This is a genomic window from Streptomyces sp. NBC_00285, assembly GCF_036174265.1.
Classification (GTDB): Bacteria; Actinomycetota; Actinomycetes; order Streptomycetales; family Streptomycetaceae; genus Streptomyces.
The window spans coordinates 5,768,074-5,822,002 of record NZ_CP108055.1 but is presented as its reverse complement, the minus strand read 5'-3'; the positions used below and the strand labels follow the sequence as shown (position 1 = coordinate 5,822,002).

The following is a 53,929-nucleotide window of genomic DNA, read 5'->3' as shown; positions in this document are numbered from 1 at the left end:
AGCGCCTGGAAGAACGAGGCGGTGACGCCCGGGTTGGTCTTCATCCCCGCGCCGACCAGGGAGATCTTGCCGATCTGGTCGTCGTAGCGCAGCGAGTCGAAGCCGATCCCGCCCTTGGCCTTCTCCAGGGCGTCGATGGCCTTGCGGCCCTCGGTCTTGGGGAGGGTGAAGGAGATGTCGGTGAGACCGGTCGACGCCGCCGACACGTTCTGCACGATCATGTCGATGTTGATCTCCGCGTCCGCGATGGCGCGGAAGATCACCGCGGCCTCGCCCGGCTTGTCCGGGACGCCGACGACAGTGATCTTGGCCTCGGAGACGTCGTGGGCGACTCCGGAGATGATGGCGTGCTCCACCTGCTGGTCCCCTTGCCACTCGGGCTTCTCGTTGCTGACCCAGGTGCCCGGCAGTCCCGAGAAGGACGAGCGGACGTGGATCGGGATGTCGTAACGACGGGCGTACTCCACACAGCGGTGGAGCAGCACCTTGGAGCCGGACGCGGCCAGCTCCAGCATGTCCTCGGAGGAGATCCAGTCGATCTTCCGGGCCTTCTTCACCACGCGCGGGTCGGCGGTGAACACACCGTCGACGTCGGTGTAGATCTCGCACACCTCGGCGTCGAGGGCGGCGGCCAGCGCCACGGCGGTGGTGTCGGAACCGCCGCGCCCCAGCGTGGTGATGTCCTTCTTGTCCTGGCTGACGCCCTGGAAGCCGGCGACGATGGCGATGTTGCCCTCGTCGAGCGCCGTGCGGATACGGCCCGGCGTGACGTCGATGATCCGGGCTTTGTTGTGGACCGAGTCGGTGATGACGCCGGCCTGGCTGCCGGTGAAGGACTGGGCCTCGTGGCCCAGGTTTTTGATCGCCATGGCCAGCAGCGCCATGGAGATCCGCTCCCCGGCGGTCAGCAGCATGTCGAACTCACGCCCGGCGGGCATCGGAGATACCTGCTCGGCGAGATCGATCAGCTCGTCCGTCGTGTCGCCCATCGCGGAAACGACGACGACGACCTGGTGGCCGTTCTTCTTCGCTTCGACGATTCGCTTGGCGACGCGCTTGATGCCCTCGGCATCGGCTACGGAGGAGCCTCCGTACTTCTGCACGACAAGGCCCACGTGCGCTCCTCGCTCAGTCCTGTGTGTCGGCTCAGTTTAACGAGCGTCCGATTTTCACTTCCGCGGTATCGCATGGTGAGACATCGCGACTTTCGGACACCCAGGTCAGCGCATGCCCATCCGGGAGCTCCGGGAAAAGTGCACCACGTCACACACCGCAGCGCATACCAGGTCACACACCGCGCCGCGCACCCATGGGGAACCCGTGTGGCGAGTGTGAATTAAGTTTCAAGGAATAGGGTGCGGCTGTGCGCGTACTCCTGGTGGAAGACGATGAGCCGGTGGCCCAGTCCCTCAGACGCGGCCTGGTCCGCTACGGGTTCGAGGTCGAGTGGGTCTCCACCGGCGGGGCCGCGCTCAGCCATGAGGGCCCCTACGACGTCGTACTCCTCGATCTCGGACTGCCCGACACCGACGGCCTCGACGTGTGCAGGGCGCTGCGCGCCCGCGGTGACGTGCCGATCATCGTGATCAGCGCGCGCAGCGACGAGACGGACCGGGTGGTCGGCCTGGAGCTCGGCGCCGACGACTACGTGTCCAAGCCGTTCGGCGTGCGGGAGGTCATCGCGCGGATACGAGCCGTGATGCGGCGCGCACAGCCCCGTACCGAGGCCGCGGCGGGCCCCGACCGGTACGGCTCCCGCCTCACCGTGGACCGCAAGGCGGCCCGGGTCCGGCTGGACGGTGAGGAGGTGCCCCTCGCGCCCAAGGAGTACGACCTGCTGTCCTTCCTCACCGAGGAGCCGGGCGCGCTGATGTCGCGCGAGCAGATCATGGAGGCGGTCTGGGACGCGAACTGGTTCGGGCCGACCAAGACCCTGGACGTGCACGTGGCCGCGCTGCGGCGCAAGCTCGCCGGGGCGGTCAGCATCGAGGCCGTGCGGGGCGTGGGCTTCCGGCTGGAGATCGTCAAGGACGTCAAGGACGACGGGGTGTCATGAACCGGCAGCTCATCCGGAGTTACATCCTGCTGGTCGCGGTGGCGATCCTGCTGTTCACGGTCCCGGTGGCGTTCACCCTCACCGCCCAGCTGCGCGACGACACCGAGGCGTCCGTCAAACGCGAGGCGACCACCATGGCGCTGCTGCTGAGCAACGGCACCAGCACCTCGTGCGAGGCACTGACCGAGGTGGCGACGGCGTACGGCGACGTCCAGGCGACCCCCACCGCCGACTGCGACCCGAAGCTGCCGACGCCCACTGCGGACGCGGCGCTGACCAGAGCCGTGCAGGACAACGAGGCGACGACGGACTGGGGTTCGGAGTTCGTCTGGGGCAAGCATCTGACGGTCACCGTCCCGGTGACGGGGGACGCGGCCGTACGAATCGTCTACTCGACCTCGGACATGACCAGGCGCCTGTGGCAGATCTGGGGTTTCCGGGCCGCCCTCGCCGTGCTGGTCCTCGCGGCGGCCGCCGCGATCGGCGCGTTCGCCGCCCGCCGGATCACCGCCCCCTTGCGTGAACTCAACGCCATGGCGAGCAAGTTCAGCGACGGCGACCTGACCGCGCGCTCCCCGGTGACCGGCCCGCCGGAGACCCAGACCCTCGCCCGCACCCTGAACCAGGGCGCGGAACGCCTGGACACGCTGGTCGCCTCGCAGCGCATCTTCGTGGCGGACGCCTCGCATCAACTCCGCACCCCGCTCACGGCGTTGAGGTTGTCGCTCGACAACATCGCGGACGGCGTGGACGACGAGTTCGTACGCGAGGACGTGGAACAGGCGACGGCCGAGGTGGTCCGGATGAGCCGCCTGGTCAACGGCCTTCTCGTCCTCGCCCGGGCCGAGGCGAAGGTGACGGCGGCGGAGCCCTTGCAGTTGCGGGACATCGTGGACGAACGGCTGACGGTGTGGAGGCCGGCCGCCGACGAGCGCGGAGTCACCATCGCGCTCAGGGGGAGTGTTGTCGACGGCCGGCCGTCTGTGCTGGCCAGCCCCGGCCATCTGGAGCAGGTGCTGGACAACGTGCTCTCGAACGCCCTGGAGGTCTCGCCCGACGGGGGGAGGATCACCGTCGAGGTGGCGTCACGGGCGGATGCGGTGGTGCTGTCGGTACTGGACGAGGGGCCCGGTATGTCCGACTCCGAGAAGTCCCGCGCCTTCGACCGCTTCTGGCGCGGTCAGGGCCTGACCGGGCGCTCCGGCTCGGGCCTCGGCCTCGCCGTCGTCAAGCAGCTGGTGACGGACGACGGCGGAACCGTGGCACTGGCGGACGCGCCCGGGGGCGGGCTGAAGGTGGAGATCAGCCTTCGGGCATCGCAGAGGAGTGGTGGTTGACGATCTTCCACTGCCCGTTCCGCTTCTCGTACTCGTAGGTGTAGCGGGCCTCGACGACCCGCTTGACGCCGGTCTTCGGGTCGGTGAGCGTGAACTCGTAGACGCCGGTGTCGATCGCGGAGTTGGTGTCGAGGACGTTGACGATCGTCTGGACCTTCTTGCCGACCGGCTTGTTCTTCAGGAAGTGCTCGAAGTAGTCGACGATCCCCGCGTGGTCGGTGCGGACCTTGTTGGAGACGGTGGGCAGGAGCACCGCGTCCTTCGCGTACAGGTTCGCGACCTTGTGGGCGTCACCGGTCTGCAGGGTCGCGTTCCAGGTGGTGAACAGTGCCGCGATCTGCTTCTTGGAGGGCTTCTTCGCGTGGTCGGGACCGGCGGTCGCCGCGACGGTACCGACGGTGCCGACAGCGACGAGGGCGGTGGCCGTGATGATGGCTGCGCGCTTGGTTATGGACCGACGGTTCATCGCTGTCTCCAGTGCGGTGAGAGGCTGTGCTGTGAAGTGACTACAGCCTCTCTTCGCACCGGTTAGGGCCCGTGCAGCCCAGATACAGGGCAGAGACAGCGGACGCCCAATTCACGCCCTGTGAGCGGCCGGTCGCTGTCCGCGCAGCAGGCCGACCCCGGCTCCGAGCGACACCACGCCCATCCCCACGGCGGTCATGACACCCTGCGCGCCGGCCACGACGAAGGGCGCGGCGGCGGCGACGACGAGGTTGAACAGGAAGAGGAACCAGAGGACGGGGGTGGAGGAGAGCAGGGACTTCATGGTCGTTTCCTTCGGTAGGGGCCCTCGCTTGCCAGATCAACGATCCCGTTTCCGAGGGGCGGTCACGAGGGGGCGCCCTCCCCGACCTGGGGTGCAGTGCGGTACACCATGGCGGTGACGAGCGACGTACTTCTGACAGGGATCGTGCTGCTGGGATCCACCGTCCAGTGGCTCACCGGCATGGGCTTCGCCCTGGTCTCCGTACCGGCGCTGGTCCTCCTCCTCGGCCCGGCGGAGGGCGTGATCCTGGCCAACTGCGCGGCCGGGGTGATCTGCCTGGTCGGCCTGGCGGGCGGATGGCGCCTGGTACGCCCCCGCGCGATGCTCCCCTTCTGCCTGGCAGCGGCCTGCACGGTCCCGGCAGGTACCTGGATGACCCGTCAACTCCCCCAGCCATGGCTCCTGTTGGTGATGGGCTGCCTGGTCACGGTGGCGGTACTGCTCGTCATGCGGGGCGCGAGGTCAACCGCTCTGCACGGCACCCGAGGCGCCGTGTTCGCGGGCGCGGCGGGCGGCTTCATGAACTCCGCGGCGGGGGTGGGCGGCCCGCCGTTCTCCCTCTACGCCCTCAACGCGGGCTGGACGGTACGGGAGTTCGTGCCGAACGCGATGTTCTACGGCGTGATCGTGAACGCCTTCTCGGTGGCGTCGAACGGGGTGCCGGAGCTGACCGGGACGAGGTGGGCCCTGGTGATCGCGGCGATGGGCGCGGGCGGCCTGATCGGCAGGGGCCTCGCCTCCCGGACACCGGAGAAACGGGCCCGCCTGCTCGTCCTGTCACTCGCCCTGCTGGGCGGGGTCACGGCCGTGGGAAAGGGGCTCTGGGGGCTGTGATCAGTCCACGAACTCCTTGAGGGGCTCGGTGCCGTTCTTGGCGGCAGCGATGAGCGCCCCGCTGTCGTACACGACGTGACTCATGCGCTGCGCCGCTCCCGTCGCGTTTCCCCGAAGAGGTCGTCGACCCAGACCGCTGCTGACGATGGCTCAGATACTGTTCCAGCGCCCGGCTGACCACCGCTGAGATCTGCTCGTCCTCAGCCTCGGCGCACTGCCGCAGCGCCTCGCCGAGCTCGGCGTCAAGACTCACGCTGAACCCGGGAGGCGCCGCTGTCACCAGTTCCAGCGCCTCGGCGGGAGCCCGTTCGCGATGCGATCACGGTTGTCGCGGAAGTGATAGAAGACGAGGTCCTCGATGGGCACAGGGCGGAAGGTGTCGGGCACGGGGCCACCCGTTTTCCGTTCCAGCTTCCGCCGGCCACTTGGCGTACAGCGCTTCGGCGAGCGGGGCTCGCGTGCCGTCACGTACATCGGGATTCCCGCGCTGGACGGCAACACCTGGCCCCTGCGCTGGTACAGCGAGCCGACGCCGACCGCCCCGTATGTCGACGCCGGGCTTCTGCTCGGCGTGGTCACGGACGGCGTACCCGCGCGGCCCGCGTCCCCCTGATCCGCGTCCCCAGCGCGTGGGCGTACGCGCGCAGGGTCTCCAGGTCGTGGATCTCGCCGCCCTCCATCTGCGTGATCCAGGCCAGGTGGAAGTCGGCTGTCAGGGCGGCCTGTCCGCGCGTCAGGCCCTGTTCCTCACGGACCTCACGCAGCCGATGGCCGAGGGCGTACGCCTGCGGGGCCGACAGCACGCCGGTCCGGGAGCCGACGCGGATCACACCCGGCCCCCGAACAGGGCCACCAGGCCGTGGTCCAGCTCCGCGCTCACGGTCTCCTCGTCCGGGGCGACGACCGTGTAGGTGCGGGCGAGGAAGCGGGTGAGGTCCGCGGAGGCGAACCTCAGGACGGCGACGCCCTGGGCGGCGTGGAACTCGACGCGGGTGTGGGCCGAACCGGCCGGGCGGACACGGACGTTGCCGATGCCCGCCGGGGCGCGCAGCCCCTCGCCCAGCAGGGTCCGGGCGAAGGTCCAGGTCGCGGCCTCGCCGTCGACCGTGACATGCGGCGGGAAGTCGATGTGCACGGCCGGCGGGTCGGCGGAGGTGTAGCGCAGGGTCGCCGGGATCGCGATCTCCTGGTCCCTGGCCGTGATCAGGCGGGCGCCTGTCGGCTGCTGGAGGGTGACGTGCATGAGGGGGCTCCAAGTCGGCGGTGGCACGGGCCGGGTGTGGCCGTTGTGCAGTGCGACCACCGGAGGGGCCCGTGCATTACGCCGTTACTGAAGCCTTCTGTATGACGCCCGTCACACAGGTGCTACTACTGGGACGGCCGCAGCCCCAGCGGGCCCGCGATCTCCTCCACCATCACCTTGCCCGCCTCGAACTCCAGCGTCTCGTCGCCCACTGCCTGGTCGGTGTCGAGGCCGTCCAGTTCCTCCAGGGGCTGGTTGAGGCGGACGTGCGCCACCACCGACTGCAGGGCGCGCAGGGTCGCGGACGCCGTGGAGCCCCAGTTGGAGAAGTAGGAGAACTGCCACCACCACATGGCCTCCGTGGTGCGGCCGGCCCGGTAGTGGGCCATGCCGTGGCGCAGGTCGGCGATGACGTCGGCGAGGTCGTCGGAGATCCGGGCCGGCACGGGTGCCTTGCGGGGCTCGTAGGGGTCGAAGACCTCGGAGTAGACGTCGATCGGCTCCAGGAGCCGGGCGAGGTTCAGGCGGAGTTCGTCCACGTCGGCCTCGGGACCCAGGTCGGGCTCGTAGCGCTCGTCGGGGAGGATGTCCTCGTGGGCGCCCAGGCGTCCGCCGGCCAGCAGGAGCTGGGAGACCTCCAGGAGGAGGAAGGGGACGGCCGAGTCCGGCTCGTCGCCCTTCGCCACCTCCCTGGTGGCCACCAGGAAGCTCTCGACCTGGTCGGCGATCTGGACCGCGAAGTCGTCGGGGTCCGGGGCGGTCGCGTGCAGTGTGGCGTCAGACATCTAGGAGTCGTCTCCCCTCGAAGGCGCGGCCGAGGGTCACTTCGTCCGCGTATTCCAGGTCGCCGCCCACCGGGAGGCCGCTGGCCAGGCGGGTGACCTTGAGGCCCATGGGCTTGATCATGCGGGCGAGGTACGTAGCCGTGGCCTCGCCCTCCAGGTTCGGGTCGGTGGCCAGGATGAGCTCCGTGACGGTCCCGTCGGCCAACCGCGTGAGAAGTTCCCGGATACGCAGGTCGTCGGGACCGACACCCTCGATCGGGCTGATCGCGCCGCCGAGGACGTGGTACTTGCCGCGGAACTCACGGGTGCGCTCGACCGCGACCACGTCCTTCGGCTCCTCCACCACGCAGATGACGGTGAGGTCGCGCCGGGGGTCGCGGCAGATGTTGCACAGCTCTTCCTGGGCGACGTTGCCGCAGGTCGCGCAGAAGCGGACCTTCGCCTTGACCTCCATCAGGCACTGCGCGAGACGCCGTACGTCGGTCGGCTCCGCCTGCAGGATGTGGAAGGCGATCCGCTGGGCGCTCTTGGGACCGACGCCGGGCAACCGCCCCAGTTCGTCGATGAGGTCCTGAACAACGCCTTCGTACAACGGACTGCCGTCCTTCCTGGGTTCCTTGCAGTACGTACGCTAGTTGGCCGGTGCCCGTCTTCGATAGGCAGGACCCGCTCCTAGAACGGCAGTCCGGGGATGCCGCTGCCGCCGCCGAGCCCCTGGGCGAGCGGGCCGAGCTTCTGCTGCTGGAGGGTCTGGGCGTTCTCGTTGGCCGCCTGGACCGCCGCGACGATCAGATCCGCGAGGGTCTCGGTGTCGTCCGGGTCCACCGCCTTCGGGTCGATCTTCAGCGCACGCAGCTCGCCGGCACCGGTGACGGTGGCCTTCACCAGGCCGCCGCCGGCCTGGCCGTCGACCTCGGTCCTGGCGAGTTCCTCCTGCGCGTTCGCCAGATCCTGCTGCATCTTCTGGGCCTGCTGAAGCAGCTGCTGCATGTTGGGCTGGCCACCACCGGGGATCACGATCAGCTCCTGTGCTTTCCGCCTTGGTCTTCCTTCAGTCCCGAGCCTACGTGTTCCACGCGGCCGTCGCCCCGGCACTCTTTCGAGTGAGTCGATGTGAAGGCCTATACCTGATCAAGGCCTCCTTCCGAGCGGAAAAGCGACCAAAGCACCCCCTGCGCCACCCATTGGGCGGTAGGAAGGGTCCGGCACATCAGCATCAGGCGTCACGCAGGGTGACCGATCAGTAGGGAGCGCCGGGTGGGTCAGCCGGAGATGCAGCCCGAGGGCCCGCCGCAGGACGGGCAGGCCGATCTGGCCGGACGGACGTTTCCGCTCGGGGACTGGGGCGAGCCCGCCGTGCGGCTGAACGAGCTGTACCGGTGGGCGGAGCGCGGGGCGCTGGAGACGGCGGCCTGGTATCTCACGGACCGGGTGTGGAAGCGGCGGGGCGCGCGGGTCCTGCGGGGCGGGGCCGCGGCGGGGGCGGTGACCGGGGCCGTGCTGCCGTTGCTGGACCTGACGGGGGTGACCGGGGCCGGGGTGGCGCCCTGGGGTTACCTCGCGCTGCTGCTCGCGGTGGCCTGTGTGGCCGTCGACCGGTACTTCGGGGTGACCTCGGGCTGGATAAGGGACGTGGCCACCGCGCAGGCCGTGCAGCGCCGGCTGCAGGTGCTGCAGTTCGACTGGGCCTCGGAGAGCGTGCGCGAAGTCCTCGGCCCCACGGACGGCACGGCCGCCGAGGCCAGCGAACGCTGTCTGGGTGTCCTGCGCCGCTTCTCGGAGGACGTCACCGAGCTGATCCGCGTCGAGACGGCCGACTGGATCGTGGAGTTCCGCAACGGTTCGGCTCCGATGGGCATCCAGGGCGCCGTGACGTCCGGCGGGCGCCAGGACCCGGGTGCCGCTCAGAGCCGGTTCCCCCTGCCCCCGGCCCCGCCCGCCCGCCCGAACATGCCCCGGCAGCGCCCACCCGAGCCCCGGTGACCGCCGCCGGCTCGCGACTCACTCGCACAAGCCCGCCGTCCGCCCGCACGGCAGATGCCCCCGCTCCCGCATGACGTCCTGGCTCGTGCCCTCGTCGAGGTAGGCGAGGAAACCGGCGGTGAGAGAGCCGGGCTGCGGGGCGCGGTAGGTGTAGGCGTACTCGACACCGCGGTAGGGGTACCTGCCCAGGTGATCGGCCGAGGCCGCCGCGCCGTCCAGGGACACCCGGCGTACGCCCTTGTGTCCGGTGGCCAGGGTGAGTTCGCTGTAGCCGAGGGCGCCGGGCTGTGCGGCGACCTTGTCCAGGACGTCCTCCGTGGAGGCGAGTTCGCAGCGCGTGACGGGGGCGCGGGCGGCGAAGGCCACCGCCTTGTCCGTCAGCGGGTCGCAGTCCAGAGAGGTCGTGGGGGACATCTCCCAGGCGCCCTCCAGCACCCGTTCCTGGAAGATCTGCCGGGTTCCCGAGTACGCGTCCCGGCTGACCAGGACGACCGGCAGGTCGGGCAGGCGCGGGAGGCCCGCGGGGCGGGAGGCGTTGAGGTCGCTCCAGCGTCTGACCTCACCGCCGTAGATCCGCTCGACCTCGTCCCGGGTCAGACCGCGTGTGCCGAGGTCGATGCCGTCGTTGACGACGAGGGTGAACACCGAGAGGGCGATCTTCTCGCCGTGCAGGCTCAGCCGGTCGCCCATCGGACCGTCCGAGAAGGCGATCACGGACCGCGCCTCCTTCGCCGACCGGGCGCCGGTGGCGGCGAGCCCGGCCACCCCGGCCTCGCTGCCGCGCGCCTCGACCGTGATGTCGGCGCCCTCGCAGTCCTTCTCGTACTGCTTCGCGAGCGTCTCGATCACCGGGGCGAAGGCGGTGGAGCCGGTCACGGTCAGAGTGCCCGTCTCACAGCCGAGCGGGGGCGGGGTGTCGTCGCGGGCGACCACGATCGTGGCGAGGACGAGGACGGAGAGGGTGAGCAGGCCGGTGAAGATCCGTGCCGCCGGGCTGAAGACGGGCGGGATCTCGTCCGGGGTGGCGCTGCGGTTGGGGTGCACCTCGCCGTCCCGGAGGCCACCGATCATCCGTATCGGACGGCCCACGTCACCGCCGGACAGCAGCACCAGCAGCTTGAAGTGGTCGCCGTGGTTGAGCGGGACGCGGGGGATGCGCAGCCGGCTGCCCTCGTAGCCGAAGCCGCGCTCCGCCGTGAAGTGGTCCATGAGGTGGTCGGTGTCGGTCGGCTGGGTGACCGACACCCCGCGGACCGTGCGGTCGCTGAACACCGCGGTCAGCCCGTGCGGTTCGGGGCCGGTGTAGTCGTCGCGGTCGATGCCCTGGGAGCCGTCGTTCTCGATGCGCAGCAGGACGAGGGTGGCGTCCGACATGTCCGGGGCCTCGTCGAAGAGCCCGAGCCGGACGTTGGCCCGGCCCAGCCGTACGTCGTCGCCGATCGGGTTGTCCATCTGGACGCGGTACCCGATCCTCTTACGGCGCGGTACCCGGCGCTCGAACCAGACCATGACCCCGGACGCGACGATGCCGAGGAGGGCGGTTCCCACCGCCACGAAGTTCTCCGCGCTCAACCACTGCACTGTGGGTGCCCCCGCAACTCCCGCAGTTCGCTCGTTCGCTCACCGTACGGCTGTGCGAGCAGGCCTGAGGCGCCGACGGCACGAAGTTCGCCCGACGTTCAACCGGCGTATGCGGGAGGGGACTTCAGGGCGAGACCGGTGCCGAGGGGGCCGACGGCGCCACGCTGGGACCCGGGTCCTCCAGGATGGCCCAGACGGTCGCACCGGCACCCAGGGCGACCACCAGCGCGACGGCGACGAGGGCGGCCGTGACGGGACGGCTCCGGTACCCCGGCGCCTCCTCCGGCTCCGGTGCGTACGGCGTCAAGTACGGGCCGGGCGAGGGGCGTTGCCGGGAGTGACCGTCCTCGGGACCGGCGGAAGCGTGCTCCTCGGACTCCTCCACCGCAGACCCTCCCCCGAGACCGCACACCTGCACGCCGGAAGACCAGTGTCTACGGCCGCCCGCCGTCCGTCGAGAGCTGGTCCAGCACCTTGGACAGCCGCTCCAACATCTCGACGGCTAGGGCGAGTTCGGCCTCCCCGAACGTCTCCGCGAGCCGGTCGGCGAAGGCGGTGTGCCCCGGGTCGATCCGTCGCACGGCGGCCAGTCCCCGCGCTGTCGGCGCGAGGAGCTTGGCGCGGCGGTGGGCGGGGTTGGGCCGGTACTCGGCCAGCTCCCGCTCCACCAGCAGATCAGCGATCCGCTGCACGCTCTGCCGCGTGATGCCCATCTCCCGGGCGATCCCGGAGACCGGCAACGGCTCCCCGAGCACCGCGCCGAGCACCTGCCACCAGGCGGCGGTGAGACCGGCGGGCCCCGCCAACTCCTCTGCCACGCCCAGGAACTGCCCGTTGAGCCGGAACACCCCGAGCGCACTGCGGCTGAGCAGTTCCTGGCGCTCCCGGCTCACTGCGCGGCCGCCTTCTCCAGTACGGCGTACGCCTGCGGGTCGGAGTCGTGGAACAGCCGGTACCAGGCGTCCAGCACCTCGCCGTCGTACACCCCGAGCAGCCGGAAGATCTCCCGGGCGAACGCGACGGGCTCGGTGGGTCCGGCGGTGATCAGTCCGCCGTCGGTCACGGCGTCCGCGTCGACGTACCGCTCGCCGCCGTCGTACCCGGTGGCCGCCAGATAGAAGGACACCGCGCTCGTGTGATCCCGCTCGTCGAGCAGTCCCTCACGCGCGAGTCCCGCGGTGGCCCCGCAGATCGCGGCGACGGGAACCCCGGCGTCGAGGAACTCCCGCGCCTTGCGGGCGAAGGGGGCCAGGTCACCGCCGGTGTCCCAGAGGTCGGCGCCCGGGAGGATCAGCAGGGAGCTCTCGGAGGGCCGTACGTCGTCCAGGGCGCACGCGGGCTGCACCTTCAGCCCGCCGATGGAGGTCACCGGCTCGTGCGCGGGGCCGGTGGTCCGGATGTCGTACCCGGCCCGGGCGAGATACGCCGTGGCGTACCCCGTCTCCCAGTCGGCGAAGGTGTCGTACACGGCGAGATGCACGGGCTTACGGCTCATGACCGCCTCCTCGGACCACGGGGGTCGACTAGATGACAACATGCTGTCATTTCGACAGTAGGCTGTCAATGGCGCCTGCTGGACAACGTGTCGCGGAATGTCCCCGTCCACAGACAGGACGCCCATACCGCTTCCGTATCGCGGACATTTACGCTCACTCGTATGACCCCTCAGCCAGACCCCGAGGTCGGCGCCGCCGTGAAGGCCGCGGACCGTGCTCATGTGTTCCACTCCTGGTCCGCGCAGGAGCTCATCGACCCGCTCGCCGTCGCCGGTGCGGAGGGGTCGTACTTCTGGGACTACGACGGCAACCGCTATCTCGACTTCACCAGCGGGCTCGTCTACACCAACATCGGTTACCAGCACCCGAAGGTCGTCGCCGCGATCCAGGAGCAGGCGGCGACGATGACGACCTTCGCGCCCGCCTTCGCCGTCGAGGCGCGCTCGGAGGCGGCCCGGCTGATCGCCGAGCGGACCCCCGGGGACCTGGACAAGATCTTCTTCACCAACGCCGGCGCCGACGCCGTCGAGCACGCCGTGCGGATGGCCCGGCTGCACACCGGGCGGCCCAAGGTGCTGTCCGCCTACCGCTCGTACCACGGCGGTACGCAGCAGGCGGTCAACCTCACCGGGGACCCCCGGCGCTGGGCCTCCGACACCGCCTCCGCCGGTGTCGTGCGCTTCTGGGCACCCTTCCTCTACCGGTCCCGCTTCTACGCCGAGACCGAGGAGCAGGAGACCGCCCGGGCGCTGGAGCACCTGGAGACGACCATCGCCTTCGAGGGGGCCGCCACCGTCGCCGCGATCATCCTGGAGACCATCCCTGGCACCGCCGGGATCATGGTCCCGCCGCCCGGCTACCTCTCCGGTGTCCGCGAGATCTGCGACAAGTACGGCATCGTCTTCATCCTGGACGAGGTGATGGCCGGGTTCGGGCGCACCGGTGAGTGGTTCGCCGCCGACCTCTTCGGGGTCGTACCCGACCTGATGACCTTCGCCAAGGGCGTCAACAGCGGATACGTGCCGCTCGGCGGGGTCGCCATCTCCGGAGCAATCGCCGACACCTTCGGGAAGCGGCCCTACCCCGGCGGGCTCACCTACTCCGGGCACCCCCTCGCCTGCGCCGCCGCCGTCGCGACGATCAACGTCATGGCGGAGGAGGGCGTCGTCGACAACGCCAAGCGCCTCGGTACGGCCGTCCTGGAACCGGCGCTGCGGGAACTCGCCGAGCGGCACCCCAGCGTCGGCGAGGTGCGCGGCGTGGGCATGTTCTGGGCCCTTGAGCTGGTGAAGAACAAGGAGACCCGCGAGCCGCTCGTGCCCTACAACGCGGCCGGTGAGGCGAACGGCCCGATGGCCGCGTTCGGGGCCGCCGCGAAGAAGCAGGGCATCTGGCCGTTCGTCAACATGAACCGGACGCACGTCGTGCCCCCGTGCAACGTGAGCGAGTCCGAGCTGAAGGAGGGGCTGGCGGCGCTGGACACGGCGCTCTCCGTGGCGGACGAATACACGGAGTAAATATCCCTCGCCTTCGAACGCGTAAGGTGGCGTGCTCGTAGACATATGTACGAGCACGCCATTTGCACTCGCGTGAGGGAGGCGCCCCGACGATGCCCGGCAGCAATGGCAGCGGTACCGTCACCCGCAGCACACTGCGGCAGCAGATCGCGGACGCGTTGCGCGACGAGGTGCTGGCCGGCCGGCTCCAGCCGGGCCAGGAGTTCACGGTCAAGGAGATCGCCGAGCAGTACGGCGTCTCCGCGACCCCGGTCCGCGAGGCACTCGTCGACCTGTCCGCGCAGGGGCTCCTGGAGGCCGACCAGCACCGCGGCTTCCATGTGCACGAGTACTCGCTCGACGACTTCCGGGGCATGATCGAGGCCCGCAGCCTGGTCACGGACGGCATGTTCCAGGCGCTCGACGCCGGACACCGGATCCTCCAGGAGCTCGACGAGCCCCGCACCGCCGCGGCCGTCGCGGGGGTACGGCGACGTGGCGAGGAGGCCCGGCGGGCCGCCGTGGCGGGCGAGCTGACCGTACTGATCGGCTACGACCTGCGCTTCTGGCGCGAGCTGAGCATCCTGTTCGGCAACACCTACCTCGCCGACTTCCTGCACCGGCTGCGGGTGCAGACCTGGGTGTGCACGGTCCAGCACCTGCGCCGGTTCACCGATCTGCGCGGCAGCCTGTGGTCCGGGCACACCGAGATCGCCGACGCCCTCCACGCGCGCGACACCGGGACCGCCCGCGAACTCCTCACCACCTACAACGGCCACTATCTGACCCTCATCGAGGGCTCCACCGCCGACTGAGCGCGTCCCGCACGGGTATGGGTCCTGCACCCGGTCCCTACGACTGCGATACGACTGCGATACGAGTCCCCCACGACGGGATCCCTCCCGGCGCCCCACCGACTACCCTGCCTTGACCACCGTGCGATGACATCCGCGCACCGCGAGTATTCGAGGAGCTGTCCTTTGGCCTGTGACCTGTGGCTGGTGCCTCTCGTCGACGTGTTGTGCCACACCCCGGACAACCCGTTCGCCGAGGAACTCGCGCAATACAACAAGGTGCTCGCCGAGGCCGGGTTGCCGCCGGTGCCGGTGTACCAGTACATGCCCGGTCTGGCGGGCGAGGTCGCCCCGGTGGCCGGCTTCGACTACGACGCCCTGCACTTCCTGCGGCGCGCCTATCTGCTCCAGGTCTGCGGGCTCCCGGTCACCCCGATCGACGAACTCGGCGGCGACTACGAGCAGTTGCTGGAGATGTTCGAGACGACGGCCCAGCAGTCCCATCTGGTCTGGCACTACGACCACGCGGGTGCGTATGTCCCCGTCGACTTCCCGCACCCGCTGGCCAACGACGAACTCCTCGCGGGCGGCGGCCCGTTGGGCTCCTCACAGGCCCTGCTGCGGGAACTGGAGATCGTGGCCCCGGTGATCGGCATCGATCCGGCCAATCCCCCGGCGCCGCCCGAGCCGCCGCGCGCTCCCACGGAACTGGAGGAGCCGGCCGTGCCCGCGCCGTACGACCCCAGCCCCTTCGCCCGTGAACGCCATGTCTGGCTGGGGCTGCACGCGGCGGCGACGAGGAGCCTCGCCCAGGGCTCGATGATCATCTTCAGCTGAGGGTCAACGCCCCAGCTGGGAGAGACCCTTCTGGACGTCCTCGTAGTTCATCACCGGGGTGTAGCTGATCTTCGCGCCCAGGTTCATGAAGAACGGCTCGCTGAACACCGGCATCTGCGAGCTGTCCTGCATGTCGAAGAACAGGTACGCGGTGCGCTGGCCGTCCTCGGCGGTGAAGTAGGCCGCTTCGGGCTTGATCTGTTCCAGAGACGCCTCGATCAGCTTCGGCAGGGTGCCGTGGCTGATGGCCTCGTTCGCCTTCTCCGTGTCCATGACCACTTTGAGCAGTACGCGCATCGCACTCACCTTCTCCGGATCGACACACGCCGATGCACGATCCCAGAGTATTCCCATATGCGTTATTTATCCCTCCGCGCTACTGGGCCCCTGGGTACTCGGCCCCGAAGGTTGAGTACCGCTACTCAGGCGCCGGACGCCGCTCGCGCGGCATCGTAGGGATCACAGACGGGGCCCGAGGCTCCGATACGACTTCCTGGGGGTCCACATGACCGGCTCGCGCTCCTTCCTCAACCCGCTCTCTCTCGGCTATCTGCTCGTCGTGGCCGCGGTCGTCGGCTGGGTCGGCGTGGACGCGCTGTTCGTCGAGCACGCCGACGCGAGTCTCGCCGGTGTCTGGGCGTTCCTGGTCACCGCCCCGGCGTCGCTGCTGTTCGTGATGCTGCCGACCGGTCTCGCCTGGGTCGGGATAGTCGCCGGGGCCTTGGTGAACGCGGCCGTGCTCGGGGCGGCGTACCGGAGCATCAGCGGCCGTCGACCGCACCCCACCGCCTGAGGTCCCACGGCTCGAACACCACACCCCGGCGTCCACCCGGCAGCCAACTGCCCGGTGGACGCCGGGGTTTCGTGCGTCATCGGCACGAGCGCCCGCGCGGTGATCCGCTGAACGGGTGAATGTCCGCATACGCCCATAATCGTCTGGGCATGCAGCGCGCATGCGCCCTGTCTTGATCATCTCGGTCCTCCTCGCTGCCCTCATGCCGCTCGCCGCCCCGCCCGCCCACGCGGTCGCCGTACCGCCGGGGCACGTCTACTTCTGGGCGGAGCCGGGGCAGATGGGGCCGGGCGGCGCCTGGGACTACGCGCCGCCGGGGTACAAGGAGGCGGCGCCGCGGGTGAAGCGGCACGCGTACTCCTTCGACTCGCACGCGTCCGGGACGGTGTACGCGATCAGCTTCCAGGGCGGCGGCGCATGTCTGTACCGGGCGATCCGGCCGGACGACTACTCCGACAACTGGGCCTGGGCCACGAAGTTCGACGGGGTCAGTGACACCCCGATGGGCTGCGAGGCCGGCTGACCCGCCCACCGATCCGCCCATGCGTCCTCGTACGGCGGCGGCCCTGGCCGTCCTCCTCACCTGGCTCACCGCCTGCACGGCCCACCCGGCGCCCAGCGCCGACGACGTCGTCAAGGCGGCCACCCGCAAGCTCACCGACGACTGTCTGACCCGACAGGGCCTCACCGCGAAGTCGGATCAACAGCGCGTGTCCGACGCCCTGTTCGGTGCCGGCAAGGCAGAGCTGTCGCTCCGGCTGCCCACCGGCTACACGGTCCGCGCGCACACCGACGGCTGTCTCGCGGCAGCCCAACAGCGGCTCTACGGCGACCAGGACCGCTGGTTCCGCACGTCCGTCGTCGTCAACAACCTCGAACCCGAGGCCGCGAGGACCGGCCGCCCGCTCGCCGAGGTCCGCGCCGCGCACCACGCGGAGCTCGCGGAGTGGCAGCGGCTGCGCGCCCACGCCCTCACCACAGCGACCGCCCTGCTGAAGGGCGGCGGCAGTACCCACCCGAGCACCAGCCACCTGAAGGGAAACCAGTGAAGCGCTTCATCGCCGTCCTGTCCGCCGGACTGCTCGCCACCGGAGTCGTCCTCGCCACCTCGGCCTCGGCCCAGGCGGCGTCCTGCGGCAGCGGGAACTTCTGCGCGTGGACGGACGCCAACTTCCAGGGCCAGAAGATCGAGTGGACCGGCGACGACGGCTGGTGGGAGGGGAACATGGCCGACCAGGACTCCTCGTGGGCGAACCACGGCATCTCCGGTCCCGGCATCAAGGACCACGTCAAGGTGTACGCCTCCGCCAAGCAGCTCGGCCCCATGACCATCTGTCTGGCGCCCGGCCAGGAGGTCGGCTACAACGGCGTGGCCAACGACCGAGGTGACTCCCACATCTGGGCGAACGGCTGCTGAGCACCGATGAACGGAGCGGGTCCCCGGCCGGGCGGCCGGGGACCCGTCGCGTTCAGGGCGTGCCCGCGAGCTTCGACGCGGGGGCTTGTGGGCGCGACGCTGTGCCGTCCGGCTCGGCGGACCGTGCCTGCCTGCGGACGACCTGCGTCCAGGCGGTCGCGGCCAGAGCTGCCACGGCCAGTGCGGTCAGAGTGGCCAGCAGCACCGTCGTGTGGGATCCGGCGCTGTCGGCGACCCGGGCGACCGGGTTGGGCAGGCCGAGGCGGTCGGCCAGCCAGCCGAGGGCCGCCGTGCCGGTGAGCACCGCGCCGGTCAGCCGCAGCACCGGCTGGACCCGCAACCGGGCGAGGACGAGCAGCGAGGGCAGGGCGAGGCAGACCAGCAGGAGCTGGACGAGTTCGATGCCGAGGTTGAAGCCGAGGAGGCTGGTCACCAACTGGCCTGTGGTCAGCTGCATTTCGGCGAGCACGAAGGAGAACGCCATGCCGTGGCCGAGCCCGAAGACTCCGGCCACCAACGCCTCCTTGCCCGGGAAGAGGGGGCGGACGGCATGGATCGCGCCGACCAGGATGCTGGCGGCGATGAACGCCTCGACCGGCCGGCCGGGGATGTCCAGACGGCCCAGCGCGGTGGCGGCCAGCGCCATGGAGTGACCGGCGGTGAAGGCGAGCGTGATGCCGCCGATGCGGGTCAGGGCGCTCCTGGCGCCGACCAGGCCGTCCCAGCGCCCGGCTCTGGCCGCGAGCGGGGCGGGCAGCAGCAGGATGAGCAGGAACAGCAGGTGGTCGGTGCCGGTGAGGATGTGGTCGCCGCCGAGTTCGAGCATGGCGACGAAGCCCCGCCAGGCGCTGCCGGCGCCGAGATCGACCTTCAGCGCCGGGACCTTCATGGTCCGGGTGTCGACGCGGATCGTGCCGACCTGGGTGGTGCCCTCGCCGTCGACCTGACCCGCCGCCCAGTCCTGACGGACCGTCACCAGCACGGTGTGCGTGATGACTTGGTGGACGATGACGTCGTAGCCGAAGGTGAAGTGGCGTACGTCGGTCCCGGCCGGCGGGGTGAGTTCGGCGCGGGCGACCAGCTCGCGGTAGGTGCCGGTGTCGGTCTGGACCGCTTGGCTCAGGCTGAGGCGGCCGATGGTGACCTGCCAGGTCCGGCCGTCGGTGGCGGTCGGATGGATGTGTGCGACCAAGGAGGCGCGGATGGCCCCGGTCCGGGCGGTCAGCGTCTTCTCGGACACGTCGATCCCGCTCGCCCGGGTGAACTCGCCGACGGGGATCTCCAGACGGGCGGAGACCGAGTGCTCGTACACGTCGAGCTGCACCACCGAGTGCGGCATCGGATGCGCGGCGGCCGGCGACGCCCCGAGAAGGAGCGCCGCCGGTACCGCGATCGCGATCCCGGCAACCCAGCGGAGCGCTGTGGTCAGCCAGTTTCGCGGCCCGGTCATGAGAAGGAGAACTCGCTGCCGTAGTCGCGGGTGTGGTCGCGGTACACCGTGTGGTAGTGGACCTTGTCGCGGTACACCACGCCGGTCTGGCAGATGAACTCGACCCACACGTGGGGGCCGTCGATACGGACGTAGTCGCCGTTGGTGTCAAGGCCGGTGCCGCCGGAGTAGCTGATGTAGGTGTCCTTCAGCTCCTTGGCGTACGTCTTCATCAGCTGCTTCGCGGTGGCGTCGTCCACGTCCGCGACCCAGGGGTGGATGGCCGCGAGGACGAGCTTCTGCTGCTTGGGGGAGAGCTCGCTGACCTTCAGGCCCTCCTTGGTCGCCGGGAACTCGCCGTCGGAGCCCGGGCCGAGGAGCACGTCGCCGAAGGACTCGGACAGCTTGGCGGCGGCCAGCTGCTCGGTCGTCAGGCTGCCGGTGAGGCCGAGCATGCCGTTGCGGAACTCGGCCATCGGCTCGTACGTCGTGCCGTCGTCCGCGGTCCAGCTGGTGGGCTCGATGCCGCTGAAGAAGGGGCTGGCGCCGGCGACCTTGCCGTTCTTGAACGTGATGTTGACGGCGAGGTGGTGGCCGCCGAAGTGCAGCTGCCAGGTGCCGGTCCTGGACGGGGTGCCCAGGAACGCCAGGTAGTAGTAGCCGCTGCCGTACGCGAAGCCGCCCCCGCCACCGCCGCCGGAGGGCGGGGCGCCCGTCGGGACGTCGGTCGGAGCGGCCGTGCTCGACGCGGTGTCGGTCGCCGTGGCCGTGCTCGTCGCCGTGTCGGTGGCCGTCGCGCCCGGCGCCGGGGCGGCGGAGCTGGTGGACTCCGCCGAGGCGAGCACGTCGTCGGCCAGGATGGTCTGCATGACGTGGTCGTAGCCGGTGTCCTTGCCGGACCCCAGGGCCACCTTCAGCACGCTCTCGGCGGCGGCCAGCTGCGCGTCGCTCAGCGAGCCGAAGTCGATGCCGGGGCGGCAGGTCCCGGCGCACGGGAGGTTCGACCAGGCGGTCGCGTTGGCCTGGCTGAAGTCCAGGACGGTGGCCGTCTGCTGGTCCGCGTCCAGCGTGTTGAGGAACGCGTTGGCGACGCTGACCACGGCGGCGGTGCCGGTGGCCTTCCTGTCGATCGCGAAGTGGGCCGGCGCCTTCGTGTTGCCGGTGGTCGCGGCGTTCGCCGCCACGAATCCGCCACCGACGAGGACGACACCGGCGACGGCTCCGGCGGCGACCCGCCATGTGCGCCGCTTGCGCGCCTGACTGGTTCTTTCCCTGCTCACGAACACTCCCTGGGGACGACGGGTGGGTTGGACGCGCGCGCTGAACGAGAGAACTACCAGCAGAATTGTTGACAGTTCAATGCGCGCGCGTCCGGACCACGTCCCTTTTGGGAGGTGTGCGACTCATATCGAAGAAATAAGCATGGCCTGCCGACAGGTTGCGCTTATCGCGCCTTCAGTGGGTGAAACCTCAACGGCCTTACGAGAAGACGGCCGTACCGGCCTGCGTCAGCTTCCAGTTGGTGACCGCGAAGTCCTTGGGGTCCAGGGAGCCCTTCGACGTCACGTAGTCGATCATCAGCTGGCGGATCTCGTTGGTGGAGCTGTAGGCGATGTCGGCGGTCGCGATGTGCGGGTAGCCGGAGCCGCCGTTGGCCCGGTAGTTGTTGACGGCGACGACGAAGACCTGGTCGTCGGCGACCGAAGTGCCGTTGTAGGAAAGGTTCTTGATCCGCGAACCCTCCGCCTGCGCGATGTCGATGTCGTACGAGACGCCCGCGGCGGTGTCGTACATGTAGTCCCAGAAGCTGTTGGCGTTGGTGAGGGTCGCGGTGTCGACCTTCGTGCCGGCGGCCACCTGGTGGTAGTACTTCGCCGCGTACTCCAGGTAGTCCTTGAGCTGGGCGCCGGTGAGCTTCTTGCCGTACAGGGTGTTGTCGTAGATGTAGAGCCCGGCGATGTCCTTGATGGTGACGCTGCCCGCGGGGATGTCGGCGGTGCGGGAGAAGGGCGCGGCGACCGAGATCAGCGGGAGGGCGGCGTCGGCGGTCGACAGGCCGGCCTTGACGGTGTCCATCTGGACCTGGTGGATGAAGTCCATGATCGGGACGTCCTTCCAGCAGGACTCCACCGCGGAGAGGTCCTCGGTGCAGGTGCCGACGGTGGTGTTGACGTACTTCACGACCAGCTCGTGGTCGGCCTCCAGGAGCTTCTTGATCTCCGGGTCCTCGTCGACCGTGTTGGGGTTGAGGGTCTGGGCGGTCTTCTTGGTCACCTTCCACTGTCCCCGCACGAGCTCCAGCTCGAAGTCGAAGACGCTGAGCCGTTGACTTGCTCCTCGGGTTGAAGCCCGAGGATTCTGGCCTTCCCCGTCGAACCCTGTGCCGCTACGCGGCACGGGGTTCGGTCGGGAGTCCGTGGCTTCCTGTTTCTTCGCGCTGTGCCAGAACAGGTTCTGGTCTTACCGGCGCTCCGCAGGCTGATACCGCCAGTCCGGCGGCCGTTTTGACGTTGATCGCGGCATTGTGGTCCCGGTCATGGACCGTGCCGCACGCGGCGCAGGTCCATTCCCGGATGTTCAGGGGTTTGGGCCCGTCCTTGACGCCGCAGGCCGAACAGGTCTGGGAGGTCGGCTCGAACCGGCCGATCTTCACGAGGGTGCGCCCGTACCGGGTGGCTTTGTACTCCAGTATGGCCACGAACTGTGACCAGCCCGCGTCATGCACACTCTTGGCCAGCCTGGTGCGCGCGAGTCCGTTGACCGCCAGGTCCTCCACGCCGATCGCTTGGTTGTCGCGGATCAGCTGGGTGGAGAGTTGATGGTGGAACTCGCGGCGGGCGTCGGCAACCTGTGCGTGGGCGCGGGCGACCTTCAGGCGGGCTTTCTCCCGGTTCCTGGATCCCTTCTGCTTGCGGGACAGGTCCCGCTGGGCCTTCTTCAGTTTCTTCTCCGCCCGGCGCAAAAACCGCGGGGAGTCGATCTTTGTGCCGTCGGACAGGACGGCGAAGTGGGTCAGGCCCAGGTCGATGCCGACCGTCCGGTCGGTGTCCGGCATCGCGGCGGCGTCGGCGTGCGGGTCGGTGTCGATGACGAAGGACGCGAAGTACCTGCCGGCCGCGTCTTTGACCACGGTGACCGAGGTCGGGGCAGTGGGCAAAGCGCGGGACCACTTCACCTTCACCGCCCCGATCTTCGGCAGGGTCAGACGGCCGCTGCCGGTGATGTTCCAGCGGGCGTTGGCGGTGAACCGGATCGCCTGCCGGTTGTCCTTGCGGGACTTGAACCGGGGTGCACCCAGTTTCGGGCCCCTGCGGGTGCCCTTGAGGGAGGCGAAGAAGTTGCGGTAGGCGCTCTCGGCGTCCCGCAGGGACTGCTGGAGCACCACCGCGGAGACCTCGCCCAGCCAGGACCGCTCCACGGTCTGTTTCGCCTCGGTGATCAGCCTCTTCGACAGCTCTGCGGCCTTGGGGAACGGCAGCTCGGCCCTTCTGGCCTCCTCACGGGCGCGGACCGCGTCGTTGAACACGACACGGGCGCACCCGAACGCCCTCGCCAAGGCCTGCTGTTGGCCGGTGTCCGGGTACAGGCGGAAGGAGTACCGGAGCTGCATGACCATCACGCTACATACTTGGGTTATGGACGATATGCGGAAGATCAGAACTGGTCGGCACTGTTTTTTCGTGATGCACGTCCACTTGGTCTTCGTGACCAAATTCCGCCACAAGGTGTTCACCGATGCCCACTTGAGGCGGATGGAGGAGATCATGCGGTCGGTGTGTACGGACTTCGAGTGCGAGTTGGCCGAATTCAACGGCGGAGACAACCACGTCCACCTGCTGGTGGACTTCCCGCCCAAGGTCGCCGTCACCAAGCTGGTCAACTCCCTCAAGGGCGTCTCCTCCCTCCGCCTGCGCCTGGGGGCACCTCCCGGCCGAAGGCTGGGGGAGAGTTCCCCGACCTGGAACGCCACTACTGGCGCGCCAACAAAACTCTGGTCCGGCTCCTACTTCGCCGGAACCCTCGACGGCGCCCCGCTCAGCACGGTCAGGCAGTACATCAAACAGCAGAACCGGCCGGTGTGAACATCGGCCGACTCCGCCGGACCTGAATCCGCGACACTCCGCGTTGCCACCATCAGAGTCGCTTCACCACCGGCCTGAAGGACTCTGCTGGGAAAGGCGCGGATTTCCCAGCAGAGTCCTGGAGTCCGATGCGCTGCGAATGAATTCCGGTAGCCCCAGCAGTACGGCTCGGACAGCAGGACGTCCTCGCCGGTCTCCTCGTTCTTCACGGTGTACGAGGTCACCTCGACGTGGGTGTGGCCGACCAGGATCGCGTCGATGCCAGGGACCTGCTGGGCGACGAGGTTGGAGGCGTTCTCGATGTACGGCAGCGAGTCGCCGCAGGACGAGGAACCGTCCAGGCCCGAGTGGTCGGTGAGGAAGACGACGTCACAGCCGAGCGCGCGCAGCCGGGGCACGTTCTTCTTCGCCTGCTCGGCAGCGGCGGCCAGTGCGTCGAAGTCGCCGCCTGCCCCCACACCACCCACATCCGCGACTCCAAGAACCCCGACGGCCCACACCTCACCGTCTCCGGCGAAACGTGGGCCGCGTTCGTCTCAAGCGCCAGCTGAATTAAAGGTCTTGGAAGAACCACAGGGACAGCGTCAGGATCACGCCCCGGAGCCTTCCGGCCGTGCGCAGCCACAGGCCCCACGTCACCAGTAGCGACAGCGTGACCGTGAGGATCAGGGCCACGGGGGCCCGGTCGGCGTACAAGGCGTCTCGGTGGACCCACACCAGGTAGGTCCACCACGCGGCGGACGTCGCGGTGAGGAGCGACTCGGCCCGGAGGCCGACGAGTTCCTACCGGAGCGGCTTCAGCAGAGGCTCGTCCCCCCACCGATCAGCATCAGCGCCCCGACCGCCACCCCGAAGACCAGCCGAAGTCCCACGACGGTCCAGGAGACGCGTCGCAGCCATACCTTGCCCGGGTACAGCATCGCCCAAGTCACGGGCAGTGAGGCCCACAGCGCGTAAGCCACGTTCCGGTAGAGGTCCTGGGACGAGAGGTCACAGGCGCCGTTCGACGAGTCGGCGTGCAGGCTCACGGCGACGAATATGGCGAGCGCTCCCTCCAGGAACAGGACCGGTATCCGCCAGGTCAGGCCCCGAGAGGCCGTTGTGTCTGTCATTTTCGGCAGCCTCACTCGTACCAGGGGAAGGACGTCACGATCCAGACGTCCATGTTCTTGTGCAGCTTGCGCTGGCTCGTCAGCGGATAGTTCTTGCGGTTGCCGCTGTGCTGACTGATGTAGATGTTTCCGTGCGAGTCGATCTTCGTCACCACGGACGCGTGACTGATCCCCTTGAAGCCGTTGGGATGGTCGTCGCCCTTGTCGTTCCAGTTGTAGAAGACGATGTCGCCCAGGTTGACCTGCCCCTTGTTGGTGTGCCAGGAGTAGGTGGCCTGTCTGTCGATGAAATCGGCCAGATGATAGGCCATGCTCCAGGAGTCCGACTGCTTCCAGTACAGGTAGTCGCCGTTGCGCCACCAGTAGTCGTCCTTGTGGCGGTCGAGGCGCGAACCCCATTTCTTGTCCATGCCGCCGCCACTGTTCAGCGAGCGCGAGGCGAAGTTGGTGCAGTCGTTGCCGTACCAGTGCTTGGAGTTCCAGTGGTCCCTGGCCCATTTCGCGGTGCCGCTGCCGGAGATGTCCGCCGCGTACTGGGCATGGGTGGAGACCGTGGTCGCCGTCGTGGTGGACGAGGCGTCCGCGGCCACCAGGGCTCCGTCCGCGTCCGTCCCCATGGCTGCGGGCGAATCCGTCGAGGAGTCGGTGTCGTCGTCCGTCACCGTGGTGTCGTCGCCGAGTTGGGTGAGTGCGTCGTCGCCCGCGCTGACGACGGTCTCGGCCGCGTCGGCGTCGATGTGCCCGGTGAGTACGGGCGGAGTGGCCACGGTGAACGTGTACAGATACGTCGATTCCTCCGCGGCGTCGGCGGCGTCGGGGTCGGTGCTGTCCGCGGCGACCGTGACGGTCTTCGCGGTCGTCGCGGTGGCGCGCAGCGTCACCGTCTTGCCGTCGGTGGACGGCATCGCCAAGACATCGCTCAGGGTGACCGTCGAGCCGTCGGTCTCCGAGTCGTCGTCCGCCAGCAGCGCCCGCTCGGTGAGCGGGTCGGACTGCTCCGCTTCGAGAACGTCCGCGAAGGCCGTACCGTCGTCGCTGCTGTCGGCGGCGACCGACGAGTTCGCGTACGTACCTTCCGTGAGTCCGGTCTGCGCGTCCAGATACTGCTGCAGGACAGTACGATAGTCAGCCGTTCCCCCACTCACCGCGACCGGGACGGCGGGAGCGGACACCGTGGCCGGGCCGCTTCCCGCGCTGCCGACCGCGGCCACGGAGAACGTGTACGTGAGCCCGTTGGTGAGCCCGGTGACGACGGCCGAAGTGCCCGCCGCGGTGAGGGTCTTGACAGTGGACGAGCCGGTGATGACGTTCACCGTGTAGGCGACGCCGTCCTCGTCGCTTCCGCCCAGGTCCTCCGGCGCGCTCCACCCGACCAGGACGCCGCCTTCGCCGGCTCGTGCGCTCAGATCCCGTACCGCGGTGGGCACACCGCCGGCCGTGTCACCCGACTGGGAAGGGTCGGTCACATCGACGGTGAACGACTTCTTGGCGGTATAGGAGGAGCAGACGCTCCCCACGCAGGCGCGCGTCTTCCAGGAGTAGGTACCGGCATCGCTCAGCAGACCGTCCGGCACCTGGAGCGCCGCGCGCTGCCCCGACTCGACGGTCGCGGTGCCCAACGGCGTACCGCCGATGACCGAGCCGGAGGCGTCGTACAGGACGAACTGGGTGTCCACCGCCGGCTGCCCGAGTGCGGTGACCAGGGCCGTGAGCAGCGGAGTGGTCGTCTCGGTCGCACCCGTCTGCAGTCCGGTCGGCACGTCCGGGATGTCCAGCGCGCCCGTGTCGACGGTGTACGACGTCCAGGAGGTCCAGGCCGTCGAGTAGTCGGTACCGTCGTAGGCGCGGGCGCGGATGCGCAGGTGCTTGCCGTCGGGCAGCGGGGTCGAGCTCGGGACGCTGAGGGCGGCGGCCTTGCCGGAGGCGACGTACGCGGTGGACCTGGTCAGCGTGTACGTGGTGTCCGCGTAGTCGGGGTCCGGCTCGATCGCGTACTGGACGCGGACCTTGGCGCCGGAGTCGACGTCGGAGACCTTGGCCGAGAACACCGGGGTGACCGACGTGACGATCTTCTCGCTGCCACTGGTGGTGCTGGGCGAGACGGTCAGCGAACTCGGCGTCTTCGGGTACGAGTTGTACGTCACGGTCAGGTGCGGCTCGGTCGAACCGTCCCCGGAGACGTAGTTGGCCGAGCGCCAGCGGCGCCAGGTCAGGCTGTCGGTCTCGCTGACGCCCTTGACCTTCAGGCCGTAGTTGGTGGAACCGTCCGCCCAGGCCTGCACGATGGCGTCGATGTCGAAGTTGACGGTACCGGCCGGGCAGTCGGTCGAGTAGCCCTTGGCGGCCGTGCTGGTGACCGCGCCGGTGCTGGTGGAGGTCGGCTCGCTGCCCCACGCGATCGTCGAGGAGGACCAGGACGAGGTGATGCGGCGCACCTGGGTACCCGAACCGGAGGTCGAGCAGGACGACGACCAGTACGAGTACAGGGCCAGGTTGGTGTCGACGATGTCCGTGCCCACGAAGTCCGAGACGTCGAACTTCAGATAGGAACGGGCGATCGTGTCACCGCCGTTGTACGTGCCCGACTTCAGCTCTGCCGAGGACAGCTGCGAGTCGGGGTAGTTGGTGGCGACCCAGGTGTCGGTGGTCACCGCCAGCGTGCTGGTCGGGTCGACGGTGACCGGGTAGGTCAGGTCCTGGTCGAAGTAGGCCGCGTCCGGGGTGAGGACCAGGGTCTGGGTGCCGTCCGCGGCGGTCTCGATCTCGTAGTCCACGGCCGCGACATGCTTCGACTCGCCGGAGGCCGGGTCCTTGGAGGAGTCCCACATCATCGGCGCCGGAGCCTCGGCGACCAGGTCGCCGTCGTCGTCCTTGAGGAGCAGATGCCCCGTGGACGCCTTCGAGACGGTCAGACCGTGCAGGGCCAGGGGTATCCGGTAGGACACGGTGGCGGGGGCGGAGTCGAGGACGACGTTCTCCGAGAAACCCTGCGGCAGCGCGGTGACGGTCAGCTTCTGGTCGTCGCCCACGTCGTACGAGGCGGTGTCGCCGTCGACGGTCGGGGTGGGCAGGGCATCGGGCCAGCTCATCCCGAAGGACTTGCCGTCCGCCGAGACAGACGCGAGGTGAGTGTCCCCGCCGTCCGAGACGGTGATGTCGGCGGCTGCGGCCTGCGGCTCCAACGCGGCACCCGCGTCGGACAGCTCGGTGTCGATCGACTCCCAGGTCCCGTCGCTGTCCTGGACCCGGATGGGCCCGGCATAGCTCTCCGTGGTGAGGGTGCCGTCGGGATTGACATACGTCGTGGTGTCCTCAGTGCGCTGCGAGGTCAGTTCGACCCGCTCGCCGGTCACCTTGGCCTGCCTGCGCGCGAGTTGGTCCGGCGTCAGAAACGACAGCGCCTTCGCTGCGCCCTCGCTGCCGGTGTCCACCGCGGGGGTGACCTGAAAAGTCTTCGGAACGAACGGAGTTGAGGCGGCCTCGGCGAATGTGCCTGACCTGAAGGGAGCATCCGTCACAGCCGCCGCGAGCAACAACAGGGACAACCCGGCCGCCGTACGACGTACGGCGGCCGGGGAGAACCGTCTTCGATATGACATGCACGGAACATAGCTAATGTCCGATGTGAAGAGGCCGTGAAGTTGATCATTCACAGCGACTCACAGGAACTCATAGCCTGTTGCCAGGAAGTGGACTCCTAGAAGACCGCCGTACCGGCCTGCGTCAGCTTCCAGTTGGTGGCCGCGAACGTCGACGGGTCGATGGTGCCCTTGGCCGTGGCGTAGGCGATCATCAGGTCGCGGACCTGGTTGGTGGAGCTGTAGGCGGACTCCGCCGCGGCGATGTGCGGGTAGCCGCTGCCACCGTTGGCGCGGTAGTTGTTGACCGCGACGACGAAGACCTGGTCGTCGGGGATCGCGGCGCCGTTGTAGGTGAGGTTCTTGATGCGGGAGCCCTCGGCCGCCGCGATGTCGATCTCGTAGGAGACACCGGCCGCCGTGTCGTACATGTAGTCCCAGAAGCTGTTGGCGTTGGTGAGGGTCGCGGTGTCGACCTTCGTGCCGGCCGGGACCTGGTGGTAGTACTTCGCCGCGAACTCCAGGTAGTCCTTGAGCTGGGCGCCGGTGAGCTTCTTGCCGTAGAGGGTGTTCTCGTAGATGTAGAGGCCGGCGACGTCGCGGATGGTCACGTCACCCTTGGGGATGTCGGCGGTGCGGCTGAAGCAGGCCGCCACCGAGATCAGCGGGAGCGCGGCGTCCGCCGCCGACAGGCCCGCCTTCACCGTCTCCATCTGGACCTCGTGGATGAAGTCGATGGCGGGGACGTCCTTCCAGCAGGCCTCCGCGGTCGACATGTCCGCGGTGCTGGTGCCGATCGCCGTGTTGACGTACTTGACGACCAGGTCGTGGTCGGCGGTGAGGAGTTCGGTGATCTTCGGGTCCTCGGCGACCGTGTTGCTGTTGAGCGTGGTCGCCGTCTTGCTGGTGATCTTCCAGCAGCCGCGCACGAGTTCCAGCTCGAAGTCGAAGACGGACAGGCGGTAGCCGTAGCAGTACGGCTCGGAGAGGAGGACGTCCTCGCCGGTCTCCTCGTTCTTCACCGTGTAGGTGGGGACGTCGACGTGGGTGTGGCCGACGAGGATCGCGTCGATGCCGGGGACCTGCGCGGCGACCAGGTTCGACGCGTTCTCCACGTACGGGAGTTCGTCGCCCCACGACGTCGAGCCGTCCAGACCGGAGTGGTCGGTGAGGAAGACGACGTCGCAGCCGAGCGCGCGCAGCCTCGGCACGTACTTCTTCGCCTGCTCGACGAGCCCCGGGAAGACCAGCTTGCCGCTGACGTTGTCCTTGTCCCACAGCGCGATGCCCGGGTTGGTGAGGCCGAGGATGCCGACCTTGATGTCCGGGGCGCCGGGCACCTTGATGCGCTTGACCGTGTAGGGCTCGAAGGCGGGCTTGAGGGTCTTCGCGTCCAGGGCGTTGGCGCCGAGCAGCGGGAAGTGACACTGCTTCTCGAAGGCGCGCAGCACGTCCACGCCGTAGTTGAACTCGTGGTTGCCGAGGGCGGCGGCGTCGTAGCGCATCTCGTTCATGGCGACAGCCATGGGGTGCTTGGGGCCGCGCTTGCCGTTCTTGCCCGTGATGGGGTCGACGTTGGCGTAGTAGTACGCGAGGGACGTGCCCTGGATGATGTCGCCGGCGTCGACGAGCAGCACCCGGTGCTCGCCCTTCTCAGCGCGCAGGTTCTTGACCAGGGTGGCGATGCGGGCGATGCCGTAGGTGTTGCCCTTGGAGTCCACCGGGGCGGCGTTGGTGTAGTAGTCCCAGTTGAAGACGTGGCTGTGCAGGTCGGTCGTGCCCAGGATGGAGAACGACCAGGTCGTCGGCCTGGGCTTCGGCTTGTGCCGGTCGGCGGCCTCGGCGGGCCCCGCGGCGACGCTGCCCGCGGCGGCGACGGCCGCCCCGGTGACGGCCGACTTCTTCACGAACGCGCGGCGGTTCATGGGACTGACGGGCATGGCAGGGCTCCTGGAGGGGAAGTGGGAGGAGAGAGGGAACTACCCGCGTAGATAGTCGCGTCCCGCCGGTTGCGCGCGAAACCAGGAGCAAGCCATGGGCCGGTCAAGGATGTCCATGACCGGCCCAACAGCTGCAGAACAAAAGGGATTTACAGGAACGAATTGATCTCGATCGTCTCGTCCCGGCCCGGGCCCACACCGATCGCGGAGATCGGGGCGCCGGACATCTCCTCCAGCGCCTTGACGTAGTCCTGGGCGTTCTTCGGGAGGTCGGCGAAGGTCTTGGCCTTCGTGATGTCCTCGCTCCAGCCGGGGAGGTTCTCGTAGATCGGCTTCGCGTGGTGGAAGTCGGTCTGGGAGTACGGGAGCTCCTCGACGCGCTTGCCGTCGATCTCGTAGGCCACGCAGACCGGGATCTGCTCCCAGCCGGTGAGGACGTCGAGCTTGGTGAGGAAGAAGTCGGTGAGGCCGTTGACGCGGGTCGCGTAACGGGCGATCACCGCGTCGAACCAGCCGCAGCGGCGGTCACGGCCGGTGGTGACACCCCGCTCGCCGCCGATCCGGCGCAGCGCGTCGCCGTCCGCATCGAGCAGCTCGGTCGGGAACGGACCCGAGCCGACACGGGTCGTGTACGCCTTGAGGATGCCGATGACCCGGCTGATCTTCGTGGGACCGACGCCCGATCCCGTGCACGCACCGCCCGCGGTGGGGTTGCTGGAGGTGACGAAGGGGTACGTGCCGTGGTCGATGTCCAGGAGCGTGCCCTGGCCGCCCTCGAACAGGACGACCTTGTCGTTCTCCAGGGCCTGGTTGAGCACCAGGACCGTGTCGGCGACGTAGGGCTTCAGCCGGTCGGCATAGCCCAGCAGTTCCTCGACGACCTGCTCCACCTCGATGGCACGGCGGTTGAAGACCTTGGTGAGGAGCTGGTTCTTGCCGTCGAGAGCCGCCTCGACCTTCTGCGTCAGGATCGACTCGTCGTACAGGTCCTGGATGCGGATGCCGACGCGGTTGATCTTGTCCGCGTACGTCGGCCCGATGCCGCGTCCGGTGGTGCCGATCTTCCGCTTTCCGAGGAAGCGTTCCGTCACCTTGTCGACGGTGACGTTGTACGGCGTGATGATGTGGGCGTTCCCACTGATCAGGAGCTTGGAGGTGTCGACGCCGCGGTCGTTCAGTCCGTTCAGCTCGGAGAACAGGACCGACGGATCGACGACGACACCGTTGCCGATGACCGGGGTGCACCCCGGCGACAGGATTCCGGAAGGGAGGAGGTGGAGGGCGTACTTCTGATCGCCCACGACTACCGTGTGGCCGGCGTTGTTGCCGCCTTGGTAGCGCACCACATAGTCCACCGAGCCACCGAGCAGGTCGGTCGCCTTTCCCTTGCCTTCGTCACCCCACTGAGCACCGAGCAGCACAAGTGCGGGCACGCGCGTACACCCCTTCCGGGCGGGGCATGTCCAAGGTCAGGGATGTACGCGTACGGTTCACCGTCGCGTGCACCAACGGCCGTCGTCGGCCGCTGTCCGTCGGACCCGGATGCCCCGGAATAGACGAAGCCCCTGGCGCAATAGCGCAAGGGGCTCTTGCACAAAGATGCTACCCGAGGAAGCGAGGCATGGCCGAGGTGGCGACTTCCGCGACTTCCGATCAGCTGCTCGTAGTGATCGATCCGGTCGCCCGGCAGACCGACGGCGAGTCCGTACGGATCGTGAAAGACGTGCTCAGCGCGGGTGCGGTGACAAAGGTGTGCCTGCCGGAGGGGCCCGAGGAATTCGCCCGGGCGCTGGCTCGGCGCGGCTCCCGGCGACCGGTGGTGGTCGGTGACGACCGCGCGCTGATCCGGGCGGTGGTGCAGCTGCACCGGCAGCGGGACCTGGCGCACTGTGTGCTGTCGGTGGTGCCCGTCGGCCCGGTGCTGGGCGTCGCCCGCGCGCTGGGGCTGCCGACGGGGGCGGTGGCGGCCTCGCGGGCGGTGCTGGACGGCGCCGAGCGGCGGCTGGACCTGCTGGTGGACGACAGCGACGGGGTGGTACTGGGCACGTTGCGCATCCCGCCCCTGTCGGTCCCGGAACCCGCCGAGGCGGCGGAGGCCGGACGGCACTGGCTGCGGACCTACCAGTCGCTCGTACGGACCCTGGTGCCGGCCCGGCCCGCCCGGGAGCCGTTCGTGCCCGCTCCCGGCCCCGCCCATCTGCGGGTCGAGGTCGACGGCGTCACGCTGGTGGACCTGGACCAGCCCCTGGAGGCGGTGTCGGTCACCCCGGGCTCCGGCGGCGGCCTGGCCACGGTCGAGGTACGCCCGCTGTCGGTGGGCGCGGAGGCGTCCCCCCTGCTGGCCTCCGGCAGGACGGTCACGGTCACGGGGGCGGACTTCCGCTACCGGGCGGACACCGGGGTCGCGGGACCGGTACGGAGACGGACATGGGTGGTACGGGAGGGAGCACTGCGGCTGACGGTGCCGCGGTGAGCTGTGTGGGGAGCTGTGTGGGGCGGCTGAGGGCAGTCGCTCCGGGGGCGGCTCAGGGCAGTCGCTCGACCGCTTCGCCGTGATCGTCGCTCTCGTCCTTCAGTTCCACGCCGGTCCGCCCCAACTCCCGTGCCCGCCCCATGAGCCCCGCCAGCTTGGCCGCCGCGCCCTCGTAGGACAGCCCCAGCGGCGGCCTGATGTTGGACAGACAGTTGCGGTCGGCGTCCGTCGTCGTGCCCGGGACCGGCCGGTGGGTCAGATACGCGCCCAGCGAGTCCGCCGCCGACATACCGGGGCGTTCGCCGATCAGCACCACCACCATCGTCGCGCCCATCGCCGCCGCCACGTCGTCGCCGAGGGCCACACGGGCCTGTTCGGCGAGGACGACCGGGGCGACGCGCCAGTCCCCGAGGAGAGCCGTCGTCCCGCGCACCACCGCCGCCGCGTGCTCGTGCACCGCGCGGCTGGAGAGCCCGTCGGCGACGACGAAGACCACGTCCCACTCCCCCACCGGAAGGTGCGCACGGTCCGTCGGGTCGAGGCGGCGGCCCAGGTCCGGCCGCTGGAGGTAGGTGAGCCGGTCGGCCGCCGCGCTGCGGACCCGTACCGTCGGCGTCCCCGCCAGCGCCGCCGCGATCCCGTCCGGCTCGAACGGCGAGTGCACCGCGTCCCGGGCGGCCGCGTGGGCGGCCTGGAGTTCGAGGCGGTGCCGGGTGGGAAGCGCGGAGCCGGCCCGGCCGAGACCGATCCTGGCCTGCGTGCGCAGCCGTAGCTCCGCCCACAACTCGCCTGTCTGTACGGCCACCTCAGCCACTTCAACCACCTCTGCCTGCACAGTCGTCTCGGTCATGCCGCCGACCTCCCTGCCGCGATCGCCGTCAACGGGTGGATCTCTCCGGAGACCTCGCGGATGCCGCCCCGTTCGTCCAGCAGCCCGATCGAGGCGAGCCAGGTCTCGAACTCCGGTGCCGGGCGCAGTCCCAGGACCTCCCGGAGGTACAGGGCATCGTGGTAGGAGGCCGACTGGTAGTTGAGCATGATGTCGTCGCCGCCCGGCGTGCAGATCACGAAGGACGCTCCGGCCACGCCGAGCATGGTCAGCATGGTCGCCACATCGTCGTCATCGGCGTCCGCGTGGTTCGTGTAGCAGATGTCCAGGCCCATCGGCAGCCCGAGCAGCTTGCCGCAGAAGTGGTCCTCCAGGGCGGCGCGCAGGATCTGCCGACCGTCGTAGAGGTACTCGGGCCCGATGAAGCCGACCACGGTGTTGACCAGCAGCGGGTCGTAGCGGCGGGCCACCGCGTACGCCCGTGCCTCCACCGTCTGCTGGTCGACCCCGTGGTGCGCGCCCGCCGACAGGGCGCTGCCCTGGCCGGTCTCGAAGTACATGACGTTGCGGCCGACGGTCCCCCGCTCCAGCTTCAGCGCCGCCTCGTACGCCTCGTCGAGAAGACCCAGCGTCACCCCGAAGGACGCGTTGGCCGCCTGGGTGCCCGCGATGGACTGGAAGACCAGGTCGACGGGGGCACCGCGTTCCATCAGGTCCACGCTCGTCGTGACATGGCACAGCACGCAGGACTGGGTGGGGATCGCGTAGCGCTGGATCACCCCGTCGAGGAGTTCCAGCAGGTCCCGTACGGCCCTGGGGCTGTCGGTCGCCGGGTTGATGCCGATCACCGCGTCGCCGGAGCCGAGGAGCAGGCCGTCCAGCAGGGCCGCCGCCACGCCCGCGGGGTCGTCGGTGGGGTGGTTGGGCTGGAGCCGGGTCGCCAGCCGCCCCGGCAGTCCGATCGTCGAGCGGAACGCGGTGACCACGCGGACCTTGCGGGCCACGGCGACCAGATCCGCGTTGCCCATCAGCTTGGAGACCGCCGCGACCATCTCGGGCGTGAGCCCGGGTGACACGGCGGCCAGTGCCTCTGCGGACGCCGCCTGCGACAGCAGCCACTCCCGGAACCCGCCGACCGTCATCGAGGCCACCGGCGCGAACGCCGTCGCGTCGTGCGTGTCGAGGATCAGCCGGGTCACGTCGTCGGTCTCGTACGGGATCAGCGGCTTGGTAAGGAAGTCCGCGAGCGGTACCTCGGCGAGCGCCCAGCGCGCGGCGACCCGCTCCTGTTCGGACGCGGCGGCGAGTCCGGCCAGGCGGTCGCCGGAGCGTTCGGGGCTCGCGGCGGCGAGCAGACGGGCGAGGCTCTCGAAGCGGTGGCGTCGACCACCGAGCACGGACGAATAGCTCATGCGGCGACGCTACGAGCCACGTGTTGCCGTCACATTTCTAAAGGTCTGGTTGACAAACTTTTAACGCCCCGAGACCCTTGCTCGACTCATTCGGCCGACAGAGTTCCGGTTCGGTACACAAGCAGCGGGCAAGGAGAGAGGCCACCCCATGGCAGTGGACGAAGGAGTCGCCCCGGCGACGGACACGGGCGGGGACGGCTCGGTCCACCGACTGAAGGCCAACGCTGTGGGCCTGACCGGGGTGGTCTTCATGGCCGTCGCGACCGCCGCGCCGATCACCGCGATGACCGGCAACGTGCCCTTCATGGTGTCCTCCGGCAACGGCATCGGAGCCCCGGCGAGCTACCTCGTCGCAATGGTCGTCCTGGCAATCTTTTCCGTCGGCTTCACCTCGATGGCGAAGCACATCACCTCGACGGGCGCCTTCTACGGCTTCATCTCCTACGGCCTCGGCCGCACGGTCGGACTGGCCTCGGGGCTGCTCGCCACCTTCGCGTACGTCGTGTTCGAACCGGCGCTCATCGGCATCTTCTCGACCTTCGCGACGGGAACTCTGAAGGACCAGACGGGACTTCACATCCCGTGGTGGGCGTTCGCGGTGCTGATGCTCGCGGTCAACGCGATGGGCACCTGGTTCGGCATCTCGGTCGCCGAGAAACTGCTCGTCGTCCTGCTCGCCACCGAGGTGACGATCCTCGCCGCGATGGCGGTCTCGGTCGCCTTCCACGGCGGCGGCCCGAACGGCTTCAGCCTCGACCCGGTCAACCCCGTCAACGCCTTCAAGGGCACCTCCGCCGGACTGGGCCTCTTCTTCGCCTTCTGGTCATGGGTCGGCTTCGAGTCGACGGCGATGTACGGCGAGGAGTCCCGCAACCCGAAGAAGATCATCCCCAAGGCGACGATGATCTCCGTGCTGGGCGTCGGCGTCTTCTACGTCTTCGTCTCCTGGATGGCCATCTCGGGCACCGGCGAGTCGAACGCCGTCAAGGTCGCCACCGCCAACCCCCTGCAGCTCTTCTTCGGCCCGACCGAGCAGTACGTCGGCCACTGGGCGGTCGACGTCATGCAGTGGCTGATGATCACCGGCTCGCTGGCCTGCGGCATGGCCTTCCACAACTGCGCCGCCCGCTACATGTACGCGCTGGGCCGCGAGGGCGTCCTGCCCGTCCTGAAGAACACCGTCGGCCGCACCCACGCCCGGCACGGCTCACCGCACATCGCGGGCCTGGTGCAGACGGTGGTGACGGGAGTGCTGCTCCTCGCGTTCGCGGCGGCCGGCAAGGACCCGTACAACGGCACATACGTCCTGCTCGCCATCCTCGGCACCATGGCGATCCTGGTCGTGCAGGCCGTGTGCTCCTTCGCGGTGCTGGCGTACTTCCGCACGCACCACCCGGAGAGCCGCCACTGGTTCAGGACCTTCACGGCCCCGCTGGTCGGCGGTGTCGCGATGCTCGCCGTGGTCGTCCTGCTGGTCTCCAACATGGGCGCGGCGGCCGGTTCGGAGTCGGGTTCCCTCGTCCTGAAGGCCACGCCGTGGCTGGTGGCGGCGGTCGCGGCCCTGGGCATCGGGTACGCCCAGTACCTGAAGCGACGCTCGCCGGAACGCTATCTGCTGCTCGGGCGGACGGTGCTGGAGGAGACGAAGGAACGCTAGGTCCCGCGCCGGAAGTTCCCGGGTGGTCCGGGCGCAGACTCGAACGGCCGGCGCACCTGACCGGCGTCCGGACCCCGGTCACCGAGGCCCGGAAGATCCACCGACGGACTACTGGCGCAGGACACTAAAGGCTCCCGAAACGCTCCTCGCGGTGGATCCGCCACCGCTCCATCATGGCCGCGACCTCGCCCTCGACGAACTCGAAGAAGGCGAGCGTCTCGGCCATGCGGCGTCCCGCGGGCGTGTCGGCACCGAGGCTGGCGACACCCTCGCGCAGGGCGGCCTCCCAGCGCTTGAGGACTGCCTCGCGGTTGGTCAGGGCCTCGTACCACTGGTCGCCGTGCACCCGGTAGCGCTCACGGCGCGAACCGGGCTCCCGCTCGCGCGAGACCATGTGCGTCTGAGCGAGATAGCGCACCGCCCCGGAGACCGCGGCGGGGCTGATCCGCAGCTGCTCGCCCAGTTCGGCGGAGGACATGGTGCCCTCGTCGGAGGACAGGAGCGCGGCGAAGACCCGGGCCGGCATGCGCTGCATCCCGGCTTCGACGAGCTGGGCGGCGAAGCTCTCCACGAACTTCGAGACCGCCTCCTGGTCACGCCCCACCGCATCCGTCATGGTCACCACCCTAACGGGACTTCATACGCTTCCTTAACTTCACAAATTTCTGAAAGAAGCGTACGTTCCGAAGCATGACGAAGGCAATCAGCGTCTCCGGACTCCACAAGTCGTTCGGCGGCACCCACGCCCTCGACGGCCTCGACCTGGACGTCGAGACCGGTGAGGTGCACGGCTTCCTCGGCCCCAACGGCGCCGGCAAATCCACCACCCTCCGCGTCCTGCTCGGCCTGCTGCGCGCCGACTCCGGGGCAGCGCAGGTGCTGGGCCGCGACCCGTGGACCGACGCGGTCGAGGTGCACCGACGCATCGCCTACGTCCCGGGCGACGTGACCCTGTGGCGGAACCTGTCGGGCGGCGAGGTCATCGACCTGTACGGCAGTCTCCGCGGCGGCCTCGACCCGGTGCGCCGCGCCGAGCTGGTCGAGCGCTTCGAGCTGGACCCCACCAAGAAGGGCCGCACCTACTCGAAGGGCAACCGCCAGAAGGTCGCCCTGGTCGCCGCGTTCGCCTCGGACGTGGACCTGCTGATCCTGGACGAGCCGACATCGGGCCTGGACCCGCTGATGGAGGCGGTCTTCCGGCGCTGCGTCGAGGAGGAGCGCGACCGCGGCCGTACGGTCCTGCTGTCGTCGCACATCCTGAGCGAGGTCGAGGAACTCTGCGACCGCGTCAGCATCATCCGGCGCGGCCGCACGGTGGAGTCGGGTTCGCTGGCCGAGCTGCGCCACCTCACCCGGACCAGCGTCACGGCCGAACTCGCGGGCGCCCCCAACGGGTTGGCGGGTCTGACGGGCGTCCACGGCCTCGACGTCCGGGGCCGCCGGGTACGGCTCCAGGTCGACACCGAACAACTCGACGCCGTACTGCGGTCGTTGACCGACTCGGGTGTGCGCTCGCTGACGTCGACCCCGCCGACACTGGAGGAACTGTTCCTGCGGCACTACCAGGACGAGGACGCGTCATGACCTCCCTCGCGGGTACGGGAGTGCTGCTGCGTTTCGCGCTCCGCCGCGACCGGGTGATGATCCCGGTGTGGGTGGCGGTGAACGCCCTCATGGTCCTCTCCATGCCGAACACCCTGAAGGGCCTCTACGGCACCGAGGCGGAGCGCGCCGACCTGCTCCGACAGGTCGCCGCCAACTCCTCCCTCCGCGCGCTGATCGGCCCCGCCTTCGACGGCTCCCTCGGTGCCCTCACCGCCTGGCGCGTCGGCGTCTACGCGGGCGCGCTCGCCGCCGTCACCGGTCTCCTGGTCGTCGTACGCCACACCCGTGACGAGGAGGAGAGCGGCCGGCACGAGCTGATCGCCTCGGGGGCGGTGGGCCGCCGTGCCTCGCTGACGGCGGCGCTGCTGGCGGCAGCCGTGGCGAGCGGGGTGCTGGCCCTGCTCGTGACGGTGGGCCTGGCAGGTCAGGGGACCGCTGGAGCGGTGGCGTTCGGTCTGGGCCTCGCGGCGGTGGGGATGCTCTTCGCCACCATGGCCGCGATCGTGGCGCAGTTGACGGAGAGCGCGCGGCTGGCGCGGGGGCTGACGGCGGGAGTGCTGGGCGTGGCCTTCGCTCTGCGGGCGGCGGGCGACTCGGAGTCGGTCGACGGCTCGTCCGTCCTGACCTGGCTGTCGCCCCTCGGGTGGCTGTCGCAGCTGCGCGCCTTCGCGGGCGAACGCTGGTGGGTACTGGGGCTGTTCGCGGCGGCGATCGCGGCACAGGGCGTGCTGACGTACGTGCTCGCGGGCCGCCGGGACGTGGGCATGAGCTTCGTGCCGACCCGCCCGGGACCTGCTTCCGGCCGCCTGCGCACCGTGGGCGCGCTGGCCTGGCGGCTCCAGCGGGGCAGTGTGCTCGGCTGGTCGATCGGCTTCTTCGTCGCCGGGGTGGTCTACGGCGGCCTCACCGACGGCGTGGCCGACCTGGTCGGCGACAACGAGAAGGCCCGCGAGATCTTCGAGCGGATGGGCGGACAGTCCGGCCTCACGGATGCCTTCCTCGCCTCGATGACCGGGATGCTGGGGCTGGTGGCCGCGCTGTACGTCGTCGCGTCGGTACTGCGACTGCACGGCGAGGAGACCTCGATGCGGGCGGAACCGCTGCTGGCGAACGCGGTGGGCCGGCTGAGGTGGGCTCTGGGCCACCTGGTGATCGCCTTCGGCGGCGCGGTGCTCATCATGCTGCTCGCGGGCCTCGGCCTCGCCGTGGGCTACGGCAGGGAGGCCGGCCCGATCCTGGGCGCGTGCCTGGTGCAGGTGGCCGCGGTGTGGGTGGTCGGCGGACTGGCGGTCCTGTTGTACGGCCTGGCCCCACGGCTGGCTCCGCTGTCCTGGGGAGTCGCCGGGGCGGTCCTGCTGATCGGCTGGGTGGGCCCGGCGCTGGACGTCCCCCGGCCGGTGCTGGAGCTCTCGCCCTTCGGCCACCTGCCGAAGCTGCCGGGCGGCGGGATGACGTGGGAGCCGGTGCTGGTGCTGCTCGCGCTCGCGGCGGTGCTGGTGGCGGGCGGTCTCACGGGCCTGCGGCGACGCGACCTGACGACGTGAACCGTGGGCCGGGCCCGTGCGTCCCTCCCTGCATGAAGCGGAGAGTGGACGGAGTGACCTGCGGGGGCTGCGCGTTGTCGGCGGCGGGGGCGATCGCCGCCCCCGCCCTGTGGCTGTCCATGCCCCGCACCGGGCGCCACCTGGGCGGCGGTTTCGAGAACGAGGGCATGGACCTGAAGGTCCTGTTCACGGAGTTGCCGCTCGTGGTGTTGGGGGGAGCCTTCCTGCCGCTCCTCGTCGTCACCCTGCTGGTACGGCTGGCCGGCGGGCGGCGGAGCCGCAACAACGGGACCTGACGACGTGACGCAGGGGCGACGCAGGGGATCAGTCGACGTACTGCTTGAGTTTCTCGGTGTCGAGTTCGATGCCGAGGGGCTCAGGGAGCAGCAGGCGCACACCGAAAGGGACCGTGCGGCTGTCGCGGTATCCGACGCCGGGATCCGGGTCGCTGTACAGCTTTACCGTGCAGGCATCGCGATCGATCAGCAGGTAGAACGGGATCCCTGCCGCCCCGTACGCCACGGGCTTCTCCTGCCGATCGCGCCGGTCGGTGTCGGAGTCGTACGACGTGACCTCGACCACCATGAGCACCCCGCTGGGGTCGGCCCACTCACCGTGCCCTGCGAAGTGCTCCTCCGGTACGAGCACCGCGCGTCAGGACGAGTCCTGCCGTCACGGTACTTCTCCACCCGCAATCCCCGGCCCTGGTAGAGGTCGAGGTCAGGCCTGGCCTGCATGCAGCGCTTGCTCAGCCACACGACAATGGTGTCGTGGTCCCCGTCGGCCACCTTCTTGACCCCGATCCGTCCGTTGATGAACTCGAACCTGACGGTGTCGTCGGTCTCCTTGGCGGCGAAGGCTGCGATCCTCTCGAACTCCTCCACCGACATCTGGGACGTCTGCACTGTGCGCTCTGCCATAACGGTCATGGTGCACCCCCTCTCAGGCTGTGGCCAGTGTGGCGAGCCTCAGACGAAGCGCGTGCCCGATCACCCGGTGATCAGCCGAACGAGTGATCACATCACCTCGACGCGCAGTCCCTCCAGCCCCCGGATCACAAAGTTCGGCTTGCGCTGCGGCTCCGCCGCCAGGGCCAGCGTCGGGGCCTTCTCCAGCAGGGCCGTCATGGACGCCGCCAGTTCGATACGGGCCAGGGGGGCGCCGATGCAGTAGTGGATACCGGCGCTGAAGGAGATGTGCGGGTTGTCCGTGCGGGTGAGGTCGAGGTGCCCGGGGTCCGGGAACACCGCGGGGTCGTGGTTGGCGGAGCCGAAGAGCATGGCGATCTCGGCGCCCCTCGGGATCGTCGTCCCGTCGATCTCGATGTCGTCCAGCACCCAGCGTTCGAAGAGCTGGAGCGGGGTGTCGTAGCGCATGAGCTCTTCGACGGCCCGCGGGACGAGGGAGTGGTCCGCGCGCAGTTCTTGCAGTTGGCCGGGGTTGCGGAACAGGGCGTGCCAGCCGTTGACGGTGGCGTTCACGGTGGCCTCGTGGCCCGCGTTGAGCAGCAGGACGCAGGTGGAGATCATCTCCTGCTCGGTGAGCCGGTCGCCCTCGTCGTGCGCGGCGATGAGCCCCGAGATCAGATCGTCCCCGGGGCTCTCGCGCCGCTCGGCGATCAGCTCCAGCAGGTACTCGGAGAACTCGACCGACGCCCGCACCGCCCTCGCCGCCACGTCCTGCGGCGGGCTCAGCTCGTACATCCCGCAGATGTCCGCCGACCAGGGCCGAAGCGGTGCCCGGTCCGCCTCCGGGATCCCCAGCATCTCGGCGATCACCGCGACGGGGAGGGGCTCGGCCACATCGGTGAGCAGATCACCGCCGCCCTCCGCGACGAGCCGGTCCACCAGCTCACCGGCCAGCTTCGTCACATACGGCTTGAGCTGCTCGACCGTGCGCGGCGTGAACGCCTTCGACACCAGTCGCCGGATCCGGGTGTGGTCCGGCGGCTCCAGGTCGAGCATCCCGTGATCGTTGAGCGTGTGGAACGGCTCGTGCGCTGCGGGCGGCGCGGTCCGCCCGAAGTCCTCGTGCGTGAACCGGTGCTGATACGTCCGCCCCAGCCTCCGGTCCCTGAGCAGCGCGGATACGTCCGCGTGGTGCGGGACGAGCCACTGGTCCGTCGGCTCGAAGTACTGCACCCGGCCCTTGGCACGCAGCTCGGCGTAGGCGGGGTACGGGTCGGCGAGAAACGCCGGGTCCCAGGGATCGAAGGCGGTCATGCGGGGACGCTAACCGCTGATGGGGGCGTCTGACCAGGAGTGTTCCTTCAGGTGGTCGATCAGGGCGGTGAAGGCGGGGGCCGGGAAGGAGAGGGTGGCGCGGGAGGGGGTCTTGGAGTCGCGGACGGCTATTCGGGGGTGGACGTTCGCGATCTCGACGCAGGCATCGCCCTCGCCGCCGCCGGAGTGGCTGGACTTCCGCCAGTTCATTGCAGCTCCTTCGTCAGTCGGTGGATGAAGTCGCGCGACGCGATGGGGTCCAGCGACGCTGACTGCACCCTATGGAAGAGAGCACGAAGCTGTTCCAGCTGCGACGGCGCATCGATGTAGCGCGCGCCGGTGGGGGCGTCCCGGAGTGCCGTGTCCAACTGCGGCACCGGGCCGCCCAGATACAGCATCGAGGCATCAGCGCCGGCGAAGCTTTCGCGTTCGACAGGGATGACACGTACCCTCGCCTGGCCTGCCTCGATCTTGTCCAGGATGAAACGGAGTTGGGCGAGCGACGTCCGGCGGTCGGACACATGCACACGCAGGGCGAACTCATGGACGACTGTCTCGTACGGGACCGGGGTGTCGCGCTCGATGACCGCGCGGCGCTTCATCCGGTACTCGACGCGCTGCGCCACCTCGTTCTCCGGCAACTCGGGACGCACGTAGGTGAGCACCGCGTGGGTGTAGTCCGAGGTCTGGAGGAGCCCGGGGACATAGGTGATCACTGTCTCGCGCAGAAACCTCGCATGATGCTCCGCTTCTGCCACGTCAAGGGTCGTCTGGGGCAGCACTCCCCGGTAGTCCTCCCACCAGCCACGCGTACGGTCGGTCGCCATGGCCACGAGGCCGTCGATCAACATCCTGTCCGCGCAGGCGTAATGCGCCGCGAGACGCCGCACCCGCTCCTCGCTTGCACCGGAGAGGCCCAGTTCCACCTGACTTATCTGAGCGGAGGTCGAATTCAGAAGCCCGGCCACCTCGCGCGCCTTCAGTCCGGCAGCCTCCCGCAGTCGACGCAACTCGGTGCCCAACCGCACTTGCCTCGCGGTGGGGTGACTCCTCGGCGCCATGCACCCTCCTCAACAGCCCTGCCGTAATGCCTCGTTCGAGCGCCAGGCTACGCCAATCCCTTGCATGAGGAGTAATTACTCCTCTACTGTCGGTGACGCGACGCACACGCTGCGGAACCCCGGGGTACCGGAAGCGCACCTCGCCGTCCTGCCATGACGGCGCGACACTGCCACCGCCCGCCGACCGCAACCCCCCATCACCTGAACGGAGTTGCCGTATGCCCGAACCCTGGGAGTACGTGCTCAACATCCCCAACGACCCCCGAGCCGTCACCGTCAGCCGCCGGACCCTGCGCCTCATCCTGACGATGCACGGCCTGATCACCCTGGTCGACACCGCGGAACTGCTCGCCACCGAACTGGTCTCCAACGCCGTACTGCACACCAAGGGGCCCGCAGCCCTACGGGTGCGCTGGTCACCGCCCGGAACGCTCCGCCTCGGCGCGTGGGACGCGGACCCCGAGCCGCCCGAGCCACCGGGTCCCCTGACCCACCTCACCGACGCCGAGAACGGCCGCGGCCTCGCTCTGGTCCGCGCCTGCGCCGACGTGTGGGGCTGGCAGCCGCTGTCCAGAAACGGCAACCGAGGCAAGTACGTCTGGTGCGAACTGGCCGTGGCGTGAGTAGGCCGCGACGAACGCGGTTCGTAAGCCGCGACCAGTGGCGGAAGCATCCGGGTACGGTGAAAGCGACACTGCGAAAGGGAGCCGACGCCATGACTACCCGACCGACAGAGTCCGGCCAGCCCCACCTCCCCCCCATGCGCACCATCGGGGAGCTTCGTGCAGCCCTGACCATGGGCTACGGCTTCCCCGGCGACGCCGACGATTTCGAGGCCGAGCTGGCCCGTGAGATCAACCATGCCGATCCGGCCGACCTTTCCGGAGTCGTCCGCCTGGTCGAGGAGTTCCGCGGCCGGGTCGCAGCGCGCCAGGATCCCGACTTCGATTCGGCCGTCGCCGCCGCTGTCGCCGAAATCCGCACTGCTCGGGGCAACGGTCGGTGAGCGACGATCAGCAACCGGTCGTCGCCGAGATCACCCGTGAGGCCCACGCCCGCTGCCTCGCCATCGGTCGCGGAACACTCGAAGCCGTCGAGACCCTGCGAGCCGAACTGGAGAAGAACCCGGCACTCGGTCGGCGAGCACAAAGTGCCGTCGGCGCCATGAAGATCTATACGACACGTCTCGAAAACACGGACGTACGCCCCGCACTCACGGTCACCTACGTCTACGACGCACCTCCTCCCGAGCCCGGCCTGATCCGCATCGCGCTCGTGTCACCCGTACGTTTCTCCGGTGGCGGCACCGAATTCTGACTCGACGGTGACAGCCGTCCCCGTCAGCCCGGCGTCACCAACCGCGCCTCGTACGCGAACACCGCCGCCTGGGTCCGGTCCCTGAGGCCCAGTTTCACCAGGACCCGGCTGACGTGGGTCTTGATCGTCGACTCCGCGACCATCAGGCGCTCGGCCATCTCGAAGTTCGACAGGCCCTGGGCGATGTGGATCAGTACTTCCGTCTCGCGGTAGGTCAGGTCGCCGTAGGCCGTGTGCGCCGAGGGTATGAGGCGGGGGGACTCGGAGAGCTTGGCGAACTCCGTGATCAGGCGCCGGGTGACGGAGGGCGCGAGGAGCGCCTCGCCGGAGGCCACCACCTTTACTCCGTCAGCGAGTTGGTGGGCCGAGGCATCTTTGAGGAGGAAGCCCGAGGCTCCCGCGCGCAGTGCCTGGTAGACGTACTCGTCGAGGTCGAAGGTCGTCAGGACCAGGACCTTCGCCGTGCCGTCCGCCGCGACGATCTCCCTCGTCGCCTCGATGCCGTTCAGCTCGGGCATGCGGATGTCCATCAGGACCACGTCCGGGGCGAGTTCACGGACCCGGTCGACCGCCTCCCGGCCGTTGACGGCCTCACCGACCACCTCGATGCCCGGCATCGCGTTCAGCAGCACCGAGAAGCCCTCGCGGACCATCATCTGGTCGTCCGCGACCAGGACCCGGATGGTCATGCCTCAGCCCCGTCCTCGAACTGCACCGGCAGCGGCACCGGCAGGAACACCGTCACCTCGTACCCTCCCTCGTCCGTGGGGCCCGCCGTCATCTCGCCGTTCAGCATGGAGACCCGCTCCCGCATGCCGGTGATGCCGTGCCCCGCTCCGGGCGAGGACTTCACCAGCGACGGCAAGGGCAGCGGGCCGTTGACCATGCGCAGACCCAGGCCGCCGAGGACATACGACACCTCGACCCGAGCACTCGCGCCGGGTGCGTGACGCAGGGTGTTGCTGAGCGCCTCCTGCACGATCCGGTACGCCGACAGCTCGACACCCTGCGGCAGTTCATGCACGGCTCCGGTCAGCACCTTGTCGACGCTCAGACCCGCGTCCCGCACGTTGGCGAGCAGCGCGTCCAGATCGGCCAGGGTGGGCTGCGGGGCGTCCGGGGCCTCGTAGTCCTCGGCGCGGACCACGCCCAGGACCCGGCGCAGCTCGGTCAGGGCCGCCACCGCGTTCTCCCGGATGGTGGCGAACGCCTTCTCCAGCTCCGGCGGCGGGTTCTCCACCCGGTAGGGCGCGGCCTCCGCCTGGATGGCGACGACCGACATGTGGTGGGCCACCACGTCGTGCAGCTCGCGGGCGATGGTCGTGCGCTCCTCCAGCAGCGTGCGGCGGGAGCGCTCGTGGGCGGTCACCGTCTGTTGGGCGGTCACCGTCTGCTGGGCGTCCCGGCGTATGTGCCAGACGCTCACGGCGAGCAGAGCCAGGGCGGAGACGAACAGCAGCTGCACCGTGTCGGTGCTGTTGTAGTGCCCACCGCTGAAGGCTCCCTCCCACAGCAGGCCGTAGATTCCGGTCAGCAGCCACATCCACGCCGCTGTGCGCGGCCTGGTGCGTATGGCCACCAGCGTGAGCACCATGAGGTGGCAGGCGAAGCTGCCGTCCAGCCAGGGCCACTCGTCCCAGGCGGTGGATGCCACCGCGTAGGTGATCGCGGTCGCGGCCATCGAGACCCAGAAGGCCAGGACCGGCCGCACCATGGTCAGCAGGACCGGGGCCAGGGCGAGCACGCCGACGAGGAGGTCGGTGGCCGTGCCGTTGTTGTTGTTGCTGTTGGACGAGCCGATGAGCATCGCGACCAGGCCGGCCGCGGTGATCAGCACGTGCGGTGTCCAGGCCGCGTACCCCCGCACTCGGCCGGGCAGCCCACCGGAGAGCCCCCTGCCGACGCGCATCGGGGGCAGCGGGCGATAGGCGAAGGCATCGCTGATCAAGTCGTGCCGCAGGCCACGCAGGGCGTCCACGGCGGCCTTGAACTCCGGGCTGCGGGGCTGGTACGTGTCGAACTCGCCGCTGCCGCCGTGCGGAAGTGTCATGTGTGTCTCGGTCGTCTCGGTCACATTCGAAACGGTAGGTGTGAGCCGGGGCTCCCGTCGTCCCCAGTGAGACGGGTCCTCGGGCATCCCTCTCAGGTACTACGGGGTCCCCCGGGGGGACGGGAGTCAGTACCGCGACGGCCGCACCAGCCCCGACTCGTACGCGAACACCGCCGCCTGGGTCCGGTCCCTGAGGCCCAGCTTCACCAGGATGCGGCCCACGTGCGTCTTCACCGTCTGCTCGGCGACCACGAGTCGTCCGGCGATCTCCGCGTTCGACAGTCCCTGCGCGATCAGGGCGAGGACCTCCGTCTCGCGCTCGGTGAGCTCCCCCACCCGGCTCTTGAGCGGGGCCCGGGGCCGGTCGTCGAGGCGCGAGAACTCGGCGATCAGACGGCGGGTGATACCGGGCGCGAGCAGCGCGTCCCCGGCCGCCACCACCCGCACCGCCTCGGCGAGCTGCTCCGCGGAGGCGTCCTTCAGCAGGAACCCGGACGCCCCGGCCCGCAACGCCTCGTAGACGTACTCGTCGAGGTCGAAGGTGGTCAGCACGAGGACCTTGATCTCCGGGCGCTCGCCCGTGATGCGGCGGGTGGCCTCGATGCCGCCCAGCTCGGGCATGCGGATGTCCATCAGGACCACGTCCGGGACGAGTTCGTCGACCTTGGCGATGGCGTCCAGGCCGTCGACCGCCTGTCCGACCACGTCGATGCCGGGCTGCGCGCCCAGCAGCACGCTGAAGCCCTGCCGGACCATCTGCTGGTCGTCGGCGATCAGTACACGGATGGGGCTGCTCGTCATACGGTGCCGTCCTTCGAGTCACTGGCCTGGTCGGGGCCGCCCGGGGGCGACGTCGGAAGATACGCGGCCACCTCGTAGCCGCCGTCGGGCCGGGGGCCGGCACGCAGAGTCCCGCCGAGCATCGCAGCCCGCTCCCGCATGCCGAGCAGGCCGTGCCCCGCGCCCGGCGAGACCGCCACGCTGCGCAGGGGGCGGGAGTTGGCGATCCGCACGTCCACCCCGTGCAGATAGTGGACGAGCCTGACCGAGGCGGTCGCGCCGGGCGCGTGACGCAGGACGTTGCTCAGTGCCTCCTGCACGATCCGGTACGCCGACAGTTCCACACCGGACGGCAACGGCCGCCGTGTGCCCAGTACGTCGACCTGGACGCTCAGTCCGGCCGCCCGAGTGTTCTCCACCAGCGCGTCGAGCCGGTCGAGGGTGGGCTGCGGGGTGTGCGGGGCGGTTCCGGTGCCCGGGGTGTCGACGAGGTCCGGGGCGTCGGGGTTCTCGGAGCGCAGCACTCCCAGCACCCGGCGCAGCTCGGTCAGTGCCTCCAGCGCGTTCTCCCTGATGCCGGCGAGGTTCTCCTGGAGCTCCTCGGACGGGTTCTCCACGAGGTGCGGGGCGACCTGCGCCTGGATCGAGATGACGGACATGTGGTGGGCGACGACGTCGTGCAGTTCGCGCGCGATACGGCTGCGCTCCTCCAGGAGGGTGCGACGGGCCCGCTCCTCCGCGGTGAGCGTGGTCTGCCGGCCGAGTTCCGCGCGGGCCTCGCGGCGGCCTCGCAGGGCTGTGCCGAGGACCACGACGATCGTGCACAGGAGGGCCGTGAGCAGCCCGGTGGGCGCGTAGTCGGCAGCGCCCACCAGTCCCTGGATGACGTAGGTCAGAAGAAGGTTCACGGCCAGTGCCTCGACCGACACCCGGGTAGGGACCCTCAGGGCGAGCAGCAGCAGGACCGCCAGGTGCCCGATGATCCCCGCCGTCGTCCACGGCCAGGGGACGTCGTGGGCACCGCCGGCGAGCAGGTGGCGGCGCACCTCGAAGGCGCCCACCACCATGGCCGCCGTCGACAGCCACCACGCCGGGACGGGCCGCCAGAGCGCGAACACCACGGCGGCACCCTGCGCGAGACCGATGACGAAGGCGAGCTGGGTGCCCACCCCGCCGTCGTCCACGAGCTGGGCCACCGCGCCCAGAGTGACTCCGAAGGCGACCAAGCACAGCACACCGTGCGGCAGCCAGCGCACCCACACGGAAGGGGGCATCGGGTCGGCCTCGAAACTCCAGAGGTCCTCGCGAAACACCCGCAGTCGACGCAGCACGCGGCTCACGACCGCCCGCTGGATCCCCGTCTCCGTCACGCCGCCCACCCTAGGCACGATGCGTCTCCTTCACCGGGGCCGGATCCGCACGACGATGCACCCGGATCACCCGTGACGCCCGGCCCACGACCCTGCGGGGCCCCTGCTCGAAGGACCGGAAGGCCGCCCAGCAGACCGTCAGGACGAGAGCGAACACCGGGAGCCAGGCCAGCCGGGCCGCCACCCAGCCCAGGCCGTCGGGCACGGTGTGCAGACCGGGAAGACGGCCCACGGCGAGGCCGGTGGCCGTGGTGGCCATCAACGCGGTCTGGTGCCACAGGAAGACCGTCATCGCGGAGAGGTTGACCAGCGCCACCGCCGCCCAGGCCAGAGGGCGTCGCATGCCGCGGCGCAGCCGGTCGCGCAGCAGCAGGGCGAGGCCGCACTGAGCCAGGCCGAAGGTGACCGCGGCCAGCGTCGGCGGGTTCAGGTTGGAGACCTGGACGCCCGGCACCCCGACCATCGACGCCGGATACCCCGCCCACACGACGAGCACCGCGGTCACCGCCGCACCGCCCCCGAGCAGCAGCCACCCCGCGCGCCGCCCCTCCAGCTCGCCCCGCGTCCAGGCGGCGCCCAGGGTGTACGGCACCATCCAGCCGGCCGCCAGGTTCACCCAGCCGAGCCAGTCCGGGCCGCCGAGCCCGAAGCGCACGATGTCCACGTGCAGGACGACGGCCAGCGGCCACAGCGGGTGGAGCCGTCGCAGCAGCGGGGTCGCCGCCGTCAGCACGCCGAAGACCAGTAGGAACCACATCGGGGACAGGGCGAGCTTGACCAGCGTGCGGACCGTGCCGAACGGGACGCCGGTCAGCAGCAGGGCCACCGCGGCCACCGTCCACAGCGCGAGGACGGCGGCGACCGGCTTGAACAGCCGCTCCATGCGCCCCTTCAGCCACTGCCCGTAGGTTGTCCCACGCGCGAGTGCCGAGGTGTAGCCGCGTGTCGCCACATGACCGCCCACCAGGAAGAACACGGCCAGCGTCTGGAAGGCCCAGGAGATCGGGGCCAGCCAGGGCATGTGCTGCAACGGGCTCGCGGTGTGCAGGTCGCCGCCGTCGGCGACCAGGGCCGTCACCAGCCAGTGGCCGAGGACCACGCCGAGGATCGCGAGGGCGCGCAGGGCGTCCACGGCGCGGTCCCGCCCTTTCGGTGTCGCCGTGTCGATCCGGGCGGCGGCCCGGCGTATGCCGTCCGCGTTCTGGCGTATGCCGTCCGCGCACTGGCGTATGGCGTCGCGTACGCCGCCCCGGGAATGGTGGGTCCGGATCTCAGGCACGGGTCATCTCCGCGGTGTCTCCGAGGACGATCCGGGCGAGGTTGGTCAGGGAGACCGAGCCCGGGGTGAAGTAGTCGCTGTGACCGCCCTTTCCGGCGGCGAAGACGCGCGCGCCGAAGGCCGGGGAGATGGGGTCGGTGCCGAAGCCGACGGTGACGCCGAAGACGTCGGTCCTGACGTGGGGGACCTCGGCCACCCAGTCGTCCTTGCCTCTGGCAGCCCAGACCCGGGCCGGGGTGTGCAGCCCTGTCGCGGTGTCCGCGCCGGTGCCGGGGCTGCCGACCAGGACCAGGTCGTCGATGTCCAGGCGGGTGGCGGCTCGGGCGCAGACGACGGTGCCGTAGGAGTGGCAGAGGAGGGAGACGGTCGCCCCGGGGCCGGTGACGCCGTGCAGTCCGCGTATGAACTCCCGCAGCCGGGGGGCTGCTTCGTCGGCCCGGTCCGTGGTGAGGACCGTGGTGCTGATCGTGTCCGGGGTGCTGTAGCCGAGCCAGGCGACCACCGCGGTGCGGGTGCCCGGCGGGGCCGTCCTCGCAAGTTGCCGGTGGAGGGCGTCCGCGGCCGCCCGGAAGCGGGGGTAGGTGTCCAGGGACGTGTCGGAGCCGGGGACCAGGACGGCCACGTGGTCGGCGTCGGCGAGGTCGCCGAAGACCTCGGTCGCCTGGCCGGGGCCCCGGCCGTCGAAGGTGAGGAGGTGCCGGGCGGGCTCGGCCATCTCCCGGTCCGCCTCGGCACGGTGGGCGTCACCGTGGGCCGCGGCCATGTCGGCGGCCACGGCGGCGTTGGCGCGGTTGGCGGCGTAGACGCCGGTGAGAGTCGAGGCGGTGAGCGCCGGGAGGGCGGCAGGCTTCGGGGCGGGGATTTGCGAGTCGGCCGCGGCGGAGAGAGGAGCCACCACCGCGGTGACGACGAGGCTCGCGAGGAAGGCTCGACGCCATCTGTGGGTGCGTCGGCGTGGGCGCTCCCCGTGCTGCTCCCTCGCTTGTTCCCGCGCGTCCCCGTGTGCCTCGTGTGCCGCCTCGCGCCGCGCCTCGTGTGCCGCCTCGCGCCGCGCCTCGTGTGCCGCCTCACGCCGTGCCCCGTGCAGCGCCTCGCGCCGGCCCCTCCGGATGCTCTCCACGTCGTCGCCCCTCCCCCGTCAGCCCGGCCATCGGGCTTGTCTGGAAAGGAAGTTACGGAGCGACGCCCGTCGTCCGCGTCACGCCGGGGAGCTCTTCTGAGCCGTAGCTCTCAGGTACTACGGGTATCACCGGGAGGGGCTGGAACGAGCATCGCGGGAAGCCTCGGACCACACGTCGCGACGAGCGCGGGAACGAACTCCACAGCACTCACCACACTCACCGCACCCGCAACACCCACCGCGCCCACCGCGCCCACCGCCCCACCCCTGCTCACCACGCCAGCTGCGCGATCTCCTCCGCCACCACCGCGCACGCGTCCGCCGCCGGGTCGATCAGGGGGAAGTGACCGACGTCCTCCAGCAGCGTCAGGCCCACCACCTCGCCGGCCTTGGCCGCCGCGTCCGCGTACGCCTCGGCGACCGCCTGCGGCACGACCGTGTCCGCGCGGCCCTGGACGAGGGTGGTCGCGATCCCGGTGGGAAGCAGGAGCGCGGGGTCGGCGTACGGCAACCGTGCCGCGAACCCCTCCTCCCCGCCGAGGAGTTGGCGGCACGCCCCGCCGCACACGTCCAGCTTCTCGGCGACCGTGAAGTCGGCGATCGGGGCGAGGGCGACGACACCGCGCAGGGGCGCCGGACGGGCGATGTGCCAGGCTGCGTCGGTGGGCAGGAGGTGCCGCGCCGAGGCCCACAGCGCCAGGTGGCCGCCCGCGGAGTGGCCGGTGACCACCATGCGGCGCGGGTCCGCCTGCGGAAGGTGCTCCCGTACGAACCCGGGCAGCGCATCCATCGCCGCGGCGACGTCGTCGAAGGTCTCCGGCCAGCGACCGGCGACCGGCCCGACGCCGCCCCCGGCAGCCGAACCGCCGTCACCCGCACGAACTCCGTCAACCGCCGTGCTCTGCCCAGGAATCGGGATCACCACCCCGCCCCGCCGGTACTCCACATTGGCCACCGCGAACCCCCGCCGGGCCAGGAAGTCCGCGAACGGCGTCACATGACGGCGGTCGTACGGTGCCCGCCACGCACCGCCGTGCAGGACGACGACCAGGGGCGCGAGGACGCCGCCCGGCGCACGATCCTCGCGCGGGGCGTAGAAGTCGATCACCTGATCGGGGTCGTCGCCGTACGCGACGGTGACGTCGGGGTCGACCACCGGGTGCGAGAAGGCCGACTCCTCCTCGGCCGCGGCGCGGGCTTCTGCGGCGGCACGGGCTGCGGCGTCGTCCGACATGCTCCAACCTCTCAGCGATCAAACGGATTTGACGGACCGGCAAACCGTCCAGGAAGAGAATTCGGCCGTTGGCCGGGACGGTATCAGCCCGATGACGTGCGCGGACACGGGGATGTCACGCTCGGTGAGGGTTAAACGGTTCTGCTGTTTCGTTACGCTGGCGGGGTGTCCGCACCCGCGGATCCGGAGCGTACCGAGGAGGCCGATATGTCCGCCGAACCCGGCACCGTCCGTCCCGGAGGGCGTACCGCGCGTGTCCGTGCCGCCGTGCTGCACGCGGCCGGAGACGTGCTCGCCGAACAGGGTTTTGACCGCCTCGATCTCGCGGAGGTCGCCCGCCGCGCGGAGGTCGGGAAGACGACCGTGTACCGGCGGTGGGGGACGGTCACCGCGCTGGTGGCCGACCTGCTCGCCGACATGGCCGAGCAGTCGCTGCCCCGCACCCGCACCGGATCGGTCCGGGACGACCTGCGGGCCAACGCCGCCCTCGTCCAGCGGACGCTCGCCGACCCCCGGCAGGGCGCGCTGTTCCGCGCGGTCATCGCCGCGGCGGCCTGCGACACGCGTACGGCCGAGGCGCTGCGGCACTTCTACGACGTACGGATCGCCGAGTGGGCCCCGTGCGTGACGGAGGGCGTCGCGCGCGGGGAGCTTCCGCCCGGCACGGACCCGGCGACGGTCGTACGGGCGGTCTCGGCCCCCCTCTACTACGGCTTCCTCACCGCCGGAACCACCCCGGACCCCGCCGCCGCCGACCGCGCGGCGGACGCGGCGCTCGCCGCGGCGGAGGCCGGGGTGTACGTCACCCCGGCCTGACGCCACGACCGGCCGGTCAGCCGCGCCCGCCCGCAGCGAGAATCTCCCCCAGCACCCCCGCCGCCCGCTCCACGTCCGCGAAGCCGACGTACAGCGGCGTGAAACCGAACCGCAGCACGTCCGGATGCCGGAAGTCGCCCACCACACCCCGCTCGATGAGCCGCTTCATGACCTCACCGGCGTCCTCGCAGCGCAGCGCGACCTGGCTGCCCCGCTCCCCGTGCGCCAGAGGAGTCACGCACTCGACGCGCCCCTCACCGACGTACGACGAGACGCACTCCAGGAAGAAGTCCGTCAGGGCGAGGGACTTGGCGCGCACCGCCTCGACCGACACCCCGTCCCAGACCTCCAGCGCCGCCTCCAGGGCGAGCATGGACAGAATGTCCGGGGTGCCGACGCGACCGCGCAGCGCGCCGTCCGCCGGGGCGTAGGACGGGCTCATGCCGAAGGGGTCGGCGTGCGAGGTCCAGCCCGGCAGCGGGGAGTCGAAACGGTCCTGGAGTTCGCGTCGCACATAGAGGTACGCCGGTGAACCCGGGCCGCCGTTCAGGTACTTGTAGGTGCAGCCGACCGCGAGGTCGACGCCGTGCGCGTCGAGCCCGACCGGCAGGGCGCCCGCGCTGTGGCACAGGTCCCAGACCGAGACCGCGCCGGCCGCGTGCACGGCGGCCGTGAGCCCGGGCAGGTCGTGCAGGCGCCCGGTGCGGTAGTCGACGTGGTTGAGCAGGACGGCAGCCGTACGGCCGCTCAGCACACCCGGCACCTCCGCCGGGGTCACGGCACGCAGTGTGCAGCCCGTCATCCGGGCCGCGGACTCGGCGATGTACCCGTCCGTGGGGAAGGTGGTCGCGTCGACGACCACCTCGTCACGACCGGAGTCCGGGCCGCCCGCGAGCCGTACCGCACCCACAACTGCCTTGAAGACATTGACACTTGTCGAGTCGCCGACGACGACCTGTCCGGCCGCCGCACCGACGAGGGGCGCGATCCGGTCGCCGATCCGCTCGGGCGCGGTCCACCAGCCGCTCTCGTCCCAGGACCGGATCCTGAGCGAACCCCACTGACGGCGTACGACGTCCTCGACGCGTCCGGGGACGGCGGCGGGAAGCGCGCCGAGCGAGTTGCCGTCCAGGTAGACGACCTCGTCGAGGACGAACTGCGAGCGCAGGACCGCCAGTTCATCACCGGCGTCCAACTCCTGTGCCCTGGAAGCGAGTTCAGACATGGGAGCGCGCCGTCCACAGCTCGGGGAACACGTTCTTCTGCGCGCGCCTCTCCAGCCAGGCCACTCCGGCGGAACCGCCCGTGCCGGTCTTGGAGCCCATGGCCCTGCGCGTGGCGACGAGATGGTCGTTGCGCCATCGCCACACCAGCTCGCCGACATCGGTCAACGCCTCACCCAGGCGGGCGAGTTCGTCGGTCTCGGGGCCCGAGTAGAGAGCCGTCCACGCGGCCTCCACCTCCTGCGACGGTTCGTACCTCCGCGAGACGTCCCGGTCCAGGACCGAGTCGGGGATCGCGTGCCCGCGCCGCGCGAGCAGCCGCAGCACCTCGTCGTACATGCTCGGCTCGTGCAGCGCCTTCTCCAGCTCGGCGTG

At 69.9% G+C, this 53,929-nt stretch carries 59 protein-coding genes and 3 pseudogenes (2 of these 62 running past the window's edge); 23 read left to right on the top strand and 39 right to left on the bottom strand.

The annotated features are described in order from the left end of the window. Nucleotides 1-1,115 carry the 5' portion of an aspartate kinase gene (locus OHT57_RS26810; protein ID WP_328749062.1) on the bottom strand. The gene continues 166 nt to the left of window position 1, outside the view, so only the first 1,115 of its 1,281 coding nucleotides appear in the window; its start codon is at nt 1,113-1,115; its stop codon lies beyond the left edge, outside the window. Between the two features lie 248 nt (nt 1,116-1,363). Between OHT57_RS26810 and OHT57_RS26805 the strand changes: the two genes are divergently transcribed. After that, nucleotides 1,364-2,056, top strand: a complete 693-nt coding sequence (locus OHT57_RS26805; protein ID WP_328749061.1) for a response regulator transcription factor — start codon at nt 1,364-1,366, stop codon at nt 2,054-2,056. Then, nucleotides 2,053-3,393 (top strand): sensor histidine kinase, encoded by a 1,341-nt coding sequence (locus OHT57_RS26800; protein ID WP_328749060.1) that lies wholly within the window; start codon nt 2,053-2,055, stop codon nt 3,391-3,393. The genes OHT57_RS26805 and OHT57_RS26800 overlap by 4 nt, the downstream gene beginning before the upstream one ends. On the opposite strand, the gene OHT57_RS26795 is transcribed toward OHT57_RS26800, so the two are convergent. Together OHT57_RS26795 and OHT57_RS26790 are read right to left on the bottom strand one after the other, a co-directional pair. Then, the gene (locus tag OHT57_RS26795; protein ID WP_328749059.1) at nt 3,359-3,859 is read right to left on the bottom strand and encodes an SgcJ/EcaC family oxidoreductase; all 501 of its coding nucleotides are present in this window, start codon (nt 3,857-3,859) and stop codon (nt 3,359-3,361) included. The genes OHT57_RS26800 and OHT57_RS26795 overlap by 35 nt on opposite strands. 111 nt (nt 3,860-3,970) lie before the next feature. After that, the gene (locus tag OHT57_RS26790; protein ID WP_328749058.1) at nt 3,971-4,162 is read right to left on the bottom strand and encodes a hypothetical protein; all 192 of its coding nucleotides are present in this window, start codon (nt 4,160-4,162) and stop codon (nt 3,971-3,973) included. A 108-nt stretch (nt 4,163-4,270) separates the two neighbouring features. On the opposite strand from OHT57_RS26790, the gene OHT57_RS26785 reads away from it, so the two are divergent. Further along, complete coding sequence (locus tag OHT57_RS26785; protein WP_328749056.1) at nt 4,271-4,996, top strand: sulfite exporter TauE/SafE family protein; 726 nt, start codon at nt 4,271-4,273, stop codon at nt 4,994-4,996. Between the two features lie 358 nt (nt 4,997-5,354). Further along, entirely contained in the window at nt 5,355-5,609 is a 255-nt protein-coding gene (locus tag OHT57_RS26780) for a hypothetical protein (RefSeq protein ID WP_328749055.1), read from the top strand. On the opposite strand, the gene OHT57_RS26775 is transcribed toward OHT57_RS26780, so the two are convergent. From OHT57_RS26775 to OHT57_RS26755, 5 genes are all read right to left on the bottom strand, one after another. Beyond that, a complete protein-coding gene (locus OHT57_RS26775; protein WP_328749053.1) occupies nt 5,572-5,826 on the bottom strand; it encodes a helix-turn-helix domain-containing protein in 255 nt (84 codons plus the stop codon). The genes OHT57_RS26780 and OHT57_RS26775 overlap by 38 nt on opposite strands. Then, nucleotides 5,823-6,239 (bottom strand): SsgA family sporulation/cell division regulator, encoded by a 417-nt coding sequence (locus tag OHT57_RS26770; protein ID WP_328749052.1) that lies wholly within the window; start codon nt 6,237-6,239, stop codon nt 5,823-5,825. The genes OHT57_RS26775 and OHT57_RS26770 overlap by 4 nt, the downstream gene beginning before the upstream one ends. Before the next feature lie 125 nt (nt 6,240-6,364). After that, on the bottom strand, nt 6,365-7,024 hold the full coding sequence (locus tag OHT57_RS26765; protein ID WP_328749051.1) for a DUF5063 domain-containing protein: 660 nt from the start codon (nt 7,022-7,024) through the stop codon (nt 6,365-6,367). Further along, a complete protein-coding gene (recR, locus tag OHT57_RS26760) occupies nt 7,017-7,616 on the bottom strand; it encodes a recombination mediator RecR (RefSeq protein WP_328749050.1) in 600 nt (199 codons plus the stop codon). The genes OHT57_RS26765 and recR overlap by 8 nt, the downstream gene beginning before the upstream one ends. An 80-nt stretch (nt 7,617-7,696) precedes the next feature. Beyond that, nucleotides 7,697-8,041, bottom strand: coding sequence for a YbaB/EbfC family nucleoid-associated protein (locus tag OHT57_RS26755; protein ID WP_026178802.1), 345 nt, complete (start codon nt 8,039-8,041; stop codon nt 7,697-7,699). Between the two features lie 240 nt (nt 8,042-8,281). Between OHT57_RS26755 and OHT57_RS26750 the strand changes: the two genes are divergently transcribed. Continuing rightward, complete coding sequence (locus OHT57_RS26750; protein ID WP_328749049.1) at nt 8,282-9,007, top strand: SLATT domain-containing protein; 726 nt, start codon at nt 8,282-8,284, stop codon at nt 9,005-9,007. Between the two features lie 18 nt (nt 9,008-9,025). Here OHT57_RS26750 and OHT57_RS26745 read toward each other — a convergent pair whose 3' ends face one another. The 4 genes from OHT57_RS26745 to OHT57_RS26730 form a co-directional block, all read right to left on the bottom strand. Further along, nucleotides 9,026-10,588 carry a PstS family phosphate ABC transporter substrate-binding protein gene (locus OHT57_RS26745; protein ID WP_328749048.1) on the bottom strand — a complete coding sequence of 521 codons (1,563 nt, stop codon included), beginning with the start codon at nt 10,586-10,588 and terminating at the stop codon, nt 9,026-9,028. 124 nt (nt 10,589-10,712) lie between these two features. Beyond that, a complete protein-coding gene (locus OHT57_RS26740; protein WP_328749047.1) occupies nt 10,713-10,973 on the bottom strand; it encodes a hypothetical protein in 261 nt (86 codons plus the stop codon). A gap of 49 nt (nt 10,974-11,022) precedes the next feature. Continuing rightward, complete coding sequence (locus OHT57_RS26735; RefSeq protein WP_328749046.1) at nt 11,023-11,481, bottom strand: MarR family winged helix-turn-helix transcriptional regulator; 459 nt, start codon at nt 11,479-11,481, stop codon at nt 11,023-11,025. Beyond that, nucleotides 11,478-12,083, bottom strand: a complete 606-nt coding sequence (locus OHT57_RS26730; protein WP_328749045.1) for a type 1 glutamine amidotransferase family protein — start codon at nt 12,081-12,083, stop codon at nt 11,478-11,480. The genes OHT57_RS26735 and OHT57_RS26730 overlap by 4 nt, the downstream gene beginning before the upstream one ends. 162 nt (nt 12,084-12,245) lie before the next feature. Here OHT57_RS26730 and OHT57_RS26725 point away from each other — a divergent pair, with 162 nt between their 5' ends. The 3 genes from OHT57_RS26725 (at nt 12,246) to OHT57_RS26715 (ending at nt 15,211) form a co-directional block, all read left to right on the top strand. Continuing rightward, complete coding sequence (locus OHT57_RS26725; protein ID WP_328749044.1) at nt 12,246-13,601, top strand: aspartate aminotransferase family protein; 1,356 nt, start codon at nt 12,246-12,248, stop codon at nt 13,599-13,601. Between the two features lie 92 nt (nt 13,602-13,693). Next, nucleotides 13,694-14,395: a GntR family transcriptional regulator gene (locus OHT57_RS26720; protein WP_328749043.1), complete on the top strand. Its 702-nt coding sequence runs from the start codon at nt 13,694-13,696 to the stop codon at nt 14,393-14,395. Between the two features lie 165 nt (nt 14,396-14,560). After that, complete coding sequence (locus OHT57_RS26715) at nt 14,561-15,211, top strand: hypothetical protein (RefSeq protein WP_328749042.1); 651 nt, start codon at nt 14,561-14,563, stop codon at nt 15,209-15,211. A gap of 3 nt (nt 15,212-15,214) precedes the next feature. Here the strand turns inward: OHT57_RS26715 and OHT57_RS26710 are convergent, their stop codons facing one another. Continuing rightward, nucleotides 15,215-15,508, bottom strand: coding sequence for a hypothetical protein (locus tag OHT57_RS26710; protein ID WP_328749041.1), 294 nt, complete (start codon nt 15,506-15,508; stop codon nt 15,215-15,217). Nucleotides 15,509-15,716: 208 nt separating this feature from the next. Here OHT57_RS26710 and OHT57_RS26705 point away from each other — a divergent pair, with 208 nt between their 5' ends. The 4 genes from OHT57_RS26705 to OHT57_RS26690 all read left to right on the top strand — a co-directional run bounded on the left by OHT57_RS26705 (nt 15,717) and on the right by OHT57_RS26690 (nt 17,421). Continuing rightward, nucleotides 15,717-16,004, top strand: a complete 288-nt coding sequence (locus OHT57_RS26705; protein WP_328749040.1) for an SCO4225 family membrane protein — start codon at nt 15,717-15,719, stop codon at nt 16,002-16,004. Between the two features lie 160 nt (nt 16,005-16,164). Next, on the top strand, nt 16,165-16,527 hold the full coding sequence (locus OHT57_RS26700; protein ID WP_328749039.1) for a hypothetical protein: 363 nt from the start codon (nt 16,165-16,167) through the stop codon (nt 16,525-16,527). 19 nt (nt 16,528-16,546) lie between these two features. Next, nucleotides 16,547-17,053 carry a hypothetical protein gene (locus OHT57_RS26695; RefSeq protein ID WP_328749038.1) on the top strand — a complete coding sequence of 169 codons (507 nt, stop codon included), beginning with the start codon at nt 16,547-16,549 and terminating at the stop codon, nt 17,051-17,053. Continuing rightward, complete coding sequence (locus OHT57_RS26690) at nt 17,050-17,421, top strand: peptidase inhibitor family I36 protein (RefSeq protein ID WP_328749037.1); 372 nt, start codon at nt 17,050-17,052, stop codon at nt 17,419-17,421. The genes OHT57_RS26695 and OHT57_RS26690 overlap by 4 nt, the downstream gene beginning before the upstream one ends. A 52-nt stretch (nt 17,422-17,473) precedes the next feature. On the opposite strand, the gene OHT57_RS26685 is transcribed toward OHT57_RS26690, so the two are convergent. From OHT57_RS26685 to OHT57_RS26670, 4 genes and pseudogenes are all read right to left on the bottom strand, one after another. Then, nucleotides 17,474-18,871 (bottom strand): HupE/UreJ family protein, encoded by a 1,398-nt coding sequence (locus OHT57_RS26685; RefSeq protein ID WP_328749036.1) that lies wholly within the window; start codon nt 18,869-18,871, stop codon nt 17,474-17,476. Then, nucleotides 18,868-20,130 carry a DUF3500 domain-containing protein gene (locus OHT57_RS26680; protein ID WP_328749035.1) on the bottom strand — a complete coding sequence of 421 codons (1,263 nt, stop codon included), beginning with the start codon at nt 20,128-20,130 and terminating at the stop codon, nt 18,868-18,870. Before OHT57_RS26680 ends, OHT57_RS26685 begins: the two co-directional genes overlap by 4 nt. A gap of 199 nt (nt 20,131-20,329) precedes the next feature. Beyond that, nucleotides 20,330-21,175, bottom strand: a pseudogene (locus OHT57_RS26675) (5'-nucleotidase C-terminal domain-containing protein); the annotation flags it as partial. Between the two features lie 61 nt (nt 21,176-21,236). Continuing rightward, nucleotides 21,237-22,460 carry an RNA-guided endonuclease InsQ/TnpB family protein gene (locus OHT57_RS26670; RefSeq protein WP_328749034.1) on the bottom strand — a complete coding sequence of 408 codons (1,224 nt, stop codon included), beginning with the start codon at nt 22,458-22,460 and terminating at the stop codon, nt 21,237-21,239. Nucleotides 22,461-22,485: 25 nt separating this feature from the next. On the opposite strand from OHT57_RS26670, the gene tnpA reads away from it, so the two are divergent. Continuing rightward, complete coding sequence (gene tnpA, locus OHT57_RS26665; RefSeq protein WP_328749033.1) at nt 22,486-22,932, top strand: IS200/IS605 family transposase; 447 nt, start codon at nt 22,486-22,488, stop codon at nt 22,930-22,932. A 140-nt stretch (nt 22,933-23,072) separates the two neighbouring features. Here tnpA and OHT57_RS47510 read toward each other — a convergent pair. Continuing rightward, a pseudogene (locus OHT57_RS47510) lies at nt 23,073-23,423 on the bottom strand (bifunctional metallophosphatase/5'-nucleotidase); the annotation flags it as partial. On the opposite strand from OHT57_RS47510, the gene OHT57_RS47505 reads away from it, so the two are divergent. Then, on the top strand, nt 23,400-23,483 hold the full coding sequence (locus OHT57_RS47505; protein ID WP_443053629.1) for a DUF397 domain-containing protein: 84 nt from the start codon (nt 23,400-23,402) through the stop codon (nt 23,481-23,483). The pseudogene OHT57_RS47510 and the gene OHT57_RS47505 overlap by 24 nt on opposite strands. 1 nt (nt 23,484) lies before the next feature. Here OHT57_RS47505 and OHT57_RS26650 read toward each other — a convergent pair whose 3' ends face one another. From OHT57_RS26650 to OHT57_RS26630, 5 genes are all read right to left on the bottom strand, one after another. Beyond that, complete coding sequence (locus OHT57_RS26650; RefSeq protein WP_328749032.1) at nt 23,485-23,649, bottom strand: hypothetical protein; 165 nt, start codon at nt 23,647-23,649, stop codon at nt 23,485-23,487. A gap of 80 nt (nt 23,650-23,729) precedes the next feature. Next, nucleotides 23,730-24,044, bottom strand: coding sequence for a hypothetical protein (locus tag OHT57_RS26645; RefSeq protein WP_328749031.1), 315 nt, complete (start codon nt 24,042-24,044; stop codon nt 23,730-23,732). A gap of 11 nt (nt 24,045-24,055) precedes the next feature. Beyond that, on the bottom strand, nt 24,056-27,643 hold the full coding sequence (locus tag OHT57_RS26640) for a DNRLRE domain-containing protein (RefSeq protein ID WP_328749030.1): 3,588 nt from the start codon (nt 27,641-27,643) through the stop codon (nt 24,056-24,058). 98 nt (nt 27,644-27,741) lie between these two features. Further along, the gene (locus OHT57_RS26635; protein WP_328749029.1) at nt 27,742-29,562 is read right to left on the bottom strand and encodes a bifunctional metallophosphatase/5'-nucleotidase; all 1,821 of its coding nucleotides are present in this window, start codon (nt 29,560-29,562) and stop codon (nt 27,742-27,744) included. A gap of 149 nt (nt 29,563-29,711) precedes the next feature. Beyond that, nucleotides 29,712-30,995, bottom strand: a complete 1,284-nt coding sequence (locus OHT57_RS26630) for an adenylosuccinate synthase (protein ID WP_328749028.1) — start codon at nt 30,993-30,995, stop codon at nt 29,712-29,714. A 188-nt stretch (nt 30,996-31,183) separates the two neighbouring features. On the opposite strand from OHT57_RS26630, the gene OHT57_RS26625 reads away from it, so the two are divergent. Further along, nucleotides 31,184-32,035 carry a diacylglycerol kinase gene (locus tag OHT57_RS26625; RefSeq protein WP_328749027.1) on the top strand — a complete coding sequence of 284 codons (852 nt, stop codon included), beginning with the start codon at nt 31,184-31,186 and terminating at the stop codon, nt 32,033-32,035. A 52-nt stretch (nt 32,036-32,087) separates the two neighbouring features. Here the strand turns inward: OHT57_RS26625 and eutC are convergent, their stop codons facing one another. Further along, nucleotides 32,088-32,885 carry an ethanolamine ammonia-lyase subunit EutC gene (eutC, locus tag OHT57_RS26620; RefSeq protein WP_328749026.1) on the bottom strand — a complete coding sequence of 266 codons (798 nt, stop codon included), beginning with the start codon at nt 32,883-32,885 and terminating at the stop codon, nt 32,088-32,090. Continuing rightward, complete coding sequence (locus OHT57_RS26615) at nt 32,882-34,276, bottom strand: ethanolamine ammonia-lyase subunit EutB (protein WP_328749025.1); 1,395 nt, start codon at nt 34,274-34,276, stop codon at nt 32,882-32,884. The genes eutC and OHT57_RS26615 overlap by 4 nt, the downstream gene beginning before the upstream one ends. A 148-nt stretch (nt 34,277-34,424) precedes the next feature. Between OHT57_RS26615 and OHT57_RS26610 the strand changes: the two genes are divergently transcribed. Beyond that, nucleotides 34,425-35,933 carry an APC family permease gene (locus OHT57_RS26610; RefSeq protein WP_328749024.1) on the top strand — a complete coding sequence of 503 codons (1,509 nt, stop codon included), beginning with the start codon at nt 34,425-34,427 and terminating at the stop codon, nt 35,931-35,933. Nucleotides 35,934-36,057: 124 nt separating this feature from the next. Here the strand turns inward: OHT57_RS26610 and OHT57_RS26605 are convergent, their stop codons facing one another. Next, entirely contained in the window at nt 36,058-36,549 is a 492-nt protein-coding gene (locus tag OHT57_RS26605) for a GbsR/MarR family transcriptional regulator (RefSeq protein WP_328749023.1), read from the bottom strand. Between the two features lie 74 nt (nt 36,550-36,623). On the opposite strand from OHT57_RS26605, the gene OHT57_RS26600 reads away from it, so the two are divergent. The 3 genes from OHT57_RS26600 to OHT57_RS26590 are packed head-to-tail and all read left to right on the top strand — an operon-like array spanning nt 36,624 to nt 39,378. Next, on the top strand, nt 36,624-37,517 hold the full coding sequence (locus tag OHT57_RS26600; RefSeq protein WP_328749022.1) for an ABC transporter ATP-binding protein: 894 nt from the start codon (nt 36,624-36,626) through the stop codon (nt 37,515-37,517). Continuing rightward, the gene (locus OHT57_RS26595; protein ID WP_328749021.1) at nt 37,514-39,082 is read left to right on the top strand and encodes an ABC transporter permease; all 1,569 of its coding nucleotides are present in this window, start codon (nt 37,514-37,516) and stop codon (nt 39,080-39,082) included. The genes OHT57_RS26600 and OHT57_RS26595 overlap by 4 nt, the downstream gene beginning before the upstream one ends. A 32-nt stretch (nt 39,083-39,114) precedes the next feature. Beyond that, nucleotides 39,115-39,378 carry a hypothetical protein gene (locus OHT57_RS26590; protein WP_328749020.1) on the top strand — a complete coding sequence of 88 codons (264 nt, stop codon included), beginning with the start codon at nt 39,115-39,117 and terminating at the stop codon, nt 39,376-39,378. 28 nt (nt 39,379-39,406) lie between these two features. Here the strand turns inward: OHT57_RS26590 and OHT57_RS26585 are convergent. The 4 genes and pseudogenes from OHT57_RS26585 to OHT57_RS26570 form a co-directional block, all read right to left on the bottom strand. Continuing rightward, nucleotides 39,407-40,011: pseudogene (locus tag OHT57_RS26585) on the bottom strand (Uma2 family endonuclease). Between the two features lie 87 nt (nt 40,012-40,098). Next, nucleotides 40,099-41,304: a cytochrome P450 gene (locus OHT57_RS26580; protein ID WP_328749019.1), complete on the bottom strand. Its 1,206-nt coding sequence runs from the start codon at nt 41,302-41,304 to the stop codon at nt 40,099-40,101. Nucleotides 41,305-41,313: 9 nt separating this feature from the next. Continuing rightward, nucleotides 41,314-41,514: a DUF397 domain-containing protein gene (locus tag OHT57_RS26575; RefSeq protein WP_328749018.1), complete on the bottom strand. Its 201-nt coding sequence runs from the start codon at nt 41,512-41,514 to the stop codon at nt 41,314-41,316. Continuing rightward, nucleotides 41,511-42,365 (bottom strand): helix-turn-helix domain-containing protein, encoded by an 855-nt coding sequence (locus OHT57_RS26570; protein ID WP_328749017.1) that lies wholly within the window; start codon nt 42,363-42,365, stop codon nt 41,511-41,513. The genes OHT57_RS26575 and OHT57_RS26570 overlap by 4 nt, the downstream gene beginning before the upstream one ends. Nucleotides 42,366-42,583: 218 nt before the next feature. On the opposite strand from OHT57_RS26570, the gene OHT57_RS26565 reads away from it, so the two are divergent. From OHT57_RS26565 to OHT57_RS26555, 3 genes are all read left to right on the top strand, one after another. After that, nucleotides 42,584-42,988: an ATP-binding protein gene (locus OHT57_RS26565; RefSeq protein ID WP_328749016.1), complete on the top strand. Its 405-nt coding sequence runs from the start codon at nt 42,584-42,586 to the stop codon at nt 42,986-42,988. Between the two features lie 137 nt (nt 42,989-43,125). Next, nucleotides 43,126-43,371 (top strand): hypothetical protein, encoded by a 246-nt coding sequence (locus OHT57_RS26560; protein WP_328749015.1) that lies wholly within the window; start codon nt 43,126-43,128, stop codon nt 43,369-43,371. Further along, the gene (locus OHT57_RS26555; RefSeq protein WP_328749014.1) at nt 43,368-43,682 is read left to right on the top strand and encodes a hypothetical protein; all 315 of its coding nucleotides are present in this window, start codon (nt 43,368-43,370) and stop codon (nt 43,680-43,682) included. The genes OHT57_RS26560 and OHT57_RS26555 overlap by 4 nt, the downstream gene beginning before the upstream one ends. Nucleotides 43,683-43,705: 23 nt before the next feature. Here OHT57_RS26555 and OHT57_RS26550 read toward each other — a convergent pair whose 3' ends face one another. The 7 genes from OHT57_RS26550 to OHT57_RS26520 all read right to left on the bottom strand — a co-directional run bounded on the left by OHT57_RS26550 (nt 43,706) and on the right by OHT57_RS26520 (nt 51,515). Then, the gene (locus OHT57_RS26550; protein WP_328749013.1) at nt 43,706-44,371 is read right to left on the bottom strand and encodes a response regulator transcription factor; all 666 of its coding nucleotides are present in this window, start codon (nt 44,369-44,371) and stop codon (nt 43,706-43,708) included. Further along, nucleotides 44,368-45,732, bottom strand: coding sequence for a sensor histidine kinase (locus OHT57_RS26545; protein ID WP_328753335.1), 1,365 nt, complete (start codon nt 45,730-45,732; stop codon nt 44,368-44,370). Before OHT57_RS26545 ends, OHT57_RS26550 begins: the two co-directional genes overlap by 4 nt. Before the next feature lie 126 nt (nt 45,733-45,858). Continuing rightward, entirely contained in the window at nt 45,859-46,533 is a 675-nt protein-coding gene (locus OHT57_RS26540; RefSeq protein WP_328749012.1) for a response regulator transcription factor, read from the bottom strand. After that, nucleotides 46,530-47,882 carry a sensor histidine kinase gene (locus OHT57_RS26535; RefSeq protein WP_443053490.1) on the bottom strand — a complete coding sequence of 451 codons (1,353 nt, stop codon included), beginning with the start codon at nt 47,880-47,882 and terminating at the stop codon, nt 46,530-46,532. The genes OHT57_RS26540 and OHT57_RS26535 overlap by 4 nt, the downstream gene beginning before the upstream one ends. A gap of 10 nt (nt 47,883-47,892) precedes the next feature. Next, entirely contained in the window at nt 47,893-49,113 is a 1,221-nt protein-coding gene (locus OHT57_RS26530; protein ID WP_328753334.1) for an acyltransferase family protein, read from the bottom strand. Between the two features lie 40 nt (nt 49,114-49,153). Next, nucleotides 49,154-50,281 (bottom strand): alpha/beta hydrolase, encoded by a 1,128-nt coding sequence (locus OHT57_RS26525; RefSeq protein WP_328749009.1) that lies wholly within the window; start codon nt 50,279-50,281, stop codon nt 49,154-49,156. Nucleotides 50,282-50,552: 271 nt separating this feature from the next. Further along, nucleotides 50,553-51,515, bottom strand: coding sequence for an alpha/beta hydrolase (locus tag OHT57_RS26520; protein WP_328749008.1), 963 nt, complete (start codon nt 51,513-51,515; stop codon nt 50,553-50,555). A 207-nt stretch (nt 51,516-51,722) separates the two neighbouring features. Between OHT57_RS26520 and OHT57_RS26515 the strand changes: the two genes are divergently transcribed. Continuing rightward, complete coding sequence (locus OHT57_RS26515; RefSeq protein WP_328749007.1) at nt 51,723-52,331, top strand: TetR/AcrR family transcriptional regulator; 609 nt, start codon at nt 51,723-51,725, stop codon at nt 52,329-52,331. Between the two features lie 16 nt (nt 52,332-52,347). On the opposite strand, the gene kynU is transcribed toward OHT57_RS26515, so the two are convergent. Continuing rightward, on the bottom strand, nt 52,348-53,556 hold the full coding sequence (kynU, locus tag OHT57_RS26510; protein WP_328749006.1) for a kynureninase: 1,209 nt from the start codon (nt 53,554-53,556) through the stop codon (nt 52,348-52,350). Next, a protein-coding gene (locus OHT57_RS26505; protein ID WP_328749005.1) for a tryptophan 2,3-dioxygenase family protein crosses the window boundary here: on the bottom strand, nt 53,549-53,929 show its end. 462 nt of this gene lie beyond the right edge of the window; only the last 381 of its 843 coding nucleotides appear in the window; its start codon lies beyond the right edge, outside the window; it ends in the stop codon at nt 53,549-53,551. Before OHT57_RS26505 ends, kynU begins: the two co-directional genes overlap by 8 nt.

What these genes read in the sequence shown, in the direction of transcription:
- OHT57_RS26610 (WP_328749024.1), top strand. Translation starts at nt 34,425, where the DNA reads ATGGCAGTGGACGAAGGAGTCGCCCCGGCGACGGACACGGGCGGGGAC.
- OHT57_RS26785 (WP_328749056.1), top strand. Translation starts at nt 4,271, where the DNA reads ATGGCGGTGACGAGCGACGTACTTCTGACAGGGATCGTGCTGCTGGGA.
- tnpA (WP_328749033.1), top strand. Translation starts at nt 22,486, where the DNA reads ATGGACGATATGCGGAAGATCAGAACTGGTCGGCACTGTTTTTTCGTG.
- OHT57_RS26710 (WP_328749041.1), bottom strand. Translation starts at nt 15,508, where the DNA reads ATGCGCGTACTGCTCAAAGTGGTCATGGACACGGAGAAGGCGAACGAG.
- OHT57_RS26635 (WP_328749029.1), bottom strand. Translation starts at nt 29,562, where the DNA reads ATGCCCGTCAGTCCCATGAACCGCCGCGCGTTCGTGAAGAAGTCGGCC.
- OHT57_RS26595 (WP_328749021.1), top strand. Translation starts at nt 37,514, where the DNA reads ATGACCTCCCTCGCGGGTACGGGAGTGCTGCTGCGTTTCGCGCTCCGC.
- OHT57_RS26640 (WP_328749030.1), bottom strand. Translation starts at nt 27,643, where the DNA reads ATGTCATATCGAAGACGGTTCTCCCCGGCCGCCGTACGTCGTACGGCG.
- OHT57_RS26520 (WP_328749008.1), bottom strand. Translation starts at nt 51,515, where the DNA reads ATGTCGGACGACGCCGCAGCCCGTGCCGCCGCAGAAGCCCGCGCCGCG.
- OHT57_RS26600 (WP_328749022.1), top strand. Translation starts at nt 36,624, where the DNA reads ATGACGAAGGCAATCAGCGTCTCCGGACTCCACAAGTCGTTCGGCGGC.
- OHT57_RS26565 (WP_328749016.1), top strand. Translation starts at nt 42,584, where the DNA reads ATGCCCGAACCCTGGGAGTACGTGCTCAACATCCCCAACGACCCCCGA.
- OHT57_RS26615 (WP_328749025.1), bottom strand. Translation starts at nt 34,276, where the DNA reads ATGAGCTATTCGTCCGTGCTCGGTGGTCGACGCCACCGCTTCGAGAGC.
- OHT57_RS26645 (WP_328749031.1), bottom strand. Translation starts at nt 24,044, where the DNA reads ATGACAGACACAACGGCCTCTCGGGGCCTGACCTGGCGGATACCGGTC.
- OHT57_RS26780 (WP_328749055.1), top strand. Translation starts at nt 5,355, where the DNA reads ATGGGCACAGGGCGGAAGGTGTCGGGCACGGGGCCACCCGTTTTCCGT.
- OHT57_RS26725 (WP_328749044.1), top strand. Translation starts at nt 12,246, where the DNA reads ATGACCCCTCAGCCAGACCCCGAGGTCGGCGCCGCCGTGAAGGCCGCG.
- OHT57_RS26605 (WP_328749023.1), bottom strand. Translation starts at nt 36,549, where the DNA reads ATGACGGATGCGGTGGGGCGTGACCAGGAGGCGGTCTCGAAGTTCGTG.
- OHT57_RS26685 (WP_328749036.1), bottom strand. Translation starts at nt 18,871, where the DNA reads ATGACCGGGCCGCGAAACTGGCTGACCACAGCGCTCCGCTGGGTTGCC.
- OHT57_RS26695 (WP_328749038.1), top strand. Translation starts at nt 16,547, where the DNA reads ATGCGTCCTCGTACGGCGGCGGCCCTGGCCGTCCTCCTCACCTGGCTC.
- OHT57_RS26590 (WP_328749020.1), top strand. Translation starts at nt 39,115, where the DNA reads ATGAAGCGGAGAGTGGACGGAGTGACCTGCGGGGGCTGCGCGTTGTCG.
- OHT57_RS26730 (WP_328749045.1), bottom strand. Translation starts at nt 12,083, where the DNA reads ATGAGCCGTAAGCCCGTGCATCTCGCCGTGTACGACACCTTCGCCGAC.
- OHT57_RS26580 (WP_328749019.1), bottom strand. Translation starts at nt 41,304, where the DNA reads ATGACCGCCTTCGATCCCTGGGACCCGGCGTTTCTCGCCGACCCGTAC.
- OHT57_RS26570 (WP_328749017.1), bottom strand. Translation starts at nt 42,365, where the DNA reads ATGGCGCCGAGGAGTCACCCCACCGCGAGGCAAGTGCGGTTGGGCACC.
- OHT57_RS26545 (WP_328753335.1), bottom strand. Translation starts at nt 45,732, where the DNA reads ATGACACTTCCGCACGGCGGCAGCGGCGAGTTCGACACGTACCAGCCC.
- OHT57_RS26550 (WP_328749013.1), bottom strand. Translation starts at nt 44,371, where the DNA reads ATGACCATCCGGGTCCTGGTCGCGGACGACCAGATGATGGTCCGCGAG.
- OHT57_RS26670 (WP_328749034.1), bottom strand. Translation starts at nt 22,460, where the DNA reads ATGCAGCTCCGGTACTCCTTCCGCCTGTACCCGGACACCGGCCAACAG.
- OHT57_RS26790 (WP_328749058.1), bottom strand. Translation starts at nt 4,162, where the DNA reads ATGAAGTCCCTGCTCTCCTCCACCCCCGTCCTCTGGTTCCTCTTCCTG.
- OHT57_RS26800 (WP_328749060.1), top strand. Translation starts at nt 2,053, where the DNA reads ATGAACCGGCAGCTCATCCGGAGTTACATCCTGCTGGTCGCGGTGGCG.
- OHT57_RS26795 (WP_328749059.1), bottom strand. Translation starts at nt 3,859, where the DNA reads ATGAACCGTCGGTCCATAACCAAGCGCGCAGCCATCATCACGGCCACC.
- OHT57_RS26515 (WP_328749007.1), top strand. Translation starts at nt 51,723, where the DNA reads ATGTCCGCCGAACCCGGCACCGTCCGTCCCGGAGGGCGTACCGCGCGT.
- OHT57_RS26560 (WP_328749015.1), top strand. Translation starts at nt 43,126, where the DNA reads ATGCGCACCATCGGGGAGCTTCGTGCAGCCCTGACCATGGGCTACGGC.
- kynU (WP_328749006.1), bottom strand. Translation starts at nt 53,556, where the DNA reads ATGTCTGAACTCGCTTCCAGGGCACAGGAGTTGGACGCCGGTGATGAA.
- OHT57_RS26770 (WP_328749052.1), bottom strand. Translation starts at nt 6,239, where the DNA reads ATGCACGTCACCCTCCAGCAGCCGACAGGCGCCCGCCTGATCACGGCC.
- eutC (WP_328749026.1), bottom strand. Translation starts at nt 32,885, where the DNA reads ATGACCGAGACGACTGTGCAGGCAGAGGTGGTTGAAGTGGCTGAGGTG.
- OHT57_RS26705 (WP_328749040.1), top strand. Translation starts at nt 15,717, where the DNA reads ATGACCGGCTCGCGCTCCTTCCTCAACCCGCTCTCTCTCGGCTATCTG.
- OHT57_RS26575 (WP_328749018.1), bottom strand. Translation starts at nt 41,514, where the DNA reads ATGAACTGGCGGAAGTCCAGCCACTCCGGCGGCGGCGAGGGCGATGCC.
- OHT57_RS26700 (WP_328749039.1), top strand. Translation starts at nt 16,165, where the DNA reads ATGCGCCCTGTCTTGATCATCTCGGTCCTCCTCGCTGCCCTCATGCCG.
- OHT57_RS26625 (WP_328749027.1), top strand. Translation starts at nt 31,184, where the DNA reads ATGGCCGAGGTGGCGACTTCCGCGACTTCCGATCAGCTGCTCGTAGTG.
- OHT57_RS26540 (WP_328749012.1), bottom strand. Translation starts at nt 46,533, where the DNA reads ATGACGAGCAGCCCCATCCGTGTACTGATCGCCGACGACCAGCAGATG.
- OHT57_RS26765 (WP_328749051.1), bottom strand. Translation starts at nt 7,024, where the DNA reads ATGTCTGACGCCACACTGCACGCGACCGCCCCGGACCCCGACGACTTC.
- OHT57_RS26720 (WP_328749043.1), top strand. Translation starts at nt 13,694, where the DNA reads ATGCCCGGCAGCAATGGCAGCGGTACCGTCACCCGCAGCACACTGCGG.